Raw genomic sequence first — 57,671 nt, forward strand, 5'->3', positions numbered from 1 at the left:
TAAATAACAGTAAATAAAAATATGGGGCAACTCCTTTATGAGGAGCTGCCCCTTTTCTTTTGTACAATTCTTTGCCCTTTGCAAATCTTACCACATCCTTAAACCGAATTGGGGTTCACTAGTCTTCGCTTCTGTGCCTTTCAAATATCAACAAGATTGAAACAACTACACCGTTCAATAATTTAGACAAACAAAGGTGCTGGATATGGGTGTTCCACTATATATTCAAGGAGTGACTTTAGGAAGTTGTTGATAAAAAGCACAGAGAAAATTTCAAATGGGACTATTCCTTTCACTAGAGTTCCTTTATCTAAAAACAGCCCCCATACGGAAGTGCGGCGGCACAACGTATGGGGAATGAAATATGTATGAGACGGCGAATTCAACAGAGTCTTACGCCTTCGGATGGAACTTATCGGATTTTCTCGATGAGCTCTTCAACGGTGAGCGAAGTTTGCTCACCAGTGAGCATATTCTTCAGAGCCACCTTTTTCTCCTGCATTTCCGTTTCGCCACAAAGGGCCACAAAGGGGATTTGCTGGGCGTTGGCGTAGCTCATCTGCTTCTTCATCTTCACACTGTCGGGGTAAACTTCCGTAGAAATACCGGCAGCGCGCGTTTGACGGGCAAGACTCATGCAATATGCCGCTTCCTTTTCGCCAAAATTGATAAACAAGAGTTGCGCTCCTTGTGCCGTATCCTCGGGATAGAGTTCGAGCTGATTGAGTACGTCATAGATGCGGTCGGCACCAAAGCTGATGCCCACGCCGCTAAGACCTGGCATACCGAAGATACCCGTGAGGTTGTCGTAGCGGCCTCCGCCTGTGATTGAACCTATCTCCACATCGAGCGCCTTCACTTCGAAGATGCAGCCGGTGTAGTAGTTCAAGCCGCGCGCCAAAGTGAGGTCGAGGTCAATCTGATTGACCAGTTCGCCCAGATTATTGAGCACAAACTCCACTTCTGCAACGCCTTTGAGTCCGACCTCTGAACTTGCCAACACCTCACGCATCGTTGCGATTTTCTCTGCATTTGTTCCGCTGAGACTGATGATGGGTTGCAGTTTCTCAACGGCCTCTTGTATCAGACCATTGGCGAGCAATTCGGCATTCACATTGTCGAGACCGATCTTATCGAGTTTGTCGATGGCTACGGTTATATCTACAATTTTCTCGGCTTCGCCAATCACTTCGGCTATACCGGAAAGAATCTTGCGGTTATTGATTTTAATGGCCACACGTATGCCAAAGCGGTGAAACACCTCGTCTATGATCTGCATCAGCTCTACTTCGTTGAGCAGGCTGTCGGAGCCAACCACGTCGGCATCACACTGATAGAACTCTCTGTATCTACCTTTCTGCGGACGGTCGGCACGCCACACAGGCTGAATCTGATAGCGCTTAAAAGGCATCTGCAATTCCTCGCGGTGCTGCACTACAAAGCGAGCAAAAGGCACTGTCAGATCGTAGCGAAGTCCTTTCTCGCAGAACTTAGCTGCCAGGTGTCCAACGTTGTGTTCCTCCAATTCGGCCGGCGTCGTTTTGCTCATGAAATCGCCCGAATTGAGGATTTTGAAGAGAAGTTTGTCCCCCTCTTCACCATATTTGCCCATCAGCGTGGAAAGGTTCTCCATGGCTGGCGTCTCAATCTGACGGAAACCATAAAGCGCATACACATCGCGAATAGTATTAAAGATATAGTTGCGCTTTGCCATCTCAACGGGAGAGAAGTCGCGCGTACCTTTAGGAATGCTTGGTTTTGCCATAAATCTAATTTGTTTTATGGTGCAAAAATAGTGTAAAATCAGGGAATTAGGACCACGACAGATAGAAAAAGCACTCCCCCACTCTTTTGGCTCGTACGAATACCTCTCTATGCAATAGATTCTCAGCCAGGAAAGGTTTGTCAACAAAAGTCTTATTTTTTGATAGTGAGAATCGCGCGAAATCAAAAATGTATGCAATCTATCGCTGCACAGCCTTTCTGAAAACAGGGGTTTTATAAGGTTGTCCGTGGACAGAATAAGGCTATCGGCCGACATCCTTATTCTGCCAGCTGACGCAATAAGGATATTCTCCAGCGCAATAAGGATACCGATAGACAATTAGACACTTGCGGAACGGAAAAAGAGAAGTGTTTTTCCGAAAAATCTGTTTTCGGCTCTCTTTCTTTGAAAAATCTGATCACTTCTCCTTCACTTTTTTCAGCAATGATGGATTTTCATGCTATTCTGCCCGCTTCCAGCACTTTTCTGCTTAAATGGCGTTGTCAACAAAAGGACACTTTTTCGCACACGTTTCCACACCTCTTCGCCCATAAAGTTGGCTGTGAATTTAGGCACACTTTATGCTTTTAGCCATTTTCTACATAACTTTGCAGAAAGAACAAACAAAACTAAAAACATGATAGAACAAACTCCCGTTCTGCTGCTGACAGGCTATCTGGGCAGCGGAAAAACCACGCTCGTCAACCGTATTCTGACGAACAGCAGCGGCATCAAATTTGCCGTGATAGTGAACGACATCGGCGAAGTGAACATCGACGCCAATCTCATTGAGAAAGGCGGTATCGTGGGCAAGAAGGACGACAGCCTTGTGGCCCTTCAGAACGGTTGCATCTGCTGCACGCTGAAGACAGACCTGGTGGAACAAGTTCACGACATTACGAGCCTGAAGAAATTCGACTATATCGTGATTGAGGCCAGCGGCGTTTGCGAGCCGGCCCCTATCGCGCAAACACTTTGCAGTATTCCCACCATGTATCCAGGTATGGCAAAGGACGGTATCGCCCGCCTGGATTGCATCGCCACCGTTGTGGACGCGCTTCGCCTGCGCGATGAGTTCAACAGCGGGGAAGACTTGCAGCGCAAAGACATCGGCGAAGAGGACATTGCCAACCTCGTGATTCAGCAGGTGGAATTCTGCAATATGATTCTTCTCAACAAGGCGTCGGAGGTGAAGCCGGAAGAGTTGGCAAAAATCAAGGAGATTCTGCGCGCATTGCAGCCGAAAGCCGAAATCATTGAGTGCGACTACGGCAATGTTGACCTCGACAAACTGCTCAATACTCAGCTCTTTAATTTCAAGACGGTAGCCTCATCGGCCACATGGTTGGCCGAACTGGAGAAGCCGCAGGAAGAGCACCACGAGGAAGAGGAGGAACACGAACACCATCACCACGAGCACGAGCACCATCACGAGCATTGCCACCACCATCATCACCACCACGACCACGAAGGTGGCGAAACGGAGGAATACGGCATCGGCACATACGTTTACTATCGTCGTCAGCCGTTCGAATTGTCGCTGTTCGACGACTTTGTGGCGCGCCATTGGCCCAAAGGTATCATTCGCACTAAGGGCCTTTGCTGGTTCCGCGATGAGCGCAACACGTGCTACGTGTTTGAGCAAGCGGGCAAACAGATTGGGCTGAGCAGCATCGGACAGTGGTACGCCACAATGCCCGAGGACGAGCTGCGCGACATGATGGCTCGCGAGCCGGGCCTGCGCCGCGACTGGGACGAGAAGTATGGCGACCGTATGCAGAAAATTGTCTTTATCGGTCAGCACCTCGACCGCGAGGAAATTGACCGCCTATTGGATAAATGCCTCGTGAAGGAATAAGCACACAGGCGAGTATAGAAATATCGTTGTGGACTATAAGCTGAGTAAAAAAAGAGGTGACCTTAAACCGAATTGGGGTTATCATAGCATCAAAAAACTTGCAGAAGTCGTCTGCCATACAAAATATTTCTGTAATTTTGTCTTCGGTGATCATAGCGATTTTTGTTTGTAATTCTATGTATATCAACACCTTAAAGTTACAACAAGTTTCGCTAATCACCAAATTTATAGACATTTATAATTCGTCGAACTCACGTTAATTATGTAATGACAGGTACAAGTAATAATGCAGGGTTCAATTTTGGAAGCGAAACGAATGCTGACGCGAATACTACCTTTGTAGGGAATCTTACTCATGAAGCTATGCATGCTCGGCATATAGCTGCATACAATGAAGCAATGGAATATGCGGTCAATTCAGGGACTTTAGATCCTTTTTCCGTAGCAAGACAGTATCTTTTAAATAAAGGATACTCCTCTGAATTTACTGATATCTTTTTTATAGAAAAAAATGGGAAATGGTCTAAAACAGATGAGAAAACGTTTGATAAAAGAGAGCATGAATACATAAAGAAGTACAACCAAGGTGTGTTTAACAATGCCATGAATCAATGGGGAGCACTATACTAATTTTTTTATTTATGAAACACTTTCTTCCCGCCCTCGCTCTCGCGACCCTGTGTTTGGGGCTGAGTAGCACGACCGTGAGCGAACAACATCCCAAACTCAAAGCCCTCTACGAAAAGCCTTGGGGCAGTCAGATCGACTATGTCGACCTCTCCAACGACGGTCTCACGGAGGTGCCACACCTCTCGATGTACGACATCAAAAACCTCAACCTCTCTCACAATCAAATCAAGGAGGTGGCTTTCCGCCGCCTGCCACATGGCGTTGAGCGTCTCAACTTCTCCCACAACCAACTGGCTGACACCCTTTACTGGGACGCCATCTTCACGCCCCAACTGCGCACCCTCTCGCTGGCCAACAATGCACTGACGCTCTTTGTGCCCATCATCGCAAATATGGACACGGTGGACTTATCCAACAACCAGTTGCGCCACATCGTGGACATCGTGCCTTGGGGCGGTGGTCACGGCCCTTTTCTGCTCGACCCTACAGCGTGGAAACACTTGGACGTCAGGGGTAATCCCAACCTCTCTGCCCGAATCCTCTGCTTCGGCAAGAGCTATCGGCCCAAACACCTCAAAGACATTGCGCACGACGCTGTGGGAGCGAGCAAGGGCTGGATTTACGACGTAGAATCAGGAATGGCTTTGGCCAAACAATTAGGTATCACCGAAAGATGTGCACGCAATGATTAAGAAACGACTCCTCGGCTTTATGAGCTTCTGCGTGGGCATTGCCATGGCATGCTCCACGTCCCTCGCTTCGGGCAGCACTACGCCCACAGATGTAGACCGCGTGAAGGGCCTTCAAGCCCTCTATCAGCTCCCGGCAGGAACGCATGTGCGCCACTGCGACCTCTCCCATAGCAGGCTCACGAAGATGCCCAACCTCTCGATGTACACCATCGATACCCTCGACCTCTCGTACAATGCGCTGCAAGAGATTGCCGAACTGCAATTCCCCGAAGATGTCGTGGTCTTAGACCTCTCGCACAATCAGATTGGGGCGAAGGAGAAGGAGGCGAATGTGCGGTTCCACAACGAGATCTTCCCTCGGCTCACAACCTTGGACATTTCTCACAACAAGATCTTCAGCCTCCTCTATCCCTTGAGGTTGCAGCATCTGAACGTCTCGCACAACGTCCTGAGATACTTGAGGGTCAATGCGACGAGCTGGCAGAACAATCTCCAGTCGCTCGACATCTCACACAACTGGCACTTCGATGGCCTCTTCTACTACGACTTCAAGCTCATCCCCACCCTTAAGCGCGACTCCTGCGCCCAAGGCCGCGAGTTTGTGTTCGTGAAAGATCTGATGTAACACTTATTCATGAGAGGGGTGCTCATTAAATGTATACTAAATTATATCTTGCTCCCAAAGAGTTGCGACCCATCGAGAAAAACAAGAGGCCTACATTAAGGTTTAGCAAGGACTGAATACATTCTATAAAGACGTTTCCGCTTAAATACAATATCTAATTCACTTCTACACTAAGGGAAACCCCTTAGTGTAGAATAGATAAAAGCTCTATGCCTAACCGTAGCGAAGAAGTACAAGACATCATTGAACGTATGCCAACGAGATGGTGTATGTGGGTGGCCTTAATAACCCCAAACTTAATTGAAGGTAAAGTTGTGCACTTTTGTTTGACAACGTACAAGCTCCACGGTGCGACCGAGATTACCCGTTTCTCTGAGGGCTTTCTTGTCCTCGTCGGTGAAGGTATGCCCGAAGAACTCGCGCTCCAATTGAGGCTCCTTGCGGATGGCGTGGACAACGGGGATAAACGTACCGTCTCCGGAGGCTTTCAGAGAAAGACGGGCATCGGTGTAAAGGGAGACTTCCCCGATTTTGATTGCGATGGGAATAAGCGGAGTTTTGCGGTATTGAAGTAGGTCATCAAGATGCTTGCCCTTTTCGAGACTCTCACGGCTTACGCCCATCTGCTCGAACTGCTCCCACTTCACCTTGTCGGGATCAATACCTTGAAACGGCTGTTTTTGCTCCCCTGCATAGTCCGAAGGATTGACACGGGCGGAATCCAGCATCTCTTTATTGGAGGGGACATCCGGTGCTTTGAGCATCTCCGAGAGTACACGGGCACTGGCAACGGCACTCTCAAAAGGCACTTTGAAGAAGTTCAGCGGTGTGGGATGCTTGAACTGCCGCATGAAGTTGGAAAGAAAGTTCTCCAGCGCATTGCCGTGCTTGTCGAACTTCAGGAAGCTCTGTTCATGCTCGGCGGTGGGCGGAACGGTTTTTAGTCCGCCTTTCTCGTCCGTACCTGCGACAGCTTTGAGATTTTCGTCCTTCTGATCCTTGACCAAAAGGACTTCTTGGTCTTTGATTTTTTCGTCCATATTATAATGTATTTAATGGCACCAACAGCGGTGCACGGACAAAGGTAAATCAAAGAAACAGTATATGTTAGAGGGTTGAAATAACTGCGTACTTGTGGCTTCGATATGGATAGAAGTGGCATTACAAAAAAGAAAATACCGAACGGGACATGTGCGTGAACATGTCCGTTCGGTAGGAAATCGTATTTAATGTAACACGAATTGTATTTGTTTGTGAATGAGATGATGCTGTACCACACGAGTGCTCTATAAATGCATGCCACGAGTGGGGTATAAGCACATCCTGTCTATGGAGTATGAAAGCGGTTTCTCACAAGATGAAACAACCGATAAATTCGTCGAACTCACATTAATGTAAAATGCTGTTATCTACGACTTATGTGGGCTCAAATGCCGATTCCTCTGCGATAATCCATAGGCGTGACGCCGTACATCTTCCTGAAAGCACTATAGAAATTGGGCGTATGCTCGAAACCGCAACGGTCGGCAATGTTCTCAATCGTAAGTCCGGGCTTAGTCTCCAACAGGTTTCGTGCCCTCTGCATCTTTATCTTCAACATGTACGTGGCGGGGGAGTCGCCTGTAATGGCAACGAGCTTCCGGTGCAGCTGGCGTGGGCTCATGCAGAGTTTATCTGCCAGCGTGTTCACATCCAAGTGCCGTTTGTCCAAGAGCTGATAGATGAAATCGACCACCTTGGCAAGGAAGTGTCGCTCTACATCCGTGAGTTTCTGCTCCTTGTCCGTATCGGCACTATTGCTGAACTTGTCACGCAGATGGCGATGACGGTCAAGCAACTTCTCCACCCTTGTCCGCAGCTCGTCTGCGTTGAACGGCTTGGCGAGGTAGGCGTCGGCCCCTGCCTCTAATCCCTTTATTCGTTCTTCCTCCGTGATCTTTGCCGTAACGACGATGATAGGAATATGGTTGATGATTTCGTTTCCCCGTACCTGCCGGCACACTTCCAGACCGTCCATGCCGGGCATCATCAGGTCAGTGATGATGAGGTCGGGTACCAGGTTGAGTGCCTTTTCCATTCCTTCCCTGCCGTTGGCGGCATAGGAAACGGCATAGCGGTCGGCAAACAGCGAACCGATATAGGCGGCGATGTCGCGGTTGTCCTCAATGACAAGCAGATGACACTGGCTGTCCTCGCCTTCGCTGTCGGCTGGCGTTGTCTCGTTTTCGGGCAGGAGCGGAGAGTTGTCAATCGTTGTAATACCCATATCTCGCTTGCTGTCATTGTGAATCGGCACATGGATATGGAATGTCGTGCCTTTTCCTACCGTGCTCTCTACCGTGATGGAGCCTTCCACTGCGTCGATAATCTGCTTGACGAGTGCCAGCCCCACACCCGTACCGATGTTTCGCGCATCGGTCTCTGCCTGATAGAAAGGTTCGAAGACATGAGACAGTGTCTCCTTGTCCATTCCCTCGCCCGTATCGGCTACATCCAAGAAAAGGCAATTGCTTTCGCGCCATACCGACACGCTTACCTTTCCGTATTCAGGCGTGAACTTGAAGGCATTCGAGAGCAGGTTGTTCATTACCTTGCTCACATAGTCGGGTACGAAGTCCATCTCCACCGCCTCTTTGGCAAGGAAGTGCAGGTCTATGTTACGGCTGCGGGCATAGTCACGGTAGGTCTCTATAATCATGGTGAGATGAGCCGTAATGTTGCCGTTGCACCAATCGGGATTGCCCACGGAAGATTTGATTTTCGAGATGTCCAGAAGCTGGTTGATGAGCGTGAGCAGACCCTTACCCTGCCGTTCGATAGTCCGAGCGCTTTCCCTGACCGCTTCCGTTTCGGCATCTTGCAGGTCGTGACTCAGTCCGAGTATCACGGTGAGCGGTGTACGGAATTCGTGGGTGATGTTGGTAAAGAAGTTTTCCCGCAAGGCCGACAGTCTTTTCAATACCAGGTGGCTGCGGCGGCGCAATCGGTTGGTATAAAGAACGATTGCCAATACTCCTGACAAGGCGAGCAACACAGCTCCCAGAATAGCAAAGCCGACATAGCGCGTCGCCCGTTCCTGTTCCAGCTTGTGCCGTGCCTCGTTCATCTCCCTCGCCTGCCGGTTGCGCTCGATGTTCAGGCTCGTGTTCTGGATGCGGTTCACCTTTTCCATGTTCAGCACACTGTCTTGCAGGACGGTAGCCTGCTCGTAGGAGGACAAGGCCGTACGGTAGTCGCCCGTCCGTTTATAGTGCTTGTAATATAAGGTATGGATTTCCGTCAGATGCTCCGGCGACTTGATGCGTTCGGCTATCGCTTTCGCCTTGCCGAGATATTCCATCTCCTTTGCGTCGTTGCCGGTGGTGTGATAGATGTCCGCAAGGGCAATGAGCGAGTTCAGGGCATGCCATTCGTCCTTCGAGGCTTTCATTAGCCGGTAGGCGGTTTCGTATTCCTCGGTTGCCTTGTCGTATTGCCGTGACTCCTTGTAGAGAGAGCCGAAGTAAGTGTGGCAGAGCGATATGCCGAGTGTGCTGCCCGCCTCTTGGTTTCGTGCCATTGACTTGCGGTAATACACCCACGCCGAGTCTATCTCTCCGTGATGCTCGAAGATGGAGCCGAGGTTGGCGTAGTTGATAGCCTGTCCCAATGTGCTGTGTAATTGCTGCTCGACTTTCAATGCAAGGCGCAACGCACTGTCGGCACGCTCGTAGTTGCCCAGTGTCATGTAGATGTTGCCCAGTCCGTTGAGCGATATTGCCCGGTTTTTCTTAGCGGTGAACGAGGTATCGGCGCATTCCTTGCTGAGCGTCCATGCACGGTAATGATATTCCTGCGCCACGTCGAGCACGCCCATCCGCCGGTAGTCGGTGCCGATATTGTTCAGCGCCTGCACCCACTCAAGCGTATCGCCGATGGCTTCCGCCTGTTGCTGCCCCTTGCTGTGTACGTTCAGGGCTTCCTCGAAGCGGCTCTCGTTGCGCAATGCCTTGCCCCATTCCCGCAGGGCGATGATGCTGCCGAGCCTGTTATCCTCGCCTTCCAACCGCTTTTGTAGCGAGGCGAGTGAATCAATGCCGTGGGCGGAGCGCACGATGCTGTCCGCCACCTTGCGTTCGTCAGGGGTGAATGACACAGGCTTCCTCCCGCACGAAACGAGTAGAAAACAAACCGAAATAAACGCTGTTAACGCGCTTAAAATCAAACGAAGGTACCCCACCAGTTTCACTAAAAGGCTCATAGAGAGGCTGTAAGGAGGCTTTAAGACCGCGTTTGTGGTGCTGCATAAGTATAACATTTTATATTTATTCATAAGTGTGTTTATTGTCGGGTCAACCATTCGGCGGCAGGAACCATACGGATGGTATGTCCGTTCTTCTCCACCTCACGGTCTTCGTCGAAGTTGATGAGAAGCAGGTTCTCGCAGTGGAATTTCGTGGCGGCTTTCAGCAGGGCGTTGATCTCACGGTTCAGGGTCTTCTCTGCACTGATGTCGTAGGATACCTGCACCAGTTGTTCCACCTTGCCGCCCTTGGCGATGACGAAGTCCACCTCCCATTGCTTGTCACGGTAGTAGAACACGTCGGCATATTCAGGGCGGTAGCGGCGGAGCAGTTCCACATAGACCACATTCTCCAGTCGCCATCCCGTGTTCTCGGTGGAGAAGGTGCCGCTGCGCTCCGACACGAAAGCCACGTCCACGACATACACTTTTTCGTTTCGTACGCGTTCCCGGCTCTTGTAGGAGAACTTGGGAACACCCAGAAGCAGGAATGCTTCCTTCAGATAGGAATAGTAGTTTTCTATGGTATGGTTCGATACGCCGAACATATTGGCAAGATCCGTAGCCACGAACTCCTGACAGAAATTGTCGGCAAGGTAGGTTGCCATCCGCCGGAGCACCTCCACATGTCGCAGGCGGAACCGCCGGGCAATGTCGTTCTTGATGATGGAATTGAGCAGTGCCTCTATATATCCCCGTTTGTTCTGCTCGTTCAGCAGTTCGGGAAAACCGCCGTCCGTCAGGTATTCATGCAGGGCTTTTTTGCGCAGGGCCTTAGACTTGGTGGAGAGGGAGCGGAGCTCCACACCGCGCATCGTGGCATATTCGGCAAACGAGAACGGATAGAGCTCCACCTTGTTGTGCCGTCCCGTCAGGTGGGTGGTCAGTTCGCTGCTCAGCAACTTGGAGTTGGATCCCGTGACGAACAGGTGCACTTTCTGGCGAAGCAGCCGATTGACAAACAGCTGCCAGCTCTTGATGTTCTGCACCTCATCGAGGAAGAGATACTTGAAATCGCCGTATAGCTGATACAAGGCATCGAGCACGCGGTCGAAATCTCCGGTCTCCAGCCCTGTCAGTCGGTCGTCGTCGAAGTTGGCGTAGGCAAATTCCACTCCCTGCTGCCGTATGAACTTCTCGCACAGAGTGGATTTTCCGCTTCTCCGCACACCTATCACAATCTGGGCAAGGTTGCTCGACGGCGAGAGCTGCCCTTCCTCCATCCTGTCGCACAGCAGCGACAGGTCGTGTGACAGCAATTCTTCCTTTTGGTCGGAAAATATGGTTATCAGTCTTCTTGCATCCATGTTATCATGATGTTTTAACTGCCTGCAAGGATAGCAAAAAGTTCCATAATCTGCAATACAATGCCGAGAAAACTTCCATAATTCGCCAAACATTTCTTTTATCGGCTCATTGTCTTCTGCTCCTAAATCAATCATAAAATGCGAAAAGACCTGTCTCTGAGCCCCAAAGTACCCATCTCTTAAAAGATGTAAAACTATTCATGGGTTTCTTATGAGTATCAGTGAGTTACAAGCCTGAAATGTCCGATTAGAATAATTGGGGCAGGTGCAGAATGTCCGATTAGAATAGTTTTTTGTCCGATTAGCATAGTCCCCTCCCATCGTTTCATCTTTAATTTTGTAACAGAAAAACAGATGAGCTATGAACCAAACAGAAAGAAAAATACAATCAGAAGAACGACGGCGGAAGTCCGATGAGGCACAGCGGTTCTTGGAAGACCGAATGCAACTCCTTGACACCATCCGCGAGATGATAGACATTGAGTTCGAGCGCCGCGGAGTGAAAACCGAGAGCAACCCTCATCCCGAGAATCCTCCGCCCGAGGGCACGGGACGAGAGCCTCCTGACCGCAAGCCCCCCCCGCCGCTCCCTCTGGCAACGGCTCATGGGTATCTTCACAAGCGGCCTATTATAATTATGTGAGACAAGACGATAATATCATTAACTCTTTTATTTAATTCAAGCAACAAGTATGAACAAAAGACGAACGAAACCGCTCATTCCGCCGCTCAGCGGCCGATGGGCACGAGTGAGTCTCTGCGTCCTGTTCTCCGCAACCGTAACCGTCGGCGCGCAGGCGCAGGCCACAGACGGGGGCGGAACACAGCCGCCGCGAGACCAAAACAGCGAGCTGCGCACCCGCACCTGGAGCGTCTACGCCCAGGGCGGACTGTCGTGGGCAAGCGACGTGTGGTATCAGAACCTCGATGCCAAACGCAGTTACAAACAGTCGCCCGCCGTGGGCGGCGGCATCGACTTCACCATCCGCCCGTGGGTGCGTGTGGGTGCCGAGTATCTCTGGTCGCGCTACCGCCGTGAGCAGCGCTTCTCCACGCTCGACACCAAGACGATGCCCGTCAAGGTGTATGGCAACTACCTGATGAACTACCACAACGCCAAGCTGGGCGTAGGCTTCAACCTGATGGAGCTGTGGCCCCGCCGCCGCGCGCAGTGGCTGAACATCTGGCTGGGTACGGGCGTAGGCTACACCTTTGCCAAGGGCAACGAGTACGGCATCTACATTAGCAACACGCAGACACAGGGCGGACAGACCACGCCCATTGGTGACGGTACGACCATCGGCAACGACTCGGAGATAACCATCACGGGCAACGTGCGCACGACGAACCGCCACGAGAAGTTCAACACGCTCTACGTTCCCGCCTCGCTCCACATCGAGGCCGACGTGAGCCGCCGCTTCACCATCGGACTGAAAGGCGAGACGGACTGGCCTCTCAATCGCAAGGACATCGCCCCGAAGAACCTCATCTTCGCCCTTGCCACCGTACGCTACAACTTCGTGGCGAGCCGTGCCAAGGTGCAGCGAGCCTACTACGAGGGCGAACTCTCCGCGCTCAACGATCGCATAAACGCCCTGCAACGGGACGTGGCAACGGAAAAGGCACGTGCCGAACGCGAAGCGGCAGACCGCCAACGGGCAGAGCAGCAGCAGGCCGAACTGCAACGCCGCCTGACCGACTGTGAAGAGAGACAAGCAGAGTCTCCCGCCACGGTGCAGCCCTCGCACTTCGTGCAGTTTGCCCACAACAGCTCCTATATGAGCCGTGAGGAGGCCGAACACCTCAAAGCCTTTGCCCGCAGCGTGCGCGGCCATAGGCTCACCCTCGTGGCCGAGGCCAGTACGCCGGGTGCAGACGGCTACAACCAGCAGCTCTCCGAGCGTCGCCTGGCCCGTGTGGTAGAGGCACTCGTAAGGGAGGGCTTCGACAAGGCCGACCTGCACCCGCAGACAGCCATCGGCGAGCGCAACGGCAAGCCTGCCGCCGAAGGGCGCAGGGTAACCATAAAGGTGGAAAAGTAAGCAACAACAATGTAAACAACCCATTAAAATCATAGTAAGATGAAACGAATCAAATCCATTCTGCTTGCCATCGCCATGCTGTTGGCAACACCTGCGTTCTTCACCTCGTGTCAGGAAGACGCACCCGAGATCAATTACACGATGAACGTGTCGGTCATCAACGACTTCACCAAGGTGGTGGAGGCCATCAACAACGGCTTCCTGAAAAACGAGGAAGCAATAAAGAAGCTCACCGAGGCCATCGACAAGATGAACGCCGACCAGCAGACCAAGCTGCAGGCCATCATAGACGTACTCAACTCCGTGAATGCCACACTCGAGACCAAGCTCACAGCCATCGAGGCAGCGATGAAGGCGCAGACCCTCACCCTCGAGAGCAAGCTCACCCTCTTGGAGACTGCCATCAAGAACCAGACCCTCAAGCAGGAGGAAATGGCAGACAAACTCATCACAGCTATCAACAACTTGCAAGGCAGCATGGAGGCGAAGATAGAAGCCATCACCGAGGCTATCAACAACGTGAACACCACGCTCCAGAGCAAACTCGCCCTCATTGAGGCGGCCATTAAGGCGCAGACTCTCTCGCTCGAGGCCAAACTCGATCTCATCGAAGCAGCCATCAAGGCGTTGCCCGACTACAGCTCGCAGCTTGCCGCTATCAAGACGGCCATCGAAAACCTGCCCGACTACGGCGACAAGCTCACTGCCATTGAGGCCGCCATCAAGGCGATGCCAAACTACAGCGACAAGTTCGACGCCGTGACGACCGCACTTAATGCGATGAAAGCGCAGATTGAGGCACTCGGCACGGGACAGGCCAGCATCGTCGAAGCTATCAACAACACGACAGCCGCCATCAACGCTCTTATAGCAGCCGTGAACAGTGGCAACACCAGTGCTGCCGCAGCCCTTGCGCAGATTATTCAGAAACTCGAAGAACTGAAAAACAAAATTGGAAGCGGCGGTTCTACTCCTGCAGCTGAATATGTAGACCTCGGTCTGCCCAGTGGCTTAAAGTGGGCGAAGTGCAACCTCGGTGCAACGAAACCCGAAGAGTTTGGCAACTACTACGCATGGGGTGAAACAGAACCGAAAGCAGACTATTCATGGGCAACTTATAAATTCGGCTTAGAAGATGCTCTGAGCAAGTATAATGATACTGATAACAAGACTACCCTTGATGCAGAAGACGATGCAGCAGCCGTTAAACTCGGTGCTCCGTGGCGCATGCCAACAAAGGAGGAGTGCAAAGAACTTCTGGATAATTGCACCTATACAAAGACTCAGCTTAACGGCGTAGATGGTTATGAACTTAAGAGTAAAATCAATGGAAAAAGCATTTTCTTACCAGGTGCTGGTTATTACGACGAAACAATTTTAAAATCGAACGCAACCGGTTATCTATCAAAAAGTCTGAGAACTGGTGAACGTGATAAATTTGAAGGTATAGTCTTCATTGAGGGTTTCGAAATCACCGATGGCAATGGTGAACGTTGCATTGGGGCATCTATTCGTCCCGTCCGTCCATGAGTTCGCCTTGCCCGAAACGGGCATGACGCGATAAGCTGACAATAAAAACCTCTCCCTCCCGCCCACAGAGCGGCGGGAGGGGAGATAAGAAGACTATCCCGAAGAAACCGATGCATAACCGCAAACGCCCAGGCCCTCGACACGGCGTTGCTCTGAAAGGAGATTCAGCAGGGGGGCACTTTATTACATGGTAAAAATAAATCGAATCACCGTATTATCGACCGCCATTGTGCTGGCCCTTGTTTTGGCCACACCTGCCCGGGCGCAGTTTGGCGGCATTCTGAAGAAAGCCAAAGACGCAGTGAAAGAGAAAGCGAAGGAAAAGGTTGAGGAAGCCAAAGAAAAGGTGGTGAACAAGGCTGCTAACGCTATTGACAACATTGCAGAAAAAGACAAGGACAAGGCTGCAGACAAGGCTGCGGACAAAACAGCAGGCAACACGGAGGAGTCTGTAGATACGTATTTCTTCATCAACGGCAGCAACCTGAGCAAGAGCGGCCAGTACAACAAGCTCATCAGCCTTTACAAGCAGAACTTCGAGCCCTCGAAAGAGGCACTGGCCCACGAGTCGTTTGCCAACAACGAGAGCGTGCCGAGCGGTTACTCGAAGTCGTACAAGCAGATGTACGCCGCCTACGAGCACCTCGACCCGAAGCTCTTCCCGTTGCAGCCCTACTACAAGTATCCCGCCTTCTACGCCCTTGGGAAAGACCGGCTTTTTAACCCTCTTGCCTACTATCTCGATATGATCAAGATGTTCCTCACTGCCCCGATGGGCTATGAGGGCTATGAGAAACTGGGTATTGTGGGCTACAACGCAACGAAGAACCCGGAACTCGTTTCTGCCGACGGACAGAAACTGGCCATGCAGGTAGATGAACTGTTCCGCTATCCCATGGCGGCACGCTTCTTTGCCGACCCCAATTGCAAGTCATCGGTATGGGCACTGGGCATGCTCCTTGCCTACGAAAGCACCCGCGTAACGGCGGTGAGGGAGTATGCGGTAAGCGGCAATACCGGAGTGGCCGACGCGAAGGCAGGCCTGATGTTCCCCTATGCCGCCGGAGTGTCGCCGTACGACCGCGAGGTGCTGATGCGGGATGTGGCGTGCGTGGCGGTCGATATTAACCTCATCGCCACGACAGTGAACGATTTCTATGAAATGGTTGAAACCTCGAAAGAGCCGCATCTGAAGGTGCTGTATATGCTTGCCGGCAACGAGATGTACAAGCACATACTGACCCATCATAAAGACTACGAGCGCAACAAGGGCAAGTTCAACAGTCAGCTGATGGCTTACACCCGCTACAACAATACGCCCGAATACGCAGAGATAGTCAATGCGGCAGTGGTGACGCCCGAGCCCCCGACAATGGCCCTGAAGGCAGGCGCAATGGACAGGCAGCTCAACGCACAGGTGCTGAGCATTGCCAGGCAGAAGGTGCCGGGCGCACTCCGCGTGGTGGTCATCAACGAAGCGTGGAAGGTTCACTACAACGGTAGTGTGCCAACCGATCGCGCCGTGCGGGCATGGGTGGTTTACCGCAACAAGAAGGGCAAGCTCGAAGCCCATGACTACAGCTTCTGCCAGGACTATCAGGGTGGCGGAAAGTATGGAGCGATGCGCTATAAGGGCGTCGGCCTGCAGACGGTATATGTAAAACAGTGACGAAGCCGATAATAGCATCAGCCATCGAGGGGGCGGAAACGCAACAAACAAAGCAACGCCTTCGGTACCTCACTCGTGGGGTGCGACGATACCCCACGAGTGACCTGCCGAGATACCCCACGGGTGGGGTGCAAAAGGCACGATTGCGGAACAAAAACGATAAATCAATTAACAGAAAACAGCAATGATAGAATATTAACTCACAATATTATGGAACGACTGACGCAATCACCCAAATTGGAGATAATCCTCTCCGCACAATCCCCCGAGGTATGTCGCGCCGCCGAGGACTTCCGCACGGAAATCCTTGCCATGAGCGAAACGGAGACCTCCCTGACAGCAACGTACCGCACATTGCGTTACACCGCCTGCCATCTACTTGCCCTGAACAGAACTTGTCGGAAGGGCAGCATGGCAGAAAAAAACTGAAAGAACTTTCGGACATCGTCGCCATCGAGCTGGAACTCCACGACATGCGTATCAAAGGGCTGCTGCCGACAGCGAACACCGTCCTTGCCTCTCCTGCCAAGAAGTTCCGCTGGACGGGAAAGGTCGTGGATTTGGTGGAACTGCTCTATGCTCTCGACACCTGCGACTGTATTGACAACGGAGAAATCGGTGTGGAGGAACTGGCAGACGCTTTTTCCGACATCTTCGGCGTAGAAGTCAAGAACTGCTACAACGTCTATATGAACATGAAGCGCCGTAAGGACGACAGCCGCACCTATTTCCTTGACGAACTCCGGGAGAAACTCAACAAGCGGATGGTGGAAAGCGACCTGAAAGGCGGAAAATTCAAGAAACGGTAAATGAAACAAAGGGAGATACTCCAAACCAGGAATATCTCCCTTCATTTATTTTCTGCAACTATCGGTTGCAGAAGTTCTTCTAATCTCTCAAAATATAAATTGTAATTTCTCCAGCCCTCAGTTGGAGAAATTACCACCTCTTACCGAAATGCCCTTATTACCCGATACACAGCCCACAGACAGGTGAAAGGAGCGGTAAAAACTCCGATGATAACAAAGAGGAGGAGTTTGAAGATATAGTAAAATACCCACTGCCCGTTTGTTCCGGCAATCATTTTATAGGGAATGAACTTTTCCACGAAGAGGTAGCCCGACCATATGGCCATCAGCACATATCCGAACAGACCTCTCATATCTTCAAAACCTTTGGTCGCCAAGAAATTCCATCTGAAACCTATGACAAACAAGGCGATGAGAAACAACAGGCTGAAGACGCTTCGCCACGCCTCGCTGCGTTTTCTTTTCTGAAAACAAGGTGTACAGGTGTACGTTGTCAAACAAAAGTGCACAACTTTACCTCCAATTAAGTTTGGGGTTTTAGTTAGAATTATTGAGGAAAAAGAAGTACTGCTTATCCCGAATTGGGGTTACGCCAATACATCTATATCACACCCTATAAAAAACTGTTTTTCATTGTCACGTTGTCACAGATAAACAAAACCTTCTGACAACCAAACACTTAAATGCGTGACAACAATTTTCTTTCTCATTTTTGTTGTCACCGCGTTGTCACACACATAACACAAACGATTTCAACACTTTAACCATCGAGTGTGACAACGTGACGATGTGACAACACAAAATCAAACTACAGGAGAAGCGTACCTCCACACCATTTCTACCTCCTTTCCTCCCACCCGCAAATACAATAAGGCTGCTGGCTGACAGAATAAGGCTGTCGGCTGATATCCTTATTGCGTCAGCTGACACCCTTATTGTATTTACGCTGCCACTCATCTTGCTCTTCTGAACTACTTTTTCATACTCTCCCACTGATTGAAACATCCATCATCGTGCATAGCTTCTCAAAGAAAATAGTCAAATTTAGAACGGAAAAACAACAAATAATTAGTTTGCTGTTCAAAATTTGACTACTCTGAAGTCACGAACATACCAAAAGAAAGAGCTTCCCTTATTCATTCACAGAGGGAAGCTCTTTTAGGATTTAGCAAAGCAAAAACTAAAAGGAGGTTACTATGACGCGCAAACTATCCGATTTAGTTCGTGCTTTTAGCCATTCTTGCAATCGCTGACGATCTGGAGAGCTAAGAGCGCGCGGACAATTCACTACGGCCATAACATATTCTTGACTGGTAGCGGTATCGGTCTTCGCTTCTATCACACGAGAGATACTGATACTCTTTGCCGAGGGGCACACAGCTTTGAGTTCGGTGCGAACCTCTTTGGTGAGTGTTGCATATTGTTGGTAGGCGTTGAGTTGTTGCTCTACCTCTCCAAGTTGTGCAGCTTGCTCTATCATTTTTTGCTGACTGGCCTGCGCATTTCCAACTATATAGCTGTGTTGCTGATTGGCAAGAAGCAAACTGTCCGATTGTGAACCTTGAATGATATGCAGCTTATAGTCTTCGAGATTATAAGATTCCAGCATTTTTTCTGCTTTTGCTATTTCCTCTTTCGAAATAATTTTCCCCACAGCCACAATGTTCAGCGTCTTGCGCTTTGTATCGAAATTTTGGGAGATGATATGCGTACCTTTGAAAGCGAGTTCGTTGCGAACAAAACGGTTACTGTTGTTTTCCAACACGCTTTGTCGGATAATCTGTACTGTGATATAAGCTGCGGGAAGCATTGTGAGTACCACGATTCCGATGATGTAGCGCTTCACAGTGACCATACGTGCTGCATCAATGAATTGTTTTTGCTTGAAACGCAACATACGCACGCCCACAAAAGTGGCTAAGGTAATGAAAACAGTGTTGATAAAAAAGAGATAAAACGCCCCGAAGAAGAAACTCGGTTCGCCCATAGCAAGTCCGTAACCTGCAGTGCAGAGAGGCGGCATAAGGGCTGTTGCAATTGCCACCCCTGGAATGACATTTCCGCTTCCACGCGTTGAGAGGGCCAAGATACCTGCCGCGCCACCACAAAGAGCTATCAGCACATCGTAGAGCGTTGGCGATGTGCGTGCTAAGAGTTCCGACTGCGCTTCGGTGAGTGGTGTTATAAGAAAATAGAGTGTGGCGGTCAATACGCTAATGCCCGTTGCCACAAGATAATTCTTGATTGACCGCTTCAGCAGAGCCAAATCACTAATACCGATTCCTAATCCCATTCCAACAATGGGACCCATCAGGGGAGAGATAAGCATCGCACCAATGATTACTGCGGTGGAGTTCACATTCAGTCCTAAAGAAGCTATGAAGATGGCAAAGACCAATACCCAAAGATTGGCGCCATGAAAAGTAACTCCACTACTGATTTGCTCTATCGTTTTGGCTTCGGCTTCTTTATCGGGCAGTGCGTTAAAGTATCCTTTCACTACCTGCCACAATGTTTTTTCATTATTTCCCATTTTTGTTGCGTATTATGTGTTTGCAAAATAGAATGGGCGCAAAGATAATATATTTATCGATAATGAAATTAAAGTGTGATTCCTTTGTTAGAACAAACAAAATCGGCGAACAGAATTCTTTGCTGATTTTGTTCGCCGATATGAGTATAAAGATGAGAGGGATTATTCCAAATAGGTGTAGCCATAGAGACCTGCACGATAGTTGGAGATAAACTCTTTGCCTTCTTCCGTAGTGATTTTTTCTTCGGCAACAGCCTTGCTCACCCAGCTCTCCAAGCGGCGAACGAGACGCTTGGGGTCGTATTGTACATACTCCAGCACATCGGCCACTGTTTCTCCATCAATGGTTTTATCAATGGTATAACCGTCATCATTAACACTGATATGGACGGCATTGGTGTCTCCGAAGAGATTGTGCATATTACCTAAAATCTCCTGATAAGCTCCCACAAGGAAAACGCCTATATAGTAGTGCTTACCATTACGGATTGCGTGGAGCGGCAGATAGGTCTTTTGATGACCATTGTTAACGTAAGTTCCCACTTTTCCGTCTGAGTCGCAGGTGATGTCCTGAAGGGTCGCGTTGCGCGAGGGACGCTCATCGAGTCGATCAATAGGCATAATAGGGAAGATTTGATCCAGCGCCCAACTGTCGGGCATCGACTGGAAGAGAGAGAAGTTGCAGAAGTATTTGTCTGCAATGCGCTTATCAATATCGCGAAGCTCATCTGGAACATGCTTTTGATGGTGGACGAGCTCTGTCACCTCATGAGTGATGCTCCAATAAATACTCTCAATCTGCGCTCTCGTCTTGAGATCTATCATACCCATACGGAAGAGGTCAAGGGCTTCTTCACGGATGTCCTCCGCATCGTGCCAATCTTCCAGCATTGAGCGGGGCGATAGCTTTTCCCAAATCTCATTTAAGTCCTTAACGAGCTGATGATCCGATTCAGAAATTTCAAAATCATCAGGCATCATCGTTGGATGTACGCTTTCGAGCACATCGAGAATGAGCACACTGTGATGCGCCGTCAAGCTGCGTCCGCCTTCTGTAATGAGGTTGGGATGAGGGATATTATTCTTATTGGCAGCATCCACAAAGGTGTAGACGCAGTCATTAACATATTCTTGAATAGAATAGTTCACCGAACTCTCTGAATTGGACGAGCGCGTACCATCATAGTCGACACCGAGACCGCCACCGCAATCCACAAACTGTATATCGAAGCCCAAATTGCGCAATTGAACGTAGAACTGAGAAGCCTCACGCAAAGCTGTAGAGATACGGCGTATCTTCGTAATCTGACTACCGATGTGGAAATGGATAAGTTTCAAGCAGTCGCGCATCTCCATTTTGTCGAGCAGTTCGAGCGCTTCGAGCAACTCGGCAGAAGAGAGGCCAAACTTAGAAGCATCGCCGCCGCTTTCTTCCCATTTACCCGCACCGCTGGAAGCCAACTTGATGCGGATACCTATATTGGGGCGAACACCCAGCTTCTGGGCTGTTTTGGCGATAATTTCCAATTCGGGCAACTTCTCAATAACGAGAAAGATACGCTTCCCCATCTTTTGAGCCAGCAGAGCCAACTCGATATAGTTTTGATCCTTATGGCCGTTGCAAATAATGAGGCTGTCGGAGTCCATATTAGTAGCAACGACGGCGTGAAGTTCTGGCTTTGAACCTGCCTCCAATCCGAGGTTATACTTCTTACCGTGGCTGATGATTTCCTCCACGACGGGGCGCATCTGATTCACCTTAATGGGGAAAATGATAAAGTGTTCGGCTTGGAAGTCGTACTCCTTTGCGGCGATATTGAAACATTCGGACGTTTTCTCAATACGATTGTCCAAAATATCAGGAAAACGCAACAAGACAGGAGCTGTAATATCGCGCTCATTCAGATCGTCGACCACTTCCTTTAAGTCGATTTTCACGCCGTTCTTACGTGGTGAAACGTAGGCGTGACCTTTATCGTTGATTCCGAAGTAACTCACTCCCCAGCCTTTGATGCCGTAGAGTTCTTCCGAGTCTTCAATTCTCCATTTCTTCATTCTTTCGGTAGAGTATAGTATGTTTTGTTCTTATTTGATTTCTGTTTCTATGAGTTCCACTAAGCGATTGATCTTTTCGGCTGAGTCGAGCACATCGACATCAACCACGTGGCGAGCGCGGAGGTAGAAATCCTCGCGCATCTTTAGCTGATCTGTCACAAACGCTTGCAGCTCCTCGGGCGTCATTCCTTCCAACAAGGGGCGCTTCCCTTTGCTTATTTTTAGGTGGGAGAGAATGGTTTCGGGAGAGGCTTTGAGATAGATCACCTCTGCTGCCTGGTTCATGTAGTCGATGTTATCGAAGAAGCAGGGCGTGCCGCCTCCACAACTCACTACGACGTTCTCAAATTCGGCCACTTCGTGGAGCATATTGCGCTCTTTCTTACGAAACGCTTCCTCACCTTCTTCTGCAAAAATTTGAGGAACACGTTTGCGGAAGCGTTCTTCGATGTACCAATCAAGGTCGTAGAACATCTGCCCACGGCGCTTAGCCAATTCTTTGCCTATTGTGGTCTTCCCGACACACATATAGCCAATGAGGATAATGGCTTTCATCGACGCGTGCGGCGAGAGGTGGTTTTTGCAGGCTTGCTGCTTTCGGCTTCGATGATTTTCTTACAATCTTCCAGCGTGAGTTTAGCAGCCGTTTCGTGCTGCGCCTTGGGGATTTTATAGTTCTTACCCTCAAACTTGATAAAAGGACCGAACCGCCCGTTCAACACCTCGATACCTTCGGCTTCAAACGTCAGAATATGGCGTTTTGCCTCGTCCTCGCGCTTCTCTTGTATGATTTCGATGGCGCGCTCCAAGGTAACATCGAGAGGATCTTCTCCTTTGGGGATGGAAGAGAATTTTTTGTTGTGAAGCACATAAGGTCCGAAACGACCCGTATTGACAACAACGGGACTATCTTCAAACTCGCCCAAAGTGCGCGGGAGCTTAAAGAGATCCAGTGCTTCTTCGAGCGTAATCGTCTCTATGCTTTGATCGGCATGGAGAGAAGCAAAGAGCGGTTTCTCGCTTTCGTCCGCCGTACCTAACTGAACCATCGGGCCGAAACGACCAATTTTCACGCTGATAGTTTTTCCCGTTTTGGGATCAATGCCGAGTTCGCGTTCACCCACTTTATGCTCGGTTTTCTCATTGAGAATCTTCTCCACTTGCGGTTCGAAGCTTGCGTAGAAGTTGCGCATCAGTTCGTGCCAGTTCTCCTTTCCTTCAGCCACATTGTCGAAATCTTTTTCCACTTTGGCTGTAAAGTTATAATCCATAATTTCGGGGAAGAACTGTGTAAGAAAATCGTTCACAACGAGACCTATATCCGTTGGGAATAGCTTCTTCTTCTCAGAGCCGAACGTTTCTTGCGGATTCGATTCGCTGATGCGATTATCTTTCAGCTTGAGCACGTTGACTTTGCGCTTATTGCCCGTCTTATCGCCTTTGGCAACATATTCGCGCTGCTGTATGGTGGAAATAGTCGGAGCATAGGTAGAAGGGCGTCCGATACCAAGTTCTTCGAGCTTGTGTACGAGCGATGCTTCATTGTAGCGAAGCGGGGCAGAAGTGAAACGCTCTTGCGCAACAATTTCTTGGCGTTTCAGCACATCGCCCTCACTCATTTTCGGAAGCAGATGTTCTTCGTCTTCATTGTTATCTTCATCGTGGCTCTCACGATAAACGCGGAGGAAACCATCAAACTTCACCACCTCGCCCGTCGAAACAAAATTCTCGCCCGCCTGGGTGCTGATACTGATTTCAACCGTTGTTTTCTCCAGTTCGGCATCGGCCATTTGGCAAGCAATAGTACGCTTCCAAATGAGACTATAGAGACGTTTCTCTTGTGCTGTACCCGTAATCTCCTCGTTGTCCATGTGTGTAGGACGAATGGCCTCATGGGCTTCCTGCGCTCCCTTAGCACTGGTATGGTAAGTGCGGCGTTTGTGGTATTCTTTACCCGCCATCGCCTCAATCACTGGACCGCAAGTGTTCAAACACAAGTCGCTCAGATTCATAGAGTCGGTACGCATATAGGTGATAAGACCGCGTTCATAAAGGCCTTGTGCCACGCGCATCGTTTGCGCAACGGGGAATCCAAGTTTGCGCGCTGCGTCCTGTTGCAGCGTTGAAGTGGTGAAAGGTGGAGCCGGTGTGCGCTTTGTGGGACGAGTTGTGATGCTGTCAATGCGGAATTCGGCAGATTTGCAGCTCTCCAAGAAAGCATGTGCTTCTTCTTTTGTATTGAAATGACTGCGAAGCGTCGCTTTTAAGCTCGCTCCATCAGGCAGTTCAAACAAAGCACTAACAGCATAACTGGCGTGCGTCTCAAAATTTTGTATCTCACGCTCACGCTCTACAATCAGGCGAACAGCAACACTCTGCACACGACCAGCAGAAAGACTCGGACGTACTTTTCGCCAAAGAACAGGAGAAAGTTTGAAACCCACCAAGCGGTCGAGCACGCGGCGCGCCTGCTGAGCATCAACAAGGTTGAGATCAACATTACGCGGATGTTCGAGAGCGTTGAGTATGGCAGATTTCGTGATTTCGTGGAACACAATACGGTTGGCTTTCTTCGGATCAAGTTCCAGAATCTCTGCCAAATGCCAACTGATGGCCTCTCCCTCGCGGTCCTCATCGGATGCAAGCCAGATGGTTTCGGCCTTTTTGGCTTGAGCGCGAAGCTCTTTAACGATGTTTTTCTTATCAGCAGGGATTTCGTATTGTGGCTCGAAACTTTTTAAGTCAACTCCGAAATTTTTCTTCTTCAAATCGCGAATGTGTCCAAAGCTGGACATCACCTTAAAGTCCTTTCCGAGAAAGCGTTCTATTGTTTTTGCTTTTGCAGGGGACTCAACGATAACTAAGTTTTTGGGGTCTGACATGTTGCGCTATTTATTTTTTTTCGGGCGCAAAATTAGTGCTATTTTTCTGAACCACACCTTAAATATAGGAAAAAGTAGAAGAACACCCCGACTCTCAACAAGTTCCAGGCCTGCAGAAGTGAAAAGCCAGAAGCACACTTTTCGGTAACAAATTATTACAAAAACAAAACTCATAAAAAAGAAAGCATCAACCCTATACCTTTCCAACTATAGAAATCGTTTTCTTTAACCACTTCGAAACAAAAGACTGAAAGATAATACTAAAAAAAACTGCTGGAAACGGTGTTGCACTTCAAGCATTGAAGGAATATTCCTTCCTCTCTCCTACCAGAAAAATTCTGTTTTTTGTTGTCACGTTGTCACAGCGGAGCAAACACATTGGTAAACAAGAATTTAGATGTGTGACAACAAATTTTATGTTAGATTTTGTTGTCACACCGTTGTCACGCACGCAATACGGACATTTTCAAGCAGTTATGCCTCAATCGTGACAACGTGACGACGTGACAACAAAAAATAAGATACAGGGAAGAGAGTGTATCTTCTTTGTTTCAACTGCCTCATCGTGCGTTCTGCTACAATAAGGGTGTTGACTCACAGAATAAGGATGTCAGCTGATAGTCTTATTGTATTTGAGAACACAATAAGGCTATTGACGATGAAGCACATTTTATGCGTTTCCCCGCCAAAAAAAGTTTCAAAAAACTCCTGGTAGGAGTTGCACGCTAAGACAACAGGTAAGGCTAAGGCAAAGAAAAGGCTGCCGCACTCTATTGAGGAGTTGGCGGCAGCCTTTGTAAATAAAATATTCTACTACGGAATAATCCGCTAAAACTTAGAAGAGAACTTTCTTGCCATTCACGATGTAGAGACCCTTAGTGGGATTCAGAACGCGACGACCTTGGAGATCGTACACAACAGGCGCAGAGGAAGACACATTTGGCGTAGCTTGGATGCTGGTAGGCGTAGTCTTCTTTCCTGTAAGCAAGAAGCTCTTAATGTTCCATGTAGGAGCAGCCTGATCGGTACTGCTATATTTGAAACCTAACTGTACGGTCTTACCGTCGTACTCGGCCAAAGAAATGCCAAGCGGAGAGGCATCAATAAAGTTCCAATCAACAGTAGGATAAGTAATATCCGTCACTTGCTTCCAAGTGTCCGTTTCGTTTTCACGTACCCACAGTGTGATTTGGTCATTGGTTCCTCCGAAGAGTTTTGTGGAATGCTTGAAGAAGAGTTTTGCATTCTGGCAATACTTCAAGTCAATCACAGGAGAGAGCAGCCAGCTCTCAGCAGCATAGTTCTTGCTACCCAAATGAGCCGTACCTTTTGCGCCATAGTAGGACTGGTATCTCCACACCTTAGTGATACCTTCCGACAAACTTACATCTTGAATCGTGAATTTACCAAGATCTTTAGCGAAAGGTTCAGAATAGATTGTGTCCATATCAGCCATAAAACTGAACTTAATCTGGTTGCCCACTTTCGTGATACTGGTCACAGGTTTTGTTCCAAGTTTTGAACCATCGAAAAGCGGGAATGATTTGATGTCGTTCACACCATTTCCATAGAGGTTCGCTTGATTGGCACTGTAGTAGAGTTTCTCACCGTTAGCCGTCACCACCATCGCGCGTTTTTTGTGCTGATTATTGTTGGGCATATTCCAGTTCCAGTCGTGTGCGTTATAAGCAATGCGCGTAAGAAGCAAGCCGCTACCCTGATTAGCAGGATACCATGTTCCAGGCTGACGGTTCTCCAAAATGAAATACTCCTGATTACTGTTGCGAATCAGCACAGCCGGTTGTCCGTCCTCAGTGTCGTAAGAATCAAGAGTAACATCTTGCGGATCGGTCAGTTCTTTGATTTTGAGCCATCCCATCACGCTACGTTCATAAGCCGTGTAGCCTTCGGGAGCACGTCCGCCTCTGACATAAGCGCCACCGTCCATGATAGACCAAGCACCGAAAGCATCGTCATGGTCATAGCTGTGATTAGTAGGATAGAAGTCGGGCAAACCGAGTGCATGACCAAATTCGTGGCAGAACACACCCATACCCATTAGTGCATTGTTATGGTAAAGCTCATTACCCACGAAATAAGAGTTGACATGGAAGCCGCTCATATTCCTATTAATGTCGCATTCTTGCGGCCAAACATAGTCGGCACCATCTGCTCCTGATGTGGCCTCACCTGGGCCTGCATAAAGAACACTAACGAGAGGAATAGCGCCTTTCACTACAAATTTGGAAAAATCTACACCTTGAGCTTTAGCAGCGGCTACTGCATCTTCCACTAATTGTGTTACGTTGCTATCGCCACCTTGTGGACTGTTGCCGCCATAGTATTTGTAGCCTTGAGGAACTGTCACAATAGCTACTACTTCAAATGTCGGATCGAACATTCCATTGCTCTGACTGAGGAAGTAGTCGCGAGCCGAACCCACACACTGTGGTTCGTCTTTATATCCCTTTTCATTGAAGTAGCGACTCATCTTTTCAATGGTGGTCGTTGGCTGAAACTTTAAGTCGGGATATTGTGCCATGATGACGGGAATCTTGTATTTTCCAATACTGTTAACACCGCCCGTGCCGCTCTTCCCAAATTTGCCAAGACCATCGCTGGTGGACACACCAAGCATCTTGGTTGAAATTCGATGGGGATGCTGTGTCGCAGTAGCTGTTGCAGCTGCAGCTTCAGCAAGCGTTAGCGGGTGAGCCTTGATAAACTGCTTTTCAGCTTCCGTTCGAGCAGCCTCTTCATGAGCAATCATAGAGGAAGCTACGAGTTTTCCATCCAAAAGGACTGCATAACAAAGATCGCCAGACGCATTGGGCACAAGCACCAAATTGTCAAGCGAAGTGGAGAAAGCATAACGACCGTCGCCGTGTTTGTAAGCCATCAAGCTGGTACCATCGCTTTGCGCGTGAGGAAACGCCATATGGAGCGGACGGATAGCTTGAGAAGAGATTGTCAGCATAGTTGCCAACAGTAAGAGTAATAACTTCTTCATAAATAATTCATAAAATATTTTCGCAAGATTAAAGTAGGACTTTATAAAAGTCCAAATGCAAAGGTAGTACTTTTCCAAAGTAAGACAAGAGAATACGTCTTTAAGTGAGGAAAACAAACTTTTATTGCAAAAACAAAACATACTGATATAGACACCAATATAGAAACAAAATCGTACCTTCGCCAATAAAAGAGAATATGCAAGTAAAGATAGCCCCCTCTTGGAGTGAAAAACTCCAAAACGAATTTGATGCGCCCTATTTTAGTCAGCTCACCCAGTTTGTCCGCAAAGAGTACGCAGCAGGTCCCTGCTACCCTCCTGGAAACCAGATATTCAACGCCTTCAACCTCTGCCCTTTCGACAAGGTGAAAGTAGTGATTCTCGGTCAAGACCCTTATCATGAAAAGGGACAGGCTGAAGGGCTGTGTTTCAGTGTGGCTGATGGTGTGCAGTGGCCGCCTTCGCTGCAAAATATCTTCAAGGAAATCGAAGGCGATCTGCACCGTCCTGCTCCCGCCACGGGAAGCTTGCGCCGCTGGGCCGAACAGGGCGTTTTGCTCCTCAATTCCACGCTAACGGTGCGTGCCCACCAAGCTGCCAGCCATGCAGGGCAAGGGTGGGAAACATTTACAGATGCCGTTGTGCGTCTACTTTCTGATGAGCGCGAGAACTTAGTATTCCTTTTGTGGGGCAGTTATGCGCAACACAAAGGGGCGATTGTCGACCGCCAACGCCATCTGGTTCTGACGAGTGCCCATCCTTCGCCTCTCTCGGCGTATCGTGGCTTCTTCGGCAACCATCATTTCTCGCTCTGCAACGACTATCTCATTCAGCACAATATAACCCCCATAAATTGGTAAAAATGCTTCACATCATCCAAGTAGGAAACGTTGTACTTTCTCCCGATATTATCACCGAATATTTCTGTTGCGATCTCGACGCTTGCAAAGGTATCTGCTGCGTAGAGGGCGACTCTGGTGCGCCGCTCACAGAAGAGGAAGTGGGCGAACTGGAAAATGTGTTGCCAGAGGTAGAAAACGAACTAACGGATAAGGCGCGCGAAGTGATTCAGAAACAAGGCGTGGCGTATGTTGATCAAGACGGTGACTTGGTCACTTCCATCGTCAACGGCAAAGATTGTGTTTTCACTTGCCACGAAAACGGCTGTTGTTTCTGTACGACGGATCGCGCATTTCGCCAAGGGCGCACTCAATGGAGCAAACCCATTTCCTGCTACCTCTATCCCATTCGAGAAAAGTATTTAGGTGCCAACACCGTAGGGCTTAACTACCATCGCTGGAACGTTTGCGAACCCGCACGCCGTAAAGGTCGGGAACTGGGGCTTCGTGTCTACGAATTCTTGAAAGAACCGCTCATTCGCCGCTTCGGCAAAGAATGGTACGAAGAATTGCTCCAAACCGTCACAGAACTGAAGAAACACCGCATGATATAATAACTCTACCCCACCTCTTTGAGTTAACTTTCAACACGCTGCAAACATACATTTACTTTCCAAAACCATAAGCCGACAGCCTTAGCACCAACGTTGCTCGCATAAGGATGTCAGCTGGCACAATAAGGCTATCAACTGACGCAATAAGGATGTCAGCCGATAGCCTTATTGTATTTTCCAGCACCTTTATTCCGCCTTAAAACAGCTGAAAGATAAAGAGTCAAAGGTACACACTTACACCTTTCCGCCATAAGCAAAACACACCATACCTCTTAAAAAAACAATTAACAGAAAAAGGCTTTGCGAGTATATAAAAGTCAGATTCAGCACAAGAACTAACAGACTTATTTATTTACATATATAGCTTCATTTTTAGTTCCTTTTTAAACAACAAAGCACCTCTTTTGTCTTTGGGCAGCAAAAACAAGTCTCTACCCCACTTGCAAATACCGCTTTACAACTGCTATCTACGCATTGATAAAAAAGCAGCAAATGTTTTGTTTTTCGCCTCTCATACGTTACATTTGCAAGATAATATATAGAATGCTTAAAATGGATGAATTAAGAGTCATTATCAGCGGTGGCGGCACGGGAGGACACATCTTTCCCGCAGTCTCTATTGCCAACGCCATCCGAGAAAAGCGCCCCGATGCCAAAATCCTTTTTGTTGGCGCAGAAGGACGAATGGAAATGCAACGTGTTCCAGCTGCTGGCTACGAAATAAAAGGATTACCCATTGCAGGTTTCGACCGCAAGCACCTTTTGAAAAACATCAGTGTACTACTGAAAATCATGAAAAGCCAGCGCATGGCGAAGCAAATCATCAAGGAATTTCAACCACAAGTGGCTGTAGGTGTGGGCGGATATGCCAGCGGCCCTACGCTCAATATGGCTGCCAAAGCGGGCATCCCCACCCTCTTGCAGGAACAAAACTCTTACGCAGGAGTGACTAACAAGCTTCTGGCGAAAAAAGCCCAAAAGATTTGCGTGGCTTACGATGGTATGGAACGTTTCTTCCCCGCCGACAAAATCATGTTTACAGGAAATCCTGTGCGCCAAAACTTGCTCGATAAGAGTATGTCTAAAGAAGACGCATTGCAGCAGTTTGGGTTAGAAGCTGGGAAGAAGACGATTCTGATTGTGGGCGGTTCGCTCGGTGCTCGCACAGTGAATGAGAGCATTCTGACAAACTTAAATCTCATTCGTCGCCAAACCGACATCCAGTTTATTTGGCAAACCGGAAAGTATTACAGCGAAAGCATTCACACGGAATTAGACAAAGCCGGCTGTCCAGACAACCTAAAAGTGATGGACTTTATTTCCGACATGAAATCAGCCTATGCCGCTGCCGATTTGGTTATCAGTCGCGCCGGTGCAGGAAGCATCTCAGAATTCTGCCTCTTGGGTAAACCTGTGATACTCGTACCTTCACCCAATGTTTCTGAAGACCACCAGACGAAAAATGCGCTGGCGCTCGTGCAGAAAGATGCGGCAATCTACGTCAAGGACGCTGAAGCTCAGCGCACACTGCTACCGCTGGCAATCAACACAGTGAGCGACAACGAACGCCTAAAGACATTGAGCCAAAACATTCTGCTTCTGGCGCGCCCCAATGCAGCCTCCGACATTGCCGACGAGGTCCTGAAATTAGCACAACAATAAGTTTCTCGCGGTACTCCCGCTCGAGAATCATCACATATCATCATGCAAGAAATCAAATCAGTATATTTCGTCGGTGCAGGCGGCATCGGAATGAGCGCCTTGGAGCGCTATTTCCTTCACAATGGGATTTTCGTTGGCGGCTACGACCGAACGCCCGCCGAACTTACGGAACGACTCCGCGAGGAGGGCGCACAAATCCACTACGAGGAAAACATCGACCTCATCCCTACCGAATGCCGCGACCCGCAAACAACGCTGGTGGTTTACACACCTGCCATTCCTGCCGAACACAAAGAACTCGTGTGGTTTCGCGAGAATGGATTTGAAATTCAAAAGCGCGCTCAAGTGCTTGGCACTCTGACGAAGCAGATGAAAGGGCTCTGTGTGGCCGGAACACATGGAAAGACTTCGACAACAGCCATGACAGCTCACCTGCTCCATGAGAGCCATGTGGGATGTAACGCATTTCTCGGTGGTATCACAAAGAACTACGGCACCAACTACTTAATCAACCCGAAGAGCCCCTTTGTGGTGATTGAAGCAGATGAGTTCGACCGTTCTTTCCACCATTTGCGCCCCTTTGCGAGTGTGATCACATCGACAGATGCAGACCACCTCGACATCTACGGAACAGAGGAAGCCTATCTCGAAAGCTTCCGCCACTACACGGAGCTTATCCAGCCCGAAGGTGCACTCATCGTGCATACGGATTTGAAGATGAAAGCCAACCCGCAAGAGGGTGTGCGCGTCTTCAGCTATAGCCGAACTGAGGGAGACTTCCATGCCGAAAATTTGCGCATCGGTAACGGCCACATCGTTTTCGACTTTGTGTCGCCGTTTGAAAATATCAAAGACGTGGAATTGGGCGTTCCCGTCAGCATCAACATTGACAACGGCATTGCCGCCATGGCTCTGGCACAGATTGCAGGAGCTAAGGCGGAAGAAATACGCCGCGGAATGTTGACGTTCAGCGGAGTGGATCGCCGCTTCGACTTCAAGTTGAAGAACGACCGCATCGTATTCTTGAGCGATTATGCACACCACCCCGCAGAAATCAAACAAAGCATACTGAGCTTACGAGAAGTGTTTGGCGGACGAAAGTTGAGTGCGATATTCCAACCTCATTTGTTCACTCGTACGCGTGACTTCTACAAAGATTTTGCAGCAAGTCTGTCGTTGCTCGATGAGGTTGTGCTCACTGAGATTTATCCTGCTCGCGAACAACCTATTCCTGGTGTAACAAGTCAGCTCATCTTCGACAACCTTCGCCCAGATATGGAGAAGCACATGGTTTGCAAAGAAGAATTGCCCAACTACGTTCGCGAACATGACTTTGATGTCCTCGTGGTACTGGGTGCTGGCAATGTGGACAATTATGTTCCCGAACTCACAGAGATTCTGAAAAAGAAATACAACTGTTAAAAACAGCAACAGAAGAAGAGACGCGACAAACTCAAGTTCTCTGCTCGCCCGGCAACCTCTCCTAACAACAACTCAGACAATCCCTCTCTGAAACACAATGAAAACGGTATTCAAAATACTCTTCATATTGGCACTTGCCGCCTATCTGATCTTCGCTTTCGCCAAGTTCACCAGTCGTGGAAACCGCGCAAAATGTGAAGGCATCACTGTGGTCATCACCGACAGTGCTCATGCTGGTTTTATCACGGCTAGCGAGGCGGAAGGGATACTGCAAAAGGCTCGCATACATCCCGTTGGAGAACAGATGGACGAAATCCGCACTAAGAAAATTGAGGATGTACTGAAAAAAAATCCTTTCATCAAGGATGCTATCTGCTATAAAACTCCCGATCGCCATGTGAATCTTATCATCAATCAGCGTCTGCCGCTACTCCGCATCATGGCAAAAAACGGAGAGGACTACTACATCGATGAATACGGCTACTCAATGACTCCAATGGGCTATGTGGCCGATTTAGCCGTAGCAACAGGAAATATCGACAAAAACTTCGCAAAGAAGAACCTCGTAAAGCTGGGAAAATTTCTGCGCGACAATATTTTTTGGAACAACCAAGTGGAACAAATCAACGTTACGGAAGATCACAGCGTTGAACTGGTACCCCGTGTGGGAAATCAGATGATAAATTTGGGAAATTGTGATAGTTTGGAAATCAAGTTTCGCAATCTCAAAGCTTTCTATGAGAATGTTATGCCGCAAGTAGGTTGGAATAAATACACCCGATTAAACCTCGAACACACCAATCAAGTCATTGGAACAAAGCGAGAAAACAATAAATAAAGCCTTTCCGCTTTAGCCTCAACAGAAAACAATAAAACATAAGAATATGCCAACAGACAACAACTTCATCGTAGCGATAGAGCTAGGTTCTTCAAAAGTGACCGGCATCGCAGGCAAGAAGCAACCCGACGGAGGTATTCAAATCCTGGCCGTGGCGCAGGAACCGTCGGCAGCATTCATCCGCAAAGGTCGCATCAACAACGTCATGAAAATGAAGACCTGCATCGCCAACATCAAAAAGAAACTTGAAGAAACGCTGAAGAAATCTATCAATCAGACGTATGTCGGCGTGGGTGGTATGGGTATGCACACCGTTCCCAACAAGATCACAAAGAATTTCTCAGATAAGACGATGATTACAGAAGATATCATCGACTCTATCCACGACGAAAATCTCCAGATGCAGTCTTCAGAACGCGACATCTTGGAAGCCGTTACGCAAGAATATAAGTTGGGTGCACAAACAACTCTAGAACCTGTTGGCATCCAAGCTGAAAGTATCGAAGGCCACTTCCTCAACGTTGTGACGAAGAAGGAAGTGTGTGATAACATTAAGACGTGCTTCCATGAAGCAGGACTCGATGTTGTCGACATCCCCATCACTTTCTTGGCGTTGGGCGAAAATATGCTGACAGAGCAACAACGCCTCTCAGGATGTGCGTTCGTCGATATGGGTTCAGAAACCACGTCCGTTGCTGTTTATAAGAACGGTATTCTGCGCCATTTGGCGGTCATTCCGCTGGGTGGAGAAAATATCACCCGCGATATTGCTTCTCTTCAAATCGAACTCTCCGAGGCTGAGCAGCTGAAGTTCAACTATGGTTCTGCCCTCACCCCCGAAAACGAAGAAACATACACGCCTATCAAGCTCCAGCGCGGCGACACTGTTAGCTATGAAGAGTTTGCAGGCTTGATAGAGGCGCGTCAAGAAGAAATTATCGAAAACGTAGCTGAACAAATCAAACTCTCCAAACTCGATAAGACGCAACTCATTGGTGGTATCATCGTGACCGGTGGAGCTTCCAACATGAAGAATATCGACAAAGCATTTGCGAAATACACAGGCTTCGACAATGTCACCTTTGTGAAGAGCATCAACATTCCGCTCCGCTTGTCGGAGGCACTAAGGAACTTCAACAAAGATGGAGCAGCAAACAGCGCCATTGCCTTGATTGAGAAAGGCGACGAGAACTGCTGCGGTGGAGAGATTGGAGAAGGTCAGAAAGAACTCTTCCCGACTAAAGAAAAGATGGAGCGCCTAAAAGCACAGGAGGAAGCACGCAAACTCGATGAGGCAAAGAAAAAAGCTGAAGAGGAAGCGCTCCAAGAACAGCTCAAACTCCAAGAAGAGGAAGAAGCACGCCTGGAAGCAGAGCGTCAGGCTGAAGCCGAACGAGCTGCAAAGCGCGAGAAACGCAAAGCAATCTTCAATCGCGTCAAACGTTGGATGGACAATCTTGTCAGTGATAAAGAAAACTAATGTTACTCCCTAAAACCAGACTACAATGACTGAAGATATTCAACACAAGGAAAATAATCTGATTGATATGGGACTGCCCAGCACCTCTCCTGCGATAATAAAAGTTATCGGTGTCGGAGGCGGTGGCGGCAACGCAGTGAACCACATGTACCGTGAAGGCATTCACGACGTAAACTTTGTGCTCTGCAACACTGACAGTAAGGCGCTCTGCGACTCTCCCGTCCCCATGCGCTTGCAGTTGGGTAAGGAAGGGCTCGGAGCGGGCAACCGCCCAGAGCGTGCTCGTGCAGCAGCCGAAGAGAGCGTGGAAGACATACGCCGAATGCTCGACGATGGCACCAAGATGGTGTTCATCACCGCTGGCATGGGTGGCGGCACAGGTACGGGCGCTGCGCCTGTCATTGCTCGCGAGGCAAAGGACATGGGAATACTCACGGTGGGCATCGTCACTATTCCGTTCCGCTTTGAAGGTAACAAGAAAATCGATCAAGCCCTCGACGGCGTTGATGAGATCAGTAAGCACGTGGACGCCTTGCTCGTAATCAACAACGAACGCCTCCGCGAAATCTATCCCGACCTCAACGTACTGAGCGCCTTTGAGCGCGCCGACAACACCCTGTCGGTAGCAGCCCGCTCGATTGCCGAAATCATCACCATGCACGGCATCATCAATCTCGACTTCCGAGATGTCTGCACCGTGCTCAAAGATGGCGGTGTTGCTATTATGTCTACAGGCTTCGGCGAAGGAGAAAACCGTGTAACGAAAGCTATCGAGAACGCGCTCAACTCTCCGCTGCTCAACAACACCGATATTTTCCACTCAAAGAAAGTGCTCTTGTCCATTTCCTTCTGCGCCGAAAAGGAAGGCGACACGCTCATGATGGAAGAGATGAACGAGGTACACGAGTTTATGTCGAAGTTCCACGACGATGTAGAAACGAAGTGGGGACTTTCCACTAACGAAGCACTCGGCAAGCAAGTCAAGATCACCATCTTGGCTACAGGCTTCGGTATGCGCGATATTCCAGGTATGCAGGAGAAGATGGATGCCGAAGAAGAACAGCGTCGTATCAACGAAGCCGAAAAGGCAGAGGAATACGAAGACCGTCGCAACAAGTACTACGGTACGGACGAGAAGAAATCAGGGCAACGCCGCAAACCACGCATCTATCTCTTTAACCTCGAAGACCTCGACAACGAAGAAATCATATCAATGGTCGAACTCACGCCCACGTTCAAACGCTCCAAGGAAACGCTCAAGGAAATCAACACCAAGGCTTTGGGAGTAATGGCTATTGAGCCCGAATCGGCTAATTTAGATCCAGGCGCATCTATTAGTTTCGTATAAAACATCTCGACAAACAAGAACAATCCTCATAGGGAGAAGCCTCGTCTTCTCTCTTTCTGATATTTAGCGCCGGGCTTCATGCCCGGCCCTTTCCTACTGCCCCACTCATTCATAAACATCCATACATGTCCGATACAGCAAACAATAACATAGAAAAACTGCAAAACAATGAGTCCTTCCTCGGAGAGTTAACGCTCGAACAGCCGCAGGACGGACTCATCATAAACCTGAAAAACGCCAACGACCCTTCTATCATCAAGGTCATTGGCGTAGGTGGAGGTGGAGGCAATGCCGTTGCCAATATGTACCGCGAAGGAATCCATGATGTCAACTTCCTTGTTTGCAACACTGATCGTAAAGCGTTGGACTCTTCGCCTGTCCCCGAACGCCTCCAATTAGGCCCTGGACTCGGTGCGGGCGGAAAACCTGAAAAAGGGCGCGAACTGGCAGAAGCAAGCCTTGAAGCCATCAACAAAGCCTTGGACAAGAATACCCACATGGTATTTATCACCGCGGGCATGGGCGGCGGAACAGGCACAGGAGCTTCGCCCATCATTGCGCGTGAGGCTCGAGCACGCGGCATCCTCACTGTCGGCATCGTCACCATTCCTTTCCTCTTCGAGATGCAGCGCCAAATCGATAAAGCCTTAGACGGTGTCGATGCGCTGGCTAATGAAGTCGATGCACTGTTAGTAGTCAATAATGAGCGGCTCAAAGATATCTATTCCGACCTCTCTGTTATCAATGGGTTTAAGAAGGCCGACGAAACCCTCTCTACGGCCGTCCGCTCCATTGTTGAGATGATATCCATGCACGGCATTGAGAACATCGACTTTAGAGATGTCGAGATGGTTCTGCGCGATGGCGGAGTGGCTATTATGTCTAATGGATACGGCCGCGGCCAAAACCGACTGACCAAAGCCATTGATGAAGCGCTCCATTCCCCCTTGCTCAACAACAACGACATCTTCAAAGCCACGCGCTTCTTGATGTGTATCAGTTTCAACCCTGACGAAACTAAGGGGCTGCAGATGGAAGAGCTCAACGAAGTAACGGAATTTATGAACAAATTCCGTCCGGATGTGGAAACAAAATGGGGACTTGAAACCAATCCCGAACTCGACGACAAAGTAAAAGTCACCATAGTTGCTTCCGGCTTTGGCTTCGACAACAACCAACCAGAAATTATCGAAAACGGCGTACTCACCGAAATTGAGGAACGCAGAAAAGAACGCCGTGAACGCATCTACGGCACGACCAAAGGGCAGAAGAAACAAATCATACCACACAACTATATATTCTCAACCGACGACCTCGACAACGAAGACCTGGTGATGGAACTTGATGCCATACCCGCCTATAAGCGCACACGCGAACAGCTCAAGCAGATTGAGAGTCATGTCATCCCCGAAACGGCCACCACCATCGATCTCAGTGAGCCCTACCGCCCTGAACATACCATTGACTTCACAGATCTATAAACACTACAATACTTATATATTATGTTATTCGACCAAATAAGCAAAGACATCATGACAGCCATGAAGTCGCGCGACAAAGTACGCACCGAGGCACTGCGCATGATCAAAAAGAACTTCATCGAAGCTAAAACTGCTCCGGGCTCTAATGGAGAACTCACCGATGAGCAGGCAATCAAGATTATCGCCAAAATGGCAAAATCTGGTCACGACCAAGCCAAATTCTTCACGGATAATAACCGCCCCGACTTGGCTGAAGCGGAGGAACAGCAGGCTAAAATCTATGATGAATACCTGCCGCAGCAACTCTCGCCCGAAGAACTGGAAAAAGAAGTGCGTGCTATCATCGCCGAAGTAGGTGCTACCAGCATGAAAGAAATGGGCAAAGTGATGGGTACAGCCACTAAACGCCTCGCTGGAAAAGCCGACGGCGGCGCCATCTCAGCCCTCGTACGCCAACTGCTGGGATAAATCCCTATAAAGGAATGAACCATGCTTGTGATTTTTAATAAATAACTAACATATAGTTAGTCGAACCTTAAATAGTAGTTTAATCTCTGTAATTCAGTAAAATACCTCTCTAAATCCTTTGCCAAATCTGCAAGTTTTGTTATCTTTCGGGAACAAAACTTGCAGATTTTATGATTACAAAGCCTCATAGCACCCCATCATTCTTCAGCAGTCTATCCGACATGCTGAACCAATCGCACCCCCTCTACAAACTAGCCGATAAGATAGATTGGGCAAAATTTGACACAGCCTTCGCTCCTCTGTATTCTCAGAATAATGGTCGCCCTGCTAAACCCATTCGTCTGATGTGTGGCTTGTTGATTCTCAAACACCTTCGTAATCTCTCAGATGAATCCGTTGTGGAGCAATGGAGTGAAAATGCTTATTACCAATACTTTTGTGGTATGCAAGAGTTCATTCCAAATGCACCCTGTGCTTCTTCTGAATTGGTACACTTTCGCAATCGCATTGGAGAAAAGGGTGTAGAACTCATTTTCCAAGAAAGCATTCGGGTCAATAACGAAGAAGATGATGGGCATCATCATGACACGGCTTTTATTGATTCGACCGTTCAAGAGAAGAATATCACTTACCCTACAGATGCCAAGTTGCATAAAAAGATTGTCCATAAGGTTCTGTACATCGTCCACAAATTAGAGTTACCACTTCGCCAAAGCTATACTTTTGTTCTCAAGCGCATTTATCGAGACCTGCGTTTCCGCAATCATCCCAAGAATCGCCAAAAAGCAGTTAGAGCAGATAGGAAATTGCGCACCATAGCAGGGCGATTAGTCCGAGAGCTCAAGCGCAATCTAGGAGTGCATTCTCTTTACACTGAGCTGATTGAGAGATTTGAGGCGATTCTAGCCCAACGGCGTCATAGTGGGAAAAAGATTTATTCTATTCACGAGCCAGAGGTGCAATGCATCAGCAAGGGTAAAGAACATAAGAAGTACGAATTTGGCAACAAGGTATCCATCATCCGCTCGGCTACGGGGATTATTCTTGGCGCACAATCTCTTCGTAATGAGTATGATGGACATACGATAGAAGCCTCGTTAGCACAAGTTGAACGCCTGACACAGAGAAAGATCAAAATACTGGCAGGCGACAGGGGTTATCGGGGGAAGAAAGAGGTTAATGGCACTCAGATTTTAATACCAGATGTTCCCAAACCCTCAGACAGCAGGTATCAGAAGCGGAAGAAACACAAACTATTCTGCAAGCGAGCAGGCATAGAACCCACCATCGGACACATGAAATCAGATCATCGCTTAGGTCGCAACTTTTACAAGGGATTAGCAGGGGATGCTGTGAACATACTATTGGCAGCCGCTGCTTACAACGTCAAAAGAGCCATGAGAGCTCTTTTGAACCTGCTCAAAAGAATAAGCGAAATGCTAAGCGAGAGGGCATCCATGAATGACTTCTCACTTAGCAACGCTTTTTAAGCGATGACTAAATACGAATAATTTTAAAAGAAAGTGTTAATTATGAATATACTTGAAACTAACCATCTCACTTTTAACTACAGAAATCATTCTGTATTAGAAGACATTAACTTGAAGATTCCAGAAGGTTCCATTTATGGATACTTAGGCAAGAATGGAGAGGGTAAATCAACAACGATAAAGATTCTTTTAGGATTGGAGCAAACTAAAATAAATACGGTATTTTTCAATAAAAAAGAATTTCATTCCAACAGATTGCATATCCTTCAAAATATAGGATGCTTGATTGAACATCCATTCTTCTATGCAGATTTGAGTGCCTATGAGAATCTAAACTATTTGGATATACTATATCATTGTGGACAAAAACGCATTCAAGAGGTTCTAGAGCTTGTGAATTTGACTAAAGATAAAGACAAAAAAGTTAGAAAATATTCTACAGGAATGAAACAACGCTTGGGAATTGCGATGGCAATGTTTCATAATCCTAAATTACTCATTCTTGACGAACCACTCAATGGACTAGATCCTCAAGGTGTTTTTGAAATGAGAGAGCTAATGCTCAAACTTAAAAGTAAAGGAAAAACTATTTTCATTTCAGGACATATCTTAGCTGAAATGGAGAAAATATGCACACACATCGGAATATTAAATAATAAAAGATTATTGTTTCAAGGAGAAATTAATAGTCTACTCAATCAGAAAAAGCAATCTTATTTAATACATACGGACCAACCGGAACGATGCATGAAGATATGTAAAGAACACTTGATTCCCACAAAAAGGATCTCTGATGGAACGCTTATTATAGAAATAGAGCAAGATGGTTCCTTTGACAGTTTTAAAAAATTAATGCAACAAAACCACATTCAAATTTTATTTGCAGATACATACCAAGAAAATTTGGAGTCTGTATTCCTTCATCTAATAAAAACCGACTTATGAAACCTATATCGTTCTTTACTATTCTTAAAAGTGAACACTATAAATTAAGATTTAATATTGCCATTTGGCTCTTCTTGTTATTTCCTTTGTTCATGACTTTATGCATTGATATATATGTTTTGTTTAAACATGCTGATGCTGTCAATAATCCAACAATAACTTTTGATTATAATCCTTGGGTATGGGTATTGGGTAGATACATCTTCGACTTCTATGCTCTGCTTTATCCAATTCTTGCAGCCATTTTGAGTTATTCTTTATGCGATGTAGAATATAAGAATTATGGATTTAGACTTCTTTTTACAAGACCAATTAGCAAGCTGACAATTTATTCGAGCAAAATGGTCTTCCTTTTAGAGATTAACTTTATTTCTTTCCTCATAGGTTATCTTGCTTTCCTTCTGTCTGGTTTTGCTCTGGATAAGTTATTACCTGGATATGAATTTTCCAGTTATAATGTTAATAACCTAACAGCTTTTTATTTCTCATATTTGTTTATAGCACTTTCTGCTGTTTCAATTATGCAATATTATCTTAGTTTGATCTTTAAGAGTTTTGTCTTACCTATCGGGTTTGCTGGTTTCATGACGATCTTTGGGGTTATTGCTCAAAATAAAGATTATATCTATCTTATACCCTATGGTACAGTGTGGAGATTAAACTATAGTTTTTATAGTGGAATAATAGACTTTTCGAAAGGCGAATACTTAAACATATCCTGTGTGCTATTCTTTATCATTATTTCATTTTTTGTGTTTATAAGGAAAAAATAGTTAGCAACACCTACTTTGTAAAAGGCACCAAAGGTATGATCTAAAGTATTTCACATCAAAGTACAATTAACCCGAAGAAGATAGAGATAATTGTCAATATATAGAAATCGATAAATAAATCACCTTATCGATACGGAACGAGAAATTCGCCACATCGATTCGAGTATTGTAAAATTGCTAAAATAAAGAAGTATGAGAATAATAATGTCAATAGTCTTGGCGTTTATCGCCATGTTAGCCCCCGCACAGGAGGTGAAGATGAAGCCGCTCGCCCCCATTGAAGTTGAGGTAAGTTACGAGCTGGATCAATTATGCGATTATTCCCAACAAGTAGGTGAAAGTGATTGGCGTGAGAAATCAACATTGCTACTTGAGATCGGAAAAGGAATGGTACATAGCTATGTTGTAGAGGAACATCATAAGCTGATAGACCAATTCGTCATGCAACGCAGCAAAAACAGATGGAGAGTCACTCTTTTTAATGTTCATGCTTTGGTGGGCGAAACGTTTATGGCATATCCAAAAGTGGGAGAGTTGACTCAGGTCGTCAATTTAGATGCCGCAGGCGTGTTTCAATATGTTGAGGACATTCCGGACTTCAAGTGGAAAATACTCTCCAAGTCTAAAGTCATTATGGGCTACAACTGTCAATGTGCCACAACCACGTTTAGAGGACGTGACTATGAGGCTTGGTTTACAGCTGATATCCCACTGAGCTGTGGCCCATGGAAGTTCCATGGGTTGCCTGGACTCATTCTTGAAGTGGCAGACGTTAAGAACGAGTTCCACTTCACAGTCAATGGTATTAGTCAGATAAAGGGGGAAAAAAATATCGAGATGTTCGATGAAAAGATACGTAGCATCAAACGTAGTCGTGCTCTCAAAATGGAAACCTTATTGCATAAAAACCATGGTGCTTACGCAGCCGACTATGGCATTAACTATCGTCTGGGCGATGGCATGGAAAATGAAGAACAACCCTATTATCCTATAGAATTGGAATGATGAGAAAAGTCATCTTTATTTTGCTCTATTTTACACTTGCTACTGCCTCGTGGGCTGCCCTATCAGACTCCATTCGCGTTACAGGTCGTGTGTCTTATGCAAACGGCGATGCTGCCTATGCCATTGTAGCAGCACTCCACCCGACAGACTCTTCGCTGATAGCTTACTGCATAACAGATGACGAGGGAAACTACAACTTGCATTTCACCACTGAAGCTAACAATATCTTAGTTCGCCTTTCTGGTTTTAATGTAAAACGGAAGATACGGAAGGTAAAGGCCGTCAGCCAGTCCCTTGATTTTACTGCCGAAGAAACCAGCATTACATTGCGTGAGGCTAATGTAAAAGCCCAAAAGCTATGGGGAAGTCGTGATACGATTAACTATCTGGTCGCATCCTATATGACTAATTACGACCGCACTATAAGGGATGTGCTGAAGCAACTGCCTGGCATAACAATTGAGGGCGGAACAATAAAATATCAGGGAACTCCCATCAATAATTTTTATGTAGAAGACATGGACATGCTGCAAGGGCGCTATAATATTATTACTGATGCACTAAAAGCAGAGGATGTGGCCACGGTGCAAGTGCTCGAAAACCACGAGCACATCAAGTCTCTGCAAGATCAGATACGACCCGATGCGGCATCTATCAACCTCAAGCTGAAGACCAAGTCTAAGGGAATATGGACAAAGGCTGTTGCGCTTGGAGTAGGCTATGACAACGGAATGCTGTGGAACTGCGAAGGGAATGCTATGTATTTTGGCAAGCAACGACAACATATTATCTATTATGGCGCAGACAATACAGGAAAGGGAGCCGACCGCATGTTACAACACTATGGAAGTAGTAGATTAGGAACAATTACCCTGACAGATATTATCTACCCAGGTACATCGCCCGTAGGGTCCACTCTCTGGAACAACGAACATGCTTTTCATTCCAGCAATCTCAATCGCTTGAGTAAAACGGCACAACTCCACTACAGCCTCACCTATAATCACGACATACAGAAACAAGAATCTTATTCACAAACCACTTATCTGCTCCCTGGCAGTAATTTTCGTGTCGTTAGTGAAGACATTTCCTCCCATCTCACCACTAATAATTCTTTCGTACGACTATCATATGAGAACAATGCCCAAAGGAACTACCTCTCCAATACGCTTGACTTGTCTGGGCAATGGAGAGATGCCAACGGTGCCGTTGTGTCGAACACAAAGGAAATGCAACAACACGCCTTCAATCGCAATATTGGGGTATCCAACTATACTCGTTGGGTACACCGCACCGAAGGCGGTAACGGTGTTGAAATAACAAGCTACAACAGCGCACAAACCAATGCGCAATCGCTCACAGTTTGCGGAGGTCTTGATGCTCGCCAAGATATTGACCTCACAAGAGTAAGTACAGTCAACGAGTTCTCTCTGATAAAAGATCTTAGGAAACATCGCTGGAGTATAGTTCCCACTGCTGCCCTAAAACTCAATTATGTAGGTATGAAGCCTTTACTGCAAAGTGCTATTTCGCCCGACAATGGCGATATGCACTATTTGCGGGCAGGAGTCAATGCGAGCGCCACATTGAAGTATGTAAACAACGACTTCAGACTCTCTTTTCGCCTCCCACTCGCACTGACTCATACCCAAATAAAGGATGAGACCCACCGCACACGGTTATGTTTCACACCATTGTTTAACCTGCAGTGGAAAATCAATGACAGCTGGACAATCGCAAGCGGAGGCTCTTATGGCGTGCAACCAACTTCATGGCCACAGCTCATTTCGACCTATATCATGAGTAACTACCGCACCACAAGTCGCTACTTGCCCAGTATTTCAGACAGTCATATGGGTTCAGTAAGTTCTAAACTCAGTTTCAAGGACATTATGAATAGCCTCTTTGTTTACATACAAGGGAAAGCCTCTCGCTCATGGAGCGATGTAATATATGGGACAACCATTGATAATGATGCCCGCACCATTATGCAAGCTGAATATATGCCTCATCATGACGATAGTTACTCTACAACAGGAAATGTCAGCAAGGGATTCGATTGGAAAAAGGCACGCATAGATATTACCGCCAATTATTCCCACCATTATGGCAGTATTCTGCGCCAGGCCGTTAAAACAGATTATCACAGCAATAACTTTTCCTTTAACGTTAACACCTCTGCCGATATCCTCCAGAATTTCCGCATCAGTTACGATTGTAGCTATGCGTTCTCGCGGTCAGTGTCTGGTGATTATGCTCACAAAATCCGCACACTCGAACAAAGCCTGAATCTAAATCTGTCGCTCATTCGCAAAAGTCTGCTGATGAACATAACGGCACGCCATACGCACAATTCCGGTCTTCAGGAAAAAACGGATTATGCTTTTTTGAATTGTTCCCTCATATACCGAACAAAACGGAAGATCGAATTTATTTTAGAGGGCAACAATATATTTAATACACATACTTTTATATCTCGATCTGATACTCAATTAACCCAATATTTTGAGATATATCAACTGCGCCCCCGAAGCATCATGCTAACGGCACGCTTTAATCTTTAATCTAAAGATTATTAGAGGCAAGAAGGATCGCCTGTTAGTATCAAACTGCGGGCATACAGAGAGAATGAATTGATATGTAGATATGGTAGAACCATAGCAGAATAGATTCAAAAATGACCGACATCTTCCTTTATGCTACCATCTCACAGTTCTTCTGCCCACTTCGACACCTTCGACCTCCTGAGTCAAATCTCCAAACATAGTATAGTGTCAATGCTTAAGGTCGCATCAGAACATGATGTTACTTTCTACCCTCGTTATGTCACAATCTACATTATCTATCAAATAACCTCACATAACACAATTAAAAGATAACGACAAAATGAAGATTACTAAAACACTTCTGCTCCTACTTTTAAGCACAGTGATGTTTACCGCCTATGCAGACAAACCTAAGAAGCAAGACCCGCTACTCACTGGCCCGTTCTTTATCCAACCCTACTTCAATGCTTTCGGTATGCGCGTACAAGAAGTAGATACTACGGAAGCCCGTCGAGGCTGTGTGGATATTTGGGAACATCAAAGTGCGCGAGCATACTATTTTGTCACAAAAAAGAATGCCGAAACCTCAATGGAGTACACAACGGGAAAATCAGGTTTTCGAATCGATAATATCAAATTTCATGTGTACAGAGAGTATCCCACTATTGAAGAAACAGAGGGGTTTATGTGGAATGAAATTCCTAAAGACTGGCAAGAAATTTCAGAAGAAGAGTATATCGAACATACCAAAGAGAAATGTCGCCGCATGGTAGGTATATGTTCCGCCATCTATCGTTCAGATGTGAAATGCTATCGCTTGCCCAAGATAGAAGGCCGCCCAACCATCTATGCCGGTGTATGCGTTTCTGCCTTCCCCGCGAAAAAGAAAGTGGCGGTAAGTGCCAATATCTACTACTGGGAAGATGGTGGCGCAGTGAACAAATAAAACACGGCAAAGCAATTCCTTTATTGAATCTCTGCATCCCCTCCAGAAAACATTGCAAAAAAACTTCAGAAGCTTCACCAAATACAGTTTTGGTGAAGCTTCTGACAATTAAGCAAAGATTTAATATATAGGGACCATGCGATGAGTTAGTGACACTTTAAGGCTTGCTGAGTGGATGCTGTGCGACACCGTCGGTGTCGGAAGGGAGGGGGAGCACACTACCCACGGGTTCACCCTTCGGGCATCACCCGCGGTTAAGCATAGTGTGTCCCCGCCGGGGACAGTCGGTCCACTCACTGCCGCCGGCCTCATCCCCCAGCATATCAAAACGCAGGAATTCGCCCCTAATAACTCACCCACACACATCGAAAGAAGTCTGTACACCATCGGAGACTACTTCTCCATCCCTGCGCCATCACCACTGCCACACATCGAATGAAGTCTGTACACTATCTGCTGCACCACTGCCACTCCCCAGTACCATTACCCCCGCAGTAAAGCATAACCAACTTACGCCTCCAGCGGAGGCGCACCATGCTTAACCGCGGGTGATGCCCGAGCGGAGTGAGGATGAACCCGTGGACAGAAAGCCACACTAACCTCCGACACCAGCGGTGTCGCACTGAAAGCGTAGAGGGAGTATTCTCCCTCTCTCCTCCTATAGAAAAAACTCATTTTTTGTTGTCACACTGTCACGGAGGAGGCGAATATGCTGATAGAGAGGAGCTTATGCGCGTGACAACAACTTTTTTTGTTGTCACACTGTTGTCACGCGTCGTCACGCTCGTAATAGATAGGTACTCAAGCGGTTATATTCAAAGTGTGACAACGTGACGATGTGACAACAAAAAACAACTTACAGAGAAGAGCCTACCTCCTTCGTACTCAATTTTCCTTATTCTATTTAGAAATACAATAAGGGCGTCGGCTGACGCAATAAGGATGTGAACTGACAGCCTTATTGTATTTCTAAACGCAATAAGGATATTTACGCTCACCTATATGATTGACTTGCGCAGATAAATTTCTTGAGGTTTCTGCATAGAGGCTATGATAGATTCCCTTATTCTCCGTCTAACAAATGTTGCAAATCTTCGAGATTTTCTACCACGGAGAGCAAGTCTTGAGGACGATCGCGGAGCATTCCTTTATGGTGGAGATCCGCTAAGAGGTCCAGCAGAGAGTTCCAAAAGCCATGGGGATTATAGAGTACTACGCGTTTGCTGGGATAGCCTATGGAGGCCATGGAAAGTGCCGTGAAAACCTCATCGAGTGTGCCCACGCCGCCAGGGAGGGCCAAGAGAATATCACTCTTCTCTATGATGATGCTCTTTCTGTCGGCTAAATCCACCGTTCGGATGGTGACATCCAGCGTTTCGCTCACTAAATTCCTATTGACCACTATTTCGGGAACAACGCCAAAGATGCGCCCGCCATTTTGCTTTGTGGCCTGTGCCAATTCCTCCATGAGGCCTTTCTTTGCACCGCCATAAATGAGGGTGCGGCGGGTCCTACCAATCCATTCTCCCACTTCGCTCACGGCTTGGTGGCAAATGTCGTCAACCTGACTATTGGCCGAGAGAAACACGCCTATTTTTTCGTACTTCATCATTCAGAATATAGCGTTTCGGTTATAGCTGCACAAACTTGTTCCAGCATCTCGCCTTCGGCAGGTGTGAAGGCGTTGAGTTCTTTACTATCGATGTCGAGCACGCCGACTACTTCGCCCTTGGCATTGCGCAGCGGAACGACGATTTCCGACCGCGAAAGACTGCTACAAGCTATGTGGCCGGGGAAGGCCTCAACATCGGGCACAATCAGGGTCTTTGCCTGCTCCCACGCCGTACCGCAAACGCCGCGTCCATGGCGGATGCGATAGCAGGCCACAGGACCTTGGAAAGGACCTAAACGGAGTTCGCCCTCGCGCACCAAATAAAAACCTACCCAGAAATAGCCCATCGAATCGTGCAACTCAGCAGCCACATTGGCCAATACGCTCATTTCTTCCTTTTCGCCCGAAATGAGAGCACGCACTGCGCTGATGACATCATTGTATTTTTGTTCCATACTTCCTTTTTATTGCTTTGAACCGAACGTGGGTTCAAAGCATTGACACAATAAGTGCGAAGTTAGTGAAAGCTAAGAAAACAAACGTTTTCCCCTCTCACTAACTTCGCACCTTTAAGTAATTTTCGGTCGGCGGCCTGTTGTTTATCGACAAGCAGCGATAACCTCAATCTCCACCAATCCGCCTTTGGGTAGTGTCTTAACAGCCACAGCACTGCGGGCAGGAGCTGGTGCGGTGAAGTATTCTGCGTAGACCTCGTTCATAGCTGCGAAATCGCTCATATCGGCTAAGAACACCGTGGTCTTAACAACATCGGCAAGGGTCAGTCCGGCTTCGGCCAAGATACTTTTCACATTTTCCAAACTTTGGCGTGTCAGTTCGCGAATGCCGCCTTCGACAAAATTGCCCGTAGCGGGATCGATGGGCAACTGCCCGCTGATGAACAAGAAACCATTAGCAGCGATGGCTTGGCTATAAGGGCCGATGGCTGCGGGAGCTTTGGAGGATGTAATCTGGGTTTTCATAAAGAAAGAATTTAAGAGGTATCGCCGCAGAACAGAGTTCCGAAACGAGACCTATGATGATTATTTTAGATAGTCTTCGAAATAGCGTGTGATACGTTCGTGGAGATGAATCATATCCTTACCCATCATGTTGTGGCCTTGACCGGGATAAGTGAAAAAGTCGGGCTGTGTTCCAGCATCTTCACAAGCGCGGAGGAACGCGAGGGAGTGCTGCGGCACGCAAACAGGGTCGTTGTTGCCAATGATAATCTGAAGGCGACCTTTGAGGTTCTTAGCCTTATTGAGCAGGCTTGCTTCTTTGTAGCCCTCGGGGTTGTTTTCAGGCGTTCCCATATAGCGTTCGCCGTACATCACTTCGTAGTATTTCCAATCGATGACAGGGCCGCCAGCCACAGCCACCTTGAACACATCGGGATAAGAGCAGATGAGATTGGTAGTCATAAATCCACCGAAGCTCCAACCGTGCACGCCTATGCGATTGGCATCAACGTAGGGTAGCGACTTGAGGAAATCAACGCCTTTGATCTGGTCCTTCATTTCTTCTGTGCCGAGATGGCGCCAAGTGGCCGTTTCAAAGGCAAAACCGCGCTCTGAAGAGCCACGATTATCGAGCACGAAGAGCAGATAACCTTTCTGAGCCATATAGATTTCCCACGGACGAGCGGTATAATTCCACGATTCTTCCACATTACGCACGCCAGGACCACCATAGACATAAACCACCGTGGGATACTTCTTCGTGGGGTCGAAGCCTACGGGTTTCACCATGCGATAGTAGAGGTCGGTAGTGCCATCGGCAACCTTGATAGAACCTCCCGAAATCTCGGGCACGTTATACTCCTTCCAGGGCGTATCATCGGTATGCAGTTTCTTCGCCTTCTGCCCCGTAGTGGAGAGAATATCGTATTGGCGGAAAGTCTTGGGCGAACTCCAGCGGTCGATAAGGTATTGACCGTCGGGAGAGAGCGTGGCGTTGTGCACGCCCACACCGTTGTCCAGCAAGGTGCGCTTGCCCGTTTCAACGTTCACGCTGTAATAGTTGTGACGAATGGGCGACGACTCGGTAGATTTGATGATAACGCTCTTAGTCTTTGTGTTGAAACCGGCGAGATTAAGCACCACCCAGTTACCTTGTGTGAGCTGCTTGATTTGACGGCCGTCGGTATCGAAGAGATAGAGATGGTTGTAGCCGTCCTTCTCGCTTTGGTAGATAAATTTGCTATTGTCCCAGGGCAGGAAGGTGATACCGTGCACTGGATGAACGTATTTCTCGTTCGTCTCCGTATAGAGCACGCCTTTGCGAGCACCTGTCTGCACATCGTAAGCCACGAGTTCTGCCTTGTCTTGAGTACGCGGCATCTCGATGAGATAAATCGTTTTCTCGTCGGGAGCCCAGCTCGGATTGGTGAAGTAGCGATTGGTGGGATCTCCGGCTTGCAGATAAACAGTCTTATCCGTTGCGGGATTGAAAATACCAATGGTCACTTTATGACTGGTCATACCGGCCATGGGGTACTTATCGGGCTCATACGCTGCTATACGTTGCGAAATGTCCACCTGCGGATAGTCGGCCACCATACTTTGATCCATACGCGTGAAAGCCAGGAGTTTTCCGCTGGGGCTGAAGAACGTACCCTTGGAATAACCGAATTCATCGCGGTGTACGCTCGTACCATAGAGCAACTCTCGCGAACCATCGGTGCTGATCGTATGCAGGCGACCATCGGCGGTGCGGAGGTAGAGGTTATAGCCTTTTGTGTAGGCTTCGCTGCGAGATGTCGCGTTGAATTCCACATGACCGATACCACGCTCGCGGGATGCTTGCCAAACAATCTTTTTCGTCTTCCAGTTGTAAAGGAAATTCGTATCAGAGGTGCGGAGTAGCACTTCCGTTTTCTTAGCATCGGGGAAAGACGCATGGTAAGCCGTGAGTCCTTTTCCCTTTGTTGTGTCGGAAAGGAGGGGTTGAATCTCAGCCGTCGTAAAGAGCGGCTTCGTTGCGCCGTACAAGCGGACAGATTCCGCATCGAGCTCTACGAGTTGGTTACCCCACCAGCTCGTGTAGATACTGCGGGGCATGATGTTCCAGTAGTTATCGCCGCCCCACATAAGGTCGTCGAGCGTAAAACTTTTCTTGTTTTGAGCTTGCATACTCATGGTGCAAAGTAGCGCTAAGGCCACGAGCCCCATGCGCTTCATTTTGTTCAATATTGTTATCATAGTCGTTGGGGTTATTTCCCTGCTAATCCATATCTTTTAGCCGCTAAAGAAAGTTCCTAAGGAGGAACACAACATTCTCTTTCGGCTAAAAGAAAAACGGAGGATGCGGAAAGGCACATAGGCTTTGTCCGTCAACAGACAGCATGCTATGATTTTCCGTATCCTCCGTTTTTAGTATATCTTTAAGTTAAGTAGGCGTCAGAAAAGCACACCTACATCATTCCTTTATCTATGGCCTTGGCCTCACTTCTTATCTGTCGCCATTTGAATGACGATCGAAGTTCTTACGGCCGCCGAAGCTCTTACCTCCTTTGCCTCTGGGACGATCTCCTTGTTCGTTGCGGTCGTTGAATCTTCCGCCTTTGCGGTCGCCAAAGTTGCCACGGTCTCCAAACTTACCACCCTTGCGCTCACCAAAGTTGTTGCGATCGCCGAACTTACCACTCTTACGGTCGCCAAAGTTGCGGCGCGGGCGATCGGTTTCTCCGTCTTCTCCGCGGTGTTTGCGGCCGTAGACACGTTCAAATTCGCGGTGTTTGTTACGCAGTTGGATAAACTCGCGGTCTTCTTCAGTCTGTTCGCGGCTGTCGTCGTCGAAGCGGCGGTGGAAATCCTCACGGAACTGGCGTCCTTTGCGGTGCTCAGCATTACGCTGGCGATCCTCCGAGGTTTTTATTTCTCCGCCGGCGGCGCGGAACTTTTCGATTTTCCCGTCGAACATTTGGTATTTGCGGAACTCGCAATCCAGCGAACCATTGTAGAGCTGAATCTTCGTACTGGGACGCAATCCAATACTATCGAAAAGCTCCTGCTTGCTACTGATAATCCATGCTTCGTTACCTTTGAACTCATGCTTAAGGCGTTCGCCGATGGCTTTGTACAGTCCTAAAATATCGGCCGGTTGCAAACGCTCACCATAAGGCGGGTTGGTCACAATGATGGCCTTATTCTCCGGTTGGGTAAACTTACGGAAGTCCTGCTGGCAGAACTCTACCACATCGCTTACACCAGCTTGTTTGGCATTGGCCATCGCCCCTTCGAGAGTAGGACGATTGATGTCGTAGGCGTAAATCTTATGGTTGAATTCACGTTCAGCCGAGTCGTCGTTATATATACGATCGAGCAAATCGCGGTCAAAGTCTTTCCATTTCTCGAAGCCGAAACTCTTACGGAAGATACCGGGATAGATATTGCGCGCCATGAGAGCGGCTTCGATAGCTATAGTGCCCGAACCGCAGAAAGGGTCGATCAAATCGCTTTCCATATCCCATCCACTCAACTTAATGAGGCCGGCAGCCAACACTTCGCTGATCGGAGCATCACAAGAAGCCACGCGATAGCCACGCAGGTGAAGACTCTCGCCGCTCGCATCGAGCGAGAGCGTACATTGGTCTTCAGCGATGTGCATATTCAGCTTGATGTCGGGATTTGTCACACTAATGTTCGGACGTTTGCCCTCTTTCTCGCGGAAATAGTCCACAATGGCGTCCTTCACCTTATAGGCAACAAACTTGGAGTTGCGGAACTCCTGAGAATAGACCACCGAATCGACGGCGAAAGTAGTGTTCAAATCGAGATAGTTAGCCCATTCGATGGACTTCACTGCCTCGTAGACAGCTTCTGCATCAAGAGCCTTGAAATGCTTGATTGGTTTGAGCACTCGGATAGCTGTGCGAAGGCAGAAGTTTGCTCGATAGAGCATTTCCTTGTTTCCAGAAAACGACACCATACGACGCCCAATCTGTATGTCGTTAGCACCGAGTTCGGTGAGTTCTTGAGCCAAGACTTCTTCCAGTCCTTGAAAGGTTTTGGCAATGAGTTCGAATTCTTCCATAAAGTCAGCCTCGCTGTTGGAGGTTAGAAGCGTAAGTGTATGTATTTTATTGATTAAAAAAACTTTTCTTTTATGCTCAGATATAAAGAGCCTCAACATCGGTAGCCAAAGCGGTGCGCACTTCGAGGGAGATGCGAAATCTGGCATTGAGCAATGTCGAGGGTATATTTGTGAGAGTTATCATCGCCATACCGATGCTGATGAAAGAGACCTTTCATCTGACCCACATCTGCAAGACGCGCCACAGTTTGCTGAAACTGTTCAGTAAAATTATCCAATGTAGATTTGATAATAGTTAATTAAACTATTGCAAAGATAATGAAATTTTGAATCTCGAAAGATATAGAAACAAAAAAGCTGAACCTCATTGAGATTCAGCCTTATTTATCTTATGTGCGTAAGTTGCTTATGCCAATGCATTCACGTGTTTAGCAATGCCACTCTTAAGGTTGGCAGCTTTCTTCTTGTGAATAATGTTACGCTTAGCAAGCTTGTCCAGCATCTTCTGTACTTTTGGCAGAAGTTCTGTAGCAGCTGCTTTATCCGTAGTGGCGCGGAGCTTGCGAACAGCATTACGCATTGTCTTAGCGTAATAGCGGTTGTGCAATCTGCGAGTCGCCGTCTGACGAATTCTCTTAACAGATGATTTGTGGTTTGCCATTTTATATTATTCTTTTTAATTGTAGCCTATAGCAGAGTCGAACTGCTCTTTAGAGAATGAAAATCTCTCGTCCTAACCGATAGACGAATAGGCCTGCCTGCAACCTTTGCCTTTCAAGTGCTCCCGACTATCGTCGAACGCCCCGCGGCTGAATTGCGAGTGCAAAAGTACAGCAAAGTTTTTAATGCACCAAACATTTCTCCTACTTTTTTCGATTTTTTTCTTTCTCCCGCCCCTTTACTCCCATTTTCGCTACTATCACCTACCATTTTCTTTGTATTTTTGCCGCGAAAGCAGAAGGTGCTCACCTTGTGGCTCTTCTTGCTCGATTCTCGAACTTGACGGGCCAGCCGGCCCTCTCCGAAAACCTCTCTCCTAAACAGAGCTGCTCTCTCATTAATCTCACACTCCCTTCCCCTATGCGCGCCATCATACTCAACACTATTAAATATTCCGATAAAGACCTTATCGTTGAACTGCTCACGGAAAAGGACGGATGCCTTTCCTTTATGCAACGCATCAGTACTTCCAAACGGGCAAAGATTCGGACGGCGTGGTTTCAGCCGTTGGCGCGGCTCGACATAGACTACGACGACCGACCGGCACACAAACTGAAACGCCTCACAACTGCACAACCACTGCCGCTGCTCACTATTCCCTACGAGCCGGCAAAGACGACGATGGCGCTTTTCTTAGCCGAATTCCTCCGCGTCACTATGCGGAGCGAACCGGCATCACCGCTGCTATTCGACTATGTTTGGAACAGCATAGAATGGTTGGACACTTGCCGAGAGTCGTTTGCTAACTTCCACCTTGTTTTCCTACTCCATCTGGCGCGCTTCTTTGGCTTCGAGCCCAATTTGGAGACGCCATCGCCCAACTGCTACTTCGACCTCGAGAGCGGAACGTTCACTATGGTGCGCCCGCTGCATCCCAACGTGCTATTGCCCGAAGAGGCGCAACTGCTACCTACATTGATGCGTATGAATCTGGCTACGATGCACCTCTTCAAACTCTCGGGCGAACAACGCTCGCAGCTGCTCCGCTTCATGAATAATTACTACAAACTGCACATCCCTAACTTTGCCGAACTCAAATCGCTGAAAGTTTTGCAGGAGGTGTTTGCGTAGGTTTTCATCCTGTCTCTTCTTCCGTGTCACTATTCTTGACAGTGACAGTTGCGCAAGGAGATGTTAAAGAAGCTTTCCTCTTCTCCGCTTCCCTGCTTTTCTTCACCATCCAAAGCAGCCAATTGCTGCTTTTGCGGGAGAAAATCCCGAAAAAGTGGGTTTCCGATGCTGATTCCCTCCTTTTTAGTCGTCATTTTCCTTATTCCGTCATCTGGCATCCTTATTGTGTCGGCCGACAGCCTTATTGCGTTGGAGAATATCCTTATAGGAATCACGCCTATACCCTGCAAAAGCATCTTTTTCCTTATTCTGCTCATTTTTTTATTCTGCGCTTTCTTCCACCGAAAGGCTTCGCGCTGGATTTCGCGCGATTCTCAGGGCTGTAGAATGAGTGTTTCCTTGACAAAGTAGGAGAAAACGATTCTTCTGAAAATATTGCCCACGAATGAACACAAAGCCGGCGAAAGTTTCACGAAGACAGAAGACGACAAGTCTATTTGCCCTTAAAATTTGCACATTAAAGTCATCGTTTGTAACTTTGGCAACAAGAAATATAACTCCTAAAAATCAGCTAACTACAAGCACACTATGACACAGCTCAAAACATGGGGTCTGCTTCTGGCTCTTACCGTAAGCCTCACGGCCTCGGCTCGAAAAGTGAAAGTAAACGTACAACAACCCGGTACGCTGGAACAGCAACTACCGCCTAAAGTTCGTAAGTCGCTCACAGAGCTAACGCTCCGCGGCTCGCTCAATGGTGCCGACTGGCATTTTCTCCGCTCGCTGATGGGTATCAGTCGCGACACAACAGCCGTGGACGGAAAACTTCAGCGTTTGGATCTCAGCGATGCCACGTTGCATAAAAGTACAGACGCATTCCTCTTCAATTATCAGATTAAGGCCGACTCCATCCTGCCGCAATGGGCTTTTTATCGCTGCAAGGTGGGAGAAGTTATCCTTCCGCGCGCACTTCATTTGATTGATTCCAATGCTTTCCGCGAAGCACGCATTCGCCGCGTAGTCCTTCCCGAAAAAGTATCTATCAATGAAGATGCCTTTACCGATTGTTCGGAATTGGAGGACATCTGTTTTCCGAAAACATTGGGTAGCTTGTCTTCAAACGCCATCGTAGGTTGCGAAAAACTACAAACAGTACGAATGAACAGCGTCCTCTTCATCAGCGGTGGTGGCTCTATCCGAGATTGTAGCAACTTGCGCAAGATTGAAATCAATGGCACACTGGGACATATAGATGGTTGGCAAACTTTCTCAAAGCTCCCCAAACTCACGGAGATTGTCTTCAACGGCCCTGTGCTTTCCACAGGAGGGAGCAAAGAATGGTTGAGCGAATGCCCCGCACTTCAGCAAATCACCTTCAACGGCCCTGTACTTTCAACAGCCTTCGCGGGTATTGCTGATCTCCCCAACTTTCACAACTATGTTTCTCTCCCCAACCAAGTGTTTTTAAGCAACTCGGAATGGGTGAAAGGAATCCCCGAAAAAGGACCTTATACAGAAGAAACTTTCAAGGCTTTCCGACAATTGCAGCAGAGCTTTGAGGCCTTCCCCGACTTTCACAGCGAGGATCAAACTTTTGTCACCTCCGCCATCTTGAATAACTTTCTTGCTACCTCTGCTATCCTACACGACAAAGCAGGTCTATTGAAATATGGACAACTCATCTTAGAAAGCAGACCGAGAAAACTATATCGTCTCCTTTGCGATAGTATCTTTAACGATTTTGCAGGCCAATCCGATTTTGAGGCTCTCAAAGAAAAGTCACGGCTATTTGGCGATTACATTTATATTCTCAAGACTTCTCCACAATACGAACGTTCGGAACAGACGCAACAGGCCTTTACCTATGCGTTCGACTCTCCCATTCTGAAAAAGGTGCGTGAAGAACTCAAGCTGGACAGCATCGCTGGCAACGGAGATGAGATCAGCCGCATCAAGCGCGTGATGTATTGGCTCCACGATGCTATCCCACACGATGGTTCGTCCAGTTGGCCACAATGCAAGTATAACGCACTCGACCTTTTCCGCAACGCTCAGAAGAACAAGCGCAGATACAACTGCCGGTTTCTGGCAGAAATGCTAACCGACTGCTATCTGGCTCTTGGCTACCCTGCTCGCTTCATCACGTGCGAAAGTAAAGAAATAGGAGATCCCGATTGCCATGTCATAGTAATGGTATGGAGCAAGACTCTCAATAAGTGGGTTTGGATGGATCCCAGCTTTGCCGCTTATGTGACGGACGAAAACGGCACATTGCTCCATCCTGGCGAAGTGCGCGAACGGCTCATTGATGGCCGCCCGTTGGTGCTCAATCCGGATGCAAATTGGAACCACAAATCGAAACAAACCAAGGAAGAATACATTGATAGGTATATGGCCAAGAACCTTTATACCATTCAGTCGCACCTTACCAATCGGCCAGAGATAGAGAATGACGAAAATTTCTACCAAGACGTGATCACCCTCATAGGAAAAGGTGTCACCTACAAAGGAGGCGGCCGCACCACTTCCGACGACCAATATTTCTGGCAAGCCCCAAAACTGCCGTAACAGGTACTATCGAGAGATATAAATAAGAAGAGAGCCGAAACACAGTTACAAAAACTTGTTTCGGCTCTTTAGGTGAAGAAGCGTGACCTTAGAATGTCACGCGAAACATTCCGCGTATGCCCCATTTGCGCTTGGCGGGGAGATTCTCCGTATATGTGACACGACGGACATATTCGATGTGGAAAATCTTGAAAATATTGTGAATACCAGCCACTATTTCCACATAGGGCTTTTTCTTATCCATCGCGTGGGAGAGATAACGGAATGAACCGTCAGCTTGGAACTCGCCTGGGAAATAGAAGAGGCGCGCATCGGCAGCATTCTTGGCGAGGAGCGGATTATTCTTATCGGTCAAATCGCCCCAAAGAACGTTGCAGCCAAAGCTTTCGCGCCATTTGAGTTTTTTGAGCAACGGAATGCGATTAAAGAGCTTTCCGTTGAGATCCCAAGAGGCGAAAAGCGAAGCATAACGGTCGTTGAGGAATTCCATATTGTCGATCAAACTAAACATCTCGTCCTGCGAGATATAAGAGAGATTGGCAGCGGGCATAATGAGCAAGGGATAAGGCACTTTATTCCATTGAACGCCTGCCGAAAGGCGCGTGTCAATTTTTCCCCACGAATGGAGCCAAAAGCGTTTGTAAACGCTGGCTTCCGTGAAATTGTAAGCGTAATCTCCTCCGAGCAGATTCTTAAAACCCATGGTGTGGCTGACGCTAAAGACCGGGAAATCGAGACTGGGCGAATAGCGACGTTGCTTAGTATTGACCCATTTGGCACCTGGACTGTAGATAAAACTCAGCGTAGCATCGAGCGTGGTGAGCTTCTTCTGCCAATTCCCACCCAAAGAGGGCGCACCAGCGCCATTGAGGGGCTGATAGAAAAGTGCGGCTGTAGGCTCGTCCACCTCGTGGCGAAGCTGTGCCTTAAAGCGCAGGTTGTTCTCCCACTCCCGATCGAAGACCAGCGTCCAGCGACAAAAGTACATCATGTGGTTCACCTTCGTCCATTTGAGGGAGGTGAAGACGTTGTCCTTATCTGTGGGCAAGAATTTGTCGGAGGGCGACATCACGTCGTTCGTGTAGTTGAGCGACAGGTTGCTCACGGGGAACTCTCGCGG

The 57,671-nt window shown here is 47.8% G+C and carries 44 protein-coding genes and 2 pseudogenes (1 of these 46 running past the window's edge); 26 read left to right on the forward strand and 20 right to left on the reverse strand.

Features of this window, described 5'->3' with window-relative positions; genetic code table 11:
* Positions 1 to 412: 412 nt before the first annotated feature.
* Complete coding sequence (gene hisS / locus FHS60_RS02030; RefSeq protein WP_183694359.1) at positions 413 to 1,765, reverse strand: histidine--tRNA ligase; 1,353 nt, start codon at positions 1,763 to 1,765, stop codon at positions 413 to 415.
* Between the two features lie 637 nt (positions 1,766 to 2,402).
* On the opposite strand from hisS, the gene FHS60_RS02035 reads away from it, so the two are divergent.
* Positions 2,403 to 3,623: a GTP-binding protein gene (locus tag FHS60_RS02035; RefSeq protein ID WP_183694362.1), complete on the forward strand. Its 1,221-nt coding sequence runs from the start codon at positions 2,403 to 2,405 to the stop codon at positions 3,621 to 3,623.
* Positions 3,624 to 3,684: 61 nt separating this feature from the next.
* Here FHS60_RS02035 and FHS60_RS10505 read toward each other — a convergent pair.
* Positions 3,685 to 3,777, reverse strand: a pseudogene (locus tag FHS60_RS10505) (IS982 family transposase); the annotation flags it as partial.
* Positions 3,778 to 3,890: 113 nt separating this feature from the next.
* Between FHS60_RS10505 and FHS60_RS02040 the strand changes: the two are divergent.
* From FHS60_RS02040 to FHS60_RS02050, 3 genes are read left to right on the forward strand one after another with little or no spacing between them, the layout of a single operon-like run.
* Positions 3,891 to 4,253, forward strand: coding sequence for a hypothetical protein (locus tag FHS60_RS02040; protein WP_183694365.1), 363 nt, complete (start codon positions 3,891 to 3,893; stop codon positions 4,251 to 4,253).
* A gap of 11 nt (positions 4,254 to 4,264) precedes the next feature.
* Positions 4,265 to 4,945 (forward strand): leucine-rich repeat domain-containing protein, encoded by a 681-nt coding sequence (locus tag FHS60_RS02045; protein ID WP_183694369.1) that lies wholly within the window; start codon positions 4,265 to 4,267, stop codon positions 4,943 to 4,945.
* Positions 4,938 to 5,570, forward strand: coding sequence for a leucine-rich repeat domain-containing protein (locus FHS60_RS02050; RefSeq protein WP_183694372.1), 633 nt, complete (start codon positions 4,938 to 4,940; stop codon positions 5,568 to 5,570). The genes FHS60_RS02045 and FHS60_RS02050 overlap by 8 nt, the downstream gene beginning before the upstream one ends.
* A 338-nt stretch (positions 5,571 to 5,908) precedes the next feature.
* Here FHS60_RS02050 and FHS60_RS02055 read toward each other — a convergent pair.
* The 3 genes and pseudogenes from FHS60_RS02055 to FHS60_RS02065 form a co-directional block, all read right to left on the reverse strand.
* Positions 5,909 to 6,610, reverse strand: a pseudogene (locus tag FHS60_RS02055) (DUF4099 domain-containing protein); the annotation flags it as partial.
* Positions 6,611 to 6,996: 386 nt separating this feature from the next.
* Positions 6,997 to 9,882 carry a hybrid sensor histidine kinase/response regulator transcription factor gene (locus FHS60_RS02060; protein WP_244957398.1) on the reverse strand — a complete coding sequence of 962 codons (2,886 nt, stop codon included), beginning with the start codon at positions 9,880 to 9,882 and terminating at the stop codon, positions 6,997 to 6,999.
* Between the two features lie 8 nt (positions 9,883 to 9,890).
* Positions 9,891 to 11,294 (reverse strand): ATP-binding protein, encoded by a 1,404-nt coding sequence (locus FHS60_RS02065; RefSeq protein WP_244957399.1) that lies wholly within the window; start codon positions 11,292 to 11,294, stop codon positions 9,891 to 9,893.
* 226 nt (positions 11,295 to 11,520) lie between these two features.
* Here FHS60_RS02065 and FHS60_RS02070 point away from each other — a divergent pair, with 226 nt between their 5' ends.
* The 5 genes from FHS60_RS02070 (at position 11,521) to FHS60_RS02090 (ending at position 17,209) form a co-directional block, all read left to right on the forward strand.
* The gene (locus FHS60_RS02070) at positions 11,521 to 11,802 is read left to right on the forward strand and encodes a hypothetical protein (RefSeq protein WP_244957400.1); all 282 of its coding nucleotides are present in this window, start codon (positions 11,521 to 11,523) and stop codon (positions 11,800 to 11,802) included.
* A 49-nt stretch (positions 11,803 to 11,851) separates the two neighbouring features.
* Complete coding sequence (locus tag FHS60_RS02075; RefSeq protein ID WP_183694377.1) at positions 11,852 to 13,201, forward strand: OmpA family protein; 1,350 nt, start codon at positions 11,852 to 11,854, stop codon at positions 13,199 to 13,201.
* Positions 13,202 to 13,240: 39 nt separating this feature from the next.
* The gene (locus FHS60_RS02080) at positions 13,241 to 14,731 is read left to right on the forward strand and encodes a hypothetical protein (protein WP_244957401.1); all 1,491 of its coding nucleotides are present in this window, start codon (positions 13,241 to 13,243) and stop codon (positions 14,729 to 14,731) included.
* Positions 14,732 to 14,918: 187 nt separating this feature from the next.
* Positions 14,919 to 16,400, forward strand: coding sequence for a hypothetical protein (locus tag FHS60_RS02085; RefSeq protein ID WP_183694380.1), 1,482 nt, complete (start codon positions 14,919 to 14,921; stop codon positions 16,398 to 16,400).
* 473 nt (positions 16,401 to 16,873) lie between these two features.
* A complete protein-coding gene (locus FHS60_RS02090; RefSeq protein WP_183695089.1) occupies positions 16,874 to 17,209 on the forward strand; it encodes an RteC domain-containing protein in 336 nt (111 codons plus the stop codon).
* A 140-nt stretch (positions 17,210 to 17,349) separates the two neighbouring features.
* Here the strand turns inward: FHS60_RS02090 and FHS60_RS02095 are convergent, their stop codons facing one another.
* From FHS60_RS02095 to FHS60_RS02120, 6 genes are all read right to left on the reverse strand, one after another.
* Positions 17,350 to 17,562 carry a permease of the drug/metabolite transporter gene (locus FHS60_RS02095; RefSeq protein WP_183694383.1) on the reverse strand — a complete coding sequence of 71 codons (213 nt, stop codon included), beginning with the start codon at positions 17,560 to 17,562 and terminating at the stop codon, positions 17,350 to 17,352.
* 827 nt (positions 17,563 to 18,389) lie between these two features.
* Positions 18,390 to 19,742, reverse strand: coding sequence for a TIGR00341 family protein (locus FHS60_RS02100; RefSeq protein ID WP_183694386.1), 1,353 nt, complete (start codon positions 19,740 to 19,742; stop codon positions 18,390 to 18,392).
* A 162-nt stretch (positions 19,743 to 19,904) separates the two neighbouring features.
* Positions 19,905 to 21,797 carry a biosynthetic arginine decarboxylase gene (gene speA / locus FHS60_RS02105; protein ID WP_183694389.1) on the reverse strand — a complete coding sequence of 631 codons (1,893 nt, stop codon included), beginning with the start codon at positions 21,795 to 21,797 and terminating at the stop codon, positions 19,905 to 19,907.
* A 30-nt stretch (positions 21,798 to 21,827) separates the two neighbouring features.
* The gene (locus FHS60_RS02110) at positions 21,828 to 22,352 is read right to left on the reverse strand and encodes a shikimate kinase (protein ID WP_183694392.1); all 525 of its coding nucleotides are present in this window, start codon (positions 22,350 to 22,352) and stop codon (positions 21,828 to 21,830) included.
* Positions 22,349 to 24,679, reverse strand: coding sequence for a type I DNA topoisomerase (gene topA, locus FHS60_RS02115; RefSeq protein ID WP_183694395.1), 2,331 nt, complete (start codon positions 24,677 to 24,679; stop codon positions 22,349 to 22,351). The genes FHS60_RS02110 and topA overlap by 4 nt, the downstream gene beginning before the upstream one ends.
* An 835-nt stretch (positions 24,680 to 25,514) precedes the next feature.
* Complete coding sequence (locus FHS60_RS02120) at positions 25,515 to 27,689, reverse strand: M6 family metalloprotease domain-containing protein (protein WP_183694398.1); 2,175 nt, start codon at positions 27,687 to 27,689, stop codon at positions 25,515 to 25,517.
* Positions 27,690 to 27,886: 197 nt separating this feature from the next.
* Between FHS60_RS02120 and ung the strand changes: the two genes are divergently transcribed.
* The 15 genes from ung (at position 27,887) to FHS60_RS02195 (ending at position 45,546) form a co-directional block, all read left to right on the forward strand.
* Positions 27,887 to 28,549, forward strand: coding sequence for a uracil-DNA glycosylase (ung, locus tag FHS60_RS02125; RefSeq protein ID WP_183694401.1), 663 nt, complete (start codon positions 27,887 to 27,889; stop codon positions 28,547 to 28,549).
* 2 nt (positions 28,550 to 28,551) lie between these two features.
* Positions 28,552 to 29,142 carry a DUF3109 family protein gene (locus FHS60_RS02130; RefSeq protein ID WP_183694404.1) on the forward strand — a complete coding sequence of 197 codons (591 nt, stop codon included), beginning with the start codon at positions 28,552 to 28,554 and terminating at the stop codon, positions 29,140 to 29,142.
* A gap of 552 nt (positions 29,143 to 29,694) precedes the next feature.
* Positions 29,695 to 30,804, forward strand: coding sequence for an undecaprenyldiphospho-muramoylpentapeptide beta-N-acetylglucosaminyltransferase (gene murG / locus FHS60_RS02135; protein WP_183694407.1), 1,110 nt, complete (start codon positions 29,695 to 29,697; stop codon positions 30,802 to 30,804).
* Between the two features lie 42 nt (positions 30,805 to 30,846).
* Positions 30,847 to 32,226, forward strand: coding sequence for a UDP-N-acetylmuramate--L-alanine ligase (locus FHS60_RS02140; protein ID WP_221189624.1), 1,380 nt, complete (start codon positions 30,847 to 30,849; stop codon positions 32,224 to 32,226).
* Positions 32,227 to 32,323: 97 nt separating this feature from the next.
* Entirely contained in the window at positions 32,324 to 33,064 is a 741-nt protein-coding gene (locus FHS60_RS02145; RefSeq protein WP_009347721.1) for a cell division protein FtsQ/DivIB, read from the forward strand.
* Positions 33,065 to 33,110: 46 nt separating this feature from the next.
* Entirely contained in the window at positions 33,111 to 34,544 is a 1,434-nt protein-coding gene (gene ftsA / locus FHS60_RS02150; protein ID WP_009347720.1) for a cell division protein FtsA, read from the forward strand.
* A 25-nt stretch (positions 34,545 to 34,569) separates the two neighbouring features.
* Positions 34,570 to 35,892: a cell division protein FtsZ gene (ftsZ, locus tag FHS60_RS02155; RefSeq protein ID WP_009347719.1), complete on the forward strand. Its 1,323-nt coding sequence runs from the start codon at positions 34,570 to 34,572 to the stop codon at positions 35,890 to 35,892.
* A gap of 125 nt (positions 35,893 to 36,017) precedes the next feature.
* The gene (gene ftsZ / locus FHS60_RS02160; RefSeq protein ID WP_183694410.1) at positions 36,018 to 37,373 is read left to right on the forward strand and encodes a cell division protein FtsZ; all 1,356 of its coding nucleotides are present in this window, start codon (positions 36,018 to 36,020) and stop codon (positions 37,371 to 37,373) included.
* Positions 37,374 to 37,391: 18 nt separating this feature from the next.
* Positions 37,392 to 37,841, forward strand: coding sequence for a GatB/YqeY domain-containing protein (locus FHS60_RS02165; RefSeq protein WP_183695095.1), 450 nt, complete (start codon positions 37,392 to 37,394; stop codon positions 37,839 to 37,841).
* A gap of 170 nt (positions 37,842 to 38,011) precedes the next feature.
* Positions 38,012 to 39,331: an IS5 family transposase gene (locus FHS60_RS02170; RefSeq protein WP_183694412.1), complete on the forward strand. Its 1,320-nt coding sequence runs from the start codon at positions 38,012 to 38,014 to the stop codon at positions 39,329 to 39,331.
* Between the two features lie 42 nt (positions 39,332 to 39,373).
* The gene (locus FHS60_RS02175; RefSeq protein ID WP_013263868.1) at positions 39,374 to 40,276 is read left to right on the forward strand and encodes an ABC transporter ATP-binding protein; all 903 of its coding nucleotides are present in this window, start codon (positions 39,374 to 39,376) and stop codon (positions 40,274 to 40,276) included.
* A complete protein-coding gene (locus FHS60_RS02180; protein WP_009347713.1) occupies positions 40,273 to 41,049 on the forward strand; it encodes an ABC transporter permease in 777 nt (258 codons plus the stop codon). The genes FHS60_RS02175 and FHS60_RS02180 overlap by 4 nt, the downstream gene beginning before the upstream one ends.
* A 192-nt stretch (positions 41,050 to 41,241) precedes the next feature.
* A complete protein-coding gene (locus tag FHS60_RS02185; RefSeq protein WP_183694415.1) occupies positions 41,242 to 42,054 on the forward strand; it encodes a GLPGLI family protein in 813 nt (270 codons plus the stop codon).
* Positions 42,054 to 44,618, forward strand: coding sequence for a hypothetical protein (locus tag FHS60_RS02190; RefSeq protein WP_244957402.1), 2,565 nt, complete (start codon positions 42,054 to 42,056; stop codon positions 44,616 to 44,618). The genes FHS60_RS02185 and FHS60_RS02190 overlap by 1 nt, the downstream gene beginning before the upstream one ends.
* A gap of 322 nt (positions 44,619 to 44,940) precedes the next feature.
* A complete protein-coding gene (locus FHS60_RS02195) occupies positions 44,941 to 45,546 on the forward strand; it encodes a hypothetical protein (protein WP_183694420.1) in 606 nt (201 codons plus the stop codon).
* Positions 45,547 to 46,609: 1,063 nt separating this feature from the next.
* On the opposite strand, the gene FHS60_RS02200 is transcribed toward FHS60_RS02195, so the two are convergent.
* The 7 genes from FHS60_RS02200 to rpsT all read right to left on the reverse strand — a co-directional run bounded on the left by FHS60_RS02200 (position 46,610) and on the right by rpsT (position 52,853).
* The gene (locus FHS60_RS02200) at positions 46,610 to 47,158 is read right to left on the reverse strand and encodes an LOG family protein (RefSeq protein ID WP_183694423.1); all 549 of its coding nucleotides are present in this window, start codon (positions 47,156 to 47,158) and stop codon (positions 46,610 to 46,612) included.
* Positions 47,155 to 47,613: a GAF domain-containing protein gene (locus FHS60_RS02205; protein ID WP_183694426.1), complete on the reverse strand. Its 459-nt coding sequence runs from the start codon at positions 47,611 to 47,613 to the stop codon at positions 47,155 to 47,157. Before FHS60_RS02205 ends, FHS60_RS02200 begins: the two co-directional genes overlap by 4 nt.
* Before the next feature lie 144 nt (positions 47,614 to 47,757).
* A complete protein-coding gene (locus tag FHS60_RS02210; protein ID WP_183694430.1) occupies positions 47,758 to 48,138 on the reverse strand; it encodes a RidA family protein in 381 nt (126 codons plus the stop codon).
* 60 nt (positions 48,139 to 48,198) lie between these two features.
* Complete coding sequence (locus FHS60_RS02215) at positions 48,199 to 50,358, reverse strand: S9 family peptidase (protein ID WP_244957403.1); 2,160 nt, start codon at positions 50,356 to 50,358, stop codon at positions 48,199 to 48,201.
* 250 nt (positions 50,359 to 50,608) lie between these two features.
* Positions 50,609 to 52,192 carry a THUMP domain-containing class I SAM-dependent RNA methyltransferase gene (locus FHS60_RS02220; protein WP_183694433.1) on the reverse strand — a complete coding sequence of 528 codons (1,584 nt, stop codon included), beginning with the start codon at positions 52,190 to 52,192 and terminating at the stop codon, positions 50,609 to 50,611.
* Between the two features lie 92 nt (positions 52,193 to 52,284).
* Positions 52,285 to 52,470: a hypothetical protein gene (locus FHS60_RS02225; RefSeq protein WP_183694436.1), complete on the reverse strand. Its 186-nt coding sequence runs from the start codon at positions 52,468 to 52,470 to the stop codon at positions 52,285 to 52,287.
* Positions 52,471 to 52,598: 128 nt separating this feature from the next.
* Positions 52,599 to 52,853 (reverse strand): 30S ribosomal protein S20, encoded by a 255-nt coding sequence (gene rpsT / locus FHS60_RS02230; protein WP_009347704.1) that lies wholly within the window; start codon positions 52,851 to 52,853, stop codon positions 52,599 to 52,601.
* Positions 52,854 to 53,272: 419 nt separating this feature from the next.
* Between rpsT and recO the strand changes: the two genes are divergently transcribed.
* Positions 53,273 to 53,983: a DNA repair protein RecO gene (gene recO, locus FHS60_RS02235; RefSeq protein WP_183694439.1), complete on the forward strand. Its 711-nt coding sequence runs from the start codon at positions 53,273 to 53,275 to the stop codon at positions 53,981 to 53,983.
* A gap of 29 nt (positions 53,984 to 54,012) precedes the next feature.
* On the opposite strand, the gene FHS60_RS02240 is transcribed toward recO, so the two are convergent.
* Complete coding sequence (locus FHS60_RS02240) at positions 54,013 to 54,300, reverse strand: hypothetical protein (RefSeq protein WP_183694442.1); 288 nt, start codon at positions 54,298 to 54,300, stop codon at positions 54,013 to 54,015.
* Positions 54,301 to 54,571: 271 nt separating this feature from the next.
* Between FHS60_RS02240 and FHS60_RS02245 the strand changes: the two genes are divergently transcribed.
* Positions 54,572 to 56,551, forward strand: a complete 1,980-nt coding sequence (locus FHS60_RS02245; protein ID WP_183694445.1) for a leucine-rich repeat protein — start codon at positions 54,572 to 54,574, stop codon at positions 56,549 to 56,551.
* Positions 56,552 to 56,639: 88 nt separating this feature from the next.
* On the opposite strand, the gene FHS60_RS02250 is transcribed toward FHS60_RS02245, so the two are convergent.
* Positions 56,640 to 57,671, reverse strand: partial view of a DUF5686 and carboxypeptidase-like regulatory domain-containing protein gene (locus FHS60_RS02250; protein WP_221189626.1) — the 3' end only. Its footprint extends 1,563 nt past the window's final position; 1,032 of the gene's 2,595 nt are visible here — the last part of the coding sequence; its start codon lies beyond the right edge, outside the window — the gene reads right to left on this strand; the stop codon is at positions 56,640 to 56,642.

It is taken from the genome of Alloprevotella rava (assembly GCF_014195585.1).
Taxonomy (GTDB): domain Bacteria; phylum Bacteroidota; class Bacteroidia; order Bacteroidales; family Bacteroidaceae; genus Alloprevotella; species Alloprevotella rava.

Bases quoted from the DNA above. Each gene is read 5' to 3' on its own strand.
- FHS60_RS02100 (WP_183694386.1), bottom strand. From the start codon at position 19,742: ATGGGAAATAATGAAAAAACATTGTGGCAGGTAGTGAAAGGATACTTT.
- FHS60_RS02060 (WP_244957398.1), bottom strand. From the start codon at position 9,882: ATGAATAAATATAAAATGTTATACTTATGCAGCACCACAAACGCGGTC.
- FHS60_RS02185 (WP_183694415.1), top strand. From the start codon at position 41,242: ATGAGAATAATAATGTCAATAGTCTTGGCGTTTATCGCCATGTTAGCC.
- murG (WP_183694407.1), top strand. From the start codon at position 29,695: ATGGATGAATTAAGAGTCATTATCAGCGGTGGCGGCACGGGAGGACAC.
- ung (WP_183694401.1), top strand. From the start codon at position 27,887: ATGCAAGTAAAGATAGCCCCCTCTTGGAGTGAAAAACTCCAAAACGAA.
- FHS60_RS02240 (WP_183694442.1), bottom strand. From the start codon at position 54,300: ATGAGCAGAATAAGGAAAAAGATGCTTTTGCAGGGTATAGGCGTGATT.
- rpsT (WP_009347704.1), bottom strand. From the start codon at position 52,853: ATGGCAAACCACAAATCATCTGTTAAGAGAATTCGTCAGACGGCGACT.
- FHS60_RS02145 (WP_009347721.1), top strand. From the start codon at position 32,324: ATGAAAACGGTATTCAAAATACTCTTCATATTGGCACTTGCCGCCTAT.
- FHS60_RS02065 (WP_244957399.1), bottom strand. From the start codon at position 11,294: ATGATTGATTTAGGAGCAGAAGACAATGAGCCGATAAAAGAAATGTTT.
- FHS60_RS02175 (WP_013263868.1), top strand. From the start codon at position 39,374: ATGAATATACTTGAAACTAACCATCTCACTTTTAACTACAGAAATCAT.
- FHS60_RS02130 (WP_183694404.1), top strand. From the start codon at position 28,552: ATGCTTCACATCATCCAAGTAGGAAACGTTGTACTTTCTCCCGATATT.
- hisS (WP_183694359.1), bottom strand. From the start codon at position 1,765: ATGGCAAAACCAAGCATTCCTAAAGGTACGCGCGACTTCTCTCCCGTT.
- FHS60_RS02035 (WP_183694362.1), top strand. From the start codon at position 2,403: ATGATAGAACAAACTCCCGTTCTGCTGCTGACAGGCTATCTGGGCAGC.
- FHS60_RS02180 (WP_009347713.1), top strand. From the start codon at position 40,273: ATGAAACCTATATCGTTCTTTACTATTCTTAAAAGTGAACACTATAAA.
- FHS60_RS02045 (WP_183694369.1), top strand. From the start codon at position 4,265: ATGAAACACTTTCTTCCCGCCCTCGCTCTCGCGACCCTGTGTTTGGGG.
- FHS60_RS02190 (WP_244957402.1), top strand. From the start codon at position 42,054: ATGAGAAAAGTCATCTTTATTTTGCTCTATTTTACACTTGCTACTGCC.
- FHS60_RS02220 (WP_183694433.1), bottom strand. From the start codon at position 52,192: ATGGAAGAATTCGAACTCATTGCCAAAACCTTTCAAGGACTGGAAGAA.
- FHS60_RS02050 (WP_183694372.1), top strand. From the start codon at position 4,938: ATGATTAAGAAACGACTCCTCGGCTTTATGAGCTTCTGCGTGGGCATT.
- recO (WP_183694439.1), top strand. From the start codon at position 53,273: ATGCGCGCCATCATACTCAACACTATTAAATATTCCGATAAAGACCTT.
- FHS60_RS02215 (WP_244957403.1), bottom strand. From the start codon at position 50,358: ATGATAACAATATTGAACAAAATGAAGCGCATGGGGCTCGTGGCCTTA.
- FHS60_RS02210 (WP_183694430.1), bottom strand. From the start codon at position 48,138: ATGAAAACCCAGATTACATCCTCCAAAGCTCCCGCAGCCATCGGCCCT.
- FHS60_RS02205 (WP_183694426.1), bottom strand. From the start codon at position 47,613: ATGGAACAAAAATACAATGATGTCATCAGCGCAGTGCGTGCTCTCATT.
- FHS60_RS02245 (WP_183694445.1), top strand. From the start codon at position 54,572: ATGACACAGCTCAAAACATGGGGTCTGCTTCTGGCTCTTACCGTAAGC.
- FHS60_RS02080 (WP_244957401.1), top strand. From the start codon at position 13,241: ATGAAACGAATCAAATCCATTCTGCTTGCCATCGCCATGCTGTTGGCA.
- FHS60_RS02085 (WP_183694380.1), top strand. From the start codon at position 14,919: ATGGTAAAAATAAATCGAATCACCGTATTATCGACCGCCATTGTGCTG.
- FHS60_RS02040 (WP_183694365.1), top strand. From the start codon at position 3,891: ATGACAGGTACAAGTAATAATGCAGGGTTCAATTTTGGAAGCGAAACG.
- FHS60_RS02095 (WP_183694383.1), bottom strand. From the start codon at position 17,562: ATGAGAGGTCTGTTCGGATATGTGCTGATGGCCATATGGTCGGGCTAC.
- FHS60_RS02120 (WP_183694398.1), bottom strand. From the start codon at position 27,689: ATGAAGAAGTTATTACTCTTACTGTTGGCAACTATGCTGACAATCTCT.
- FHS60_RS02170 (WP_183694412.1), top strand. From the start codon at position 38,012: ATGATTACAAAGCCTCATAGCACCCCATCATTCTTCAGCAGTCTATCC.
- ftsZ (WP_183694410.1), top strand. From the start codon at position 36,018: ATGTCCGATACAGCAAACAATAACATAGAAAAACTGCAAAACAATGAG.
- FHS60_RS02070 (WP_244957400.1), top strand. From the start codon at position 11,521: ATGAACCAAACAGAAAGAAAAATACAATCAGAAGAACGACGGCGGAAG.
- FHS60_RS02090 (WP_183695089.1), top strand. From the start codon at position 16,874: ATGCGTATCAAAGGGCTGCTGCCGACAGCGAACACCGTCCTTGCCTCT.
- FHS60_RS02195 (WP_183694420.1), top strand. From the start codon at position 44,941: ATGAAGATTACTAAAACACTTCTGCTCCTACTTTTAAGCACAGTGATG.
- FHS60_RS02075 (WP_183694377.1), top strand. From the start codon at position 11,852: ATGAACAAAAGACGAACGAAACCGCTCATTCCGCCGCTCAGCGGCCGA.
- FHS60_RS02140 (WP_221189624.1), top strand. From the start codon at position 30,847: ATGCAAGAAATCAAATCAGTATATTTCGTCGGTGCAGGCGGCATCGGA.
- FHS60_RS02110 (WP_183694392.1), bottom strand. From the start codon at position 22,352: ATGAAAGCCATTATCCTCATTGGCTATATGTGTGTCGGGAAGACCACA.
- ftsZ (WP_009347719.1), top strand. From the start codon at position 34,570: ATGACTGAAGATATTCAACACAAGGAAAATAATCTGATTGATATGGGA.
- FHS60_RS02200 (WP_183694423.1), bottom strand. From the start codon at position 47,158: ATGATGAAGTACGAAAAAATAGGCGTGTTTCTCTCGGCCAATAGTCAG.
- topA (WP_183694395.1), bottom strand. From the start codon at position 24,679: ATGTCAGACCCCAAAAACTTAGTTATCGTTGAGTCCCCTGCAAAAGCA.
- speA (WP_183694389.1), bottom strand. From the start codon at position 21,797: ATGAAGAAATGGAGAATTGAAGACTCGGAAGAACTCTACGGCATCAAA.
- ftsA (WP_009347720.1), top strand. From the start codon at position 33,111: ATGCCAACAGACAACAACTTCATCGTAGCGATAGAGCTAGGTTCTTCA.